We start from the raw sequence: 57671 nt of genomic DNA, 5'->3' as shown, positions 1-57671 counted from the left end.
TGACCGTCACGGCTTATCGCGTCAACGCGAGCGAGACGGATCCCGAAAAACGAAAAGACATCCATTGTCATATCGAAACGTTCAAGAAGAAGAAGAACCCGCCGGCAGAGGAGACGAAACACGCAGCATTCGTCCTCACACGCAATGGTCGGGAGATCGCTTGGCCCGGGCCATCTTGGACCGAAATAAAGAACAAAACGCTCGTCGGAGAAAATGGCACCGAAGCCGTCGAAGGGTCGGACAAACCGGTCCATATCACCACGCTCGAGCTCGCGGAAGATTGGCTCCTCGAAGTGGAGGAGGAAGAAGAAGTCGACGCTGGTGCCGAGCGTGAGGATTTGGTCACTGATGCCAAGCGCGACGCGCTCAAGAAAAAGGTCAAACGCGCCAAAAGACGTGTCGCCAATGCAAAGGCGGACCGCGGGCGGAAAAACAAAAGCAGAATCGTCAGGCAAGAAAGGGGACTCGAGGGGCGTGCCCAAGGGCGGCTCGACGACTTCGACGCCCAGCAAGAGGCGAGAAAAAAGAACGCCGACACCGCTGACGCGGTCTTCAGCAAAGCAGGGCTCGCGCTCGATTCATACAAAATGGTCATGATGGTGTTCGCCTTCCAGCCATTGCAGATCCAAATCGAGGCGCATGGCTGCTCGCCGGGCGCAAATGCCCTCGTGAAGGCGTACCCCGTCGATGAATTCGAGGTGGATCTCACCGCGCTCAAAGACTTTCCGTTCATGAACACGGTGGCCCAGATCAAGCATCTGGTGAGCCTCATTGCGGATTTTTTCAAAAAGATCGACGGATTCGTCCTCATGGGCGAACCCGGCAGCACAGGCAAAAAAGGGGACGTCGGCGGCACCATTTACTTCTTTCGCGGGCGAAAAGACCTCAAAGACTGCGAACCGGTTTTGAATCTCATGATGGGCTGGCGAGAGCTCGAGCGTGATACGGGCGGCGACAAACCTCGCAAGGCTTGGCAGATCCACAGGGCTTGGGAGCTCGAAGTGGGCCTCGAGCGGCTCCTCGGACTCACGATTACGTTCGAAATCGACCTCAACCTGTGCGCCCCCGCAGCCGCCGTCTTCCTCGATATCCTCCGAGTTCTCGGCATCAACGCCGGTATCTTCTTCGTCGTCGACATCAATCTCGCGATTGGCGTTTCGGGCACGGTCGGCGTCGATGAATACAACGAATGGACCTTCAGCGCCAATGGGCAACTGAGCAGCATCCTCAAATTGTCGCTGGTCGGGAAGTTTGGCGAATTTGGAAGGATCGAGCTATCCGTCGCAGGCGTTTGGCAGCCCAAGTTCGAATTGATGAAAAATGACAAAGAACAAACCGTCATTCACCGCAAGGAGAGTACGTTCAACATTGTCGTGAACGTGATGGCTGCCGTCGATATTTGCGGTTGGGAGGTCAGCAAGGAATTCGAGATTCATCGCTGGCCGTTCGAAATACCGGAAGGCGATATGGTCGTCTTCGGGGGAGGCACATGACCCGCAATCTCGTCGCCTGGGTGCCCATTCGCGGTACGTTCTGGTCCGGCGTGACCGGCGCGTGCGTGACCCATTGGCGCATCGATCGCAGGCTCGCGTCGTCGCTCGCGGTGCGCACACGCGTGAGCCTGGATCACGATACCTGGCTGCCCGGAGAGCCGTCCGAGCTTGCGCCGAGTGCAATGAGCCGCGTCCCGACGCTCGACGACGGAATGCCCGTCAAGGACGACGCCGACGTATTCGTCGAGCATTCGCCCGGTTTGCGAGGACGAGCTCTTTTGCTACGAATCGATTCGAAACATATCGAAGACGCTTTGGCGCCGGATCCAGGCTGGAAAGGGCCGCCCTTTTTCCGCGATCGCATTTCGTTGAAAAGCGAGCGTGGCCTCGAAGCCTTTCAATTGGCCCCGCCGCGACGAAGAGCCGGTCTGCTCGGAGAAAATGCGACCATCGGCTGGGACGTCGACGGATTCCAAGGGCCCACGGGGTCGCTCGCGTTCACCCTAGGCGCGCTCGTGCATTTCAAGGACCACGCCCCTACCCTCGTCGAAATGCTTTGCGACTCCGTGTACGCCGACGTGGATCGTCACGAATTGGAACTGGTTTGGCGAGGCATCTACGTCGATACGCAGTGGGGTGCGGGCGTCGAGCGCATTCTCATTGGCGTCTTGCCCGCTGGCCTCGACGAAGACGCGCATATCGAGCTGCTCGAGGACGGCCTTCCGCACGCGGTTTTTGCATTCGCTGCGTCGAACGAAGACATCGAAAAGCAGGTAGCGCCGCCGCCATTGCGGGACGAGGAAATGACCATGGCTCGCCTTTCGAGTTGGGAAAACGGCCCCGGCGCGTGCGTGCTCAGCGCTGACGAATTCGCGCAGATATCGTCGGAATTGTCGTCGGGGAAGCGGGACAAGGTGCTCGCGTCGCATGGATTCGATGAAATTGCCTGGTCGCGTGAAGAATGGGCGCAAGGTGAACGCGTCGCGAATGAAAGCGCCGAGCTGCCGGATGACCTCGGAGACGACGACGGTGGATCGGACATCGAAGTGAAACCGGCGCGTATACGTGCTTCCGCCAAGAAAATCGATATTGCCGATTATGCCAAACTTTCTGCGCACCTCGAAGTGCGGGATCCTGCACGCGTGCTCGCCGAAGCCAAGCTCTCCGTCGGCGAATTCGTCGCGCTCGAAGAAACGATGGCCGAAACGCTCGACGAGGACGCTGACCTCGCTGCGGAATTCGAGCGGCTCTTGCCCACGTATCGCGAAGAGGCGGCATTGGCGCACGCCGCCGATCTCGAGCGACTCGGGCTCGATGCACAGGACGAGGGGTCGCCGCAATGATGCCTTCGATTTATTCGGTCGGCGCGTGTACGGCCGTGGGACTTTCCGCCGAACAGACGGCATTTGGCCTTCGCGCGGGTATGTTTTGCCCGCGAACGATTGGTCACGCAGACAAACGCGGCGAGCAGCTCGGTGCAGTGCTCGTCCCTGCCATTCACGAGGAAATCGAAGGCTGGGAACGACTCGTTTCGCTTGCACTTCCGGCATTGCGCGAAGTGCTCGGGCCGCTGGGTGGTCGAGGGCGCGTTGGCCGTATTTTTTTGGCGCTTCCCGAAGTTCGCGCAGGGCATTCCGCAGACGATCATACGCGTGTCATCGACGAATTGGCCGATGCGGAACTGGATGGCGATCAGCGATTGTTCACCAAGGTGGTCGGCGATCGGGAGGCTTTTGCGACGGCGCTCGTTGCTGCAAAGGAGTATCTCGATGCGAATCGCGACGCCATCGTGCTCGTCGGCGCGGTCGATTCTTATCACGATCTGCGGACGTATCGCGCGCTCGATGACGATTACCGCATTCTTTCCGAACGTGCGCCCAATGGGTTCATTCCTGGAGAAGCGAGTGCATTCGTGGCGCTTGGCGGGCGCGTCAATGGTTTGACCGCGCTGTCGCAGCTCGCTTTCGTGAACGTGGGCAGCGAGCCTTCTGAAGACGACGTGCTTGCCGAAGTATGGACGCAGCTATCGCGCAAAGCGGTGCGTGCCGCGACGGGAGCGCTGGAATCGAGGGGCGAAGCGGCGGGTGCGCCGTGGATTCTCGTGGATCAAACGATGGAGCGGCATCGCAACAAGGCTTGGCAAATGGTGCTTCATCGATTGCGAGACCATTTCGATCCCGAATCGACTGTTCAGGGTACGCTTGCCGAAAAGCTTGGTGATGTGGGAGCGGCGAGCGGGGCGATTCTTGCCATTCATGCGACCATTGGACTTGCGAGCGGCTTTGCGCCCGGCTCGTCGGCGCTCGTCGCGCTTGCGTCGGATCGTACGGCGCGTTCGACGTTCAGCCTCGTGACGCCGAAGCGTTCGGCATAATACTCCCGAGCTCGGATCGGACTGCCGCGCAACGCTCAAGGTGACTCCCGAGCTCGGATCTGCCTTCCGCGCAACGCTCCAAGGTGACTCCCGAGCTCGGATCTGCCTTCCGCGCAACGCTCCAAGGTGACTACCGAGCTCGGATCTGCCTTCCGCGCAACGCTCCAAGCGCAACGCTCCAAGGTGACTCCCGAGCTCGGATCGGACTGCCGCGCAACGCTCCAAGGTGACTCCCGAGCTCGGATCTGCCTTCCGCGCAGCGCTCCAAGGTGACTCCCGCTCGAGCGTGATGCCGCCAGATGCTTCGAGAAGTGCTCTCGGCGACAGGTTGCGGACGTGTTCGACCGCTCGCGCGCAGTCGTCCGTGGAAGAGTTGTCAGAAGCACGATGTCTGCACCCGCGGGACGACGGTGCGATCCGTGACCCCAAAAACCCGGCTTCTTGGCCCCGACCGGGGAATCTGTGGTAGGGTCGCGCCATGCCGGGCACGCCGCGCGAGATTTGGGCCGAAATCATGAACCGCTTCGATCCGGAGCGGGTCCCGCCGCGCGAGTGGCGCGCGGAACGCGACGAGAGCCCTGCAACGAAGATCGTGCATGCGCTCAATCGCCAAACAGCTTCACCCGAAAAAGTTCTTCTCCTGGGGACTGTCGGCAGCGGCAAGAGCACCGAGCTCTACCGAATCGCCGAAGCCCGGGCGCAAAAAGGCGACGAATTCGTCATCGTATTCGATCTGGTTCGGCACTTTCAAACCGTGGTGGGTGACGTTCAAGCCCTCCAGCACGTCAGCTCGTGGGAGGTTTGCTTTTTGGCGGGTTTGGCGTTGATTCGCGCAGCGAAGGATCAACTTGGTTATGACTTCCCGCCTGATCTCCAGTCACAACTTGCAGAAGCGTGGACAGGGCTCGCGCGAGCATCGCAGGTACAAGGCTCGGCGCCTCCGAGCATCGACATTCTTGCTGTAATCAAATCGCTCAGCCTCACGGTCTCGGGTGCGGCGGTTCCCGTCGCAGCAGCGCTTGGTGCACCGGCAACTGCGGGCGCGCTTGCCGCTGGAGGGCTCAAGGTACTCTCTGAAATCGCTGGTGCTGGCAAATGGACGCTGCCCATTGGCCGAAAAGGGACAAAACGTCTCGATGACCAAGACGAGCTGATGACGACGCTCGTGGACAAGGTCAATCTCTTGCTGGGCGCGTTTCAAGGCTACAATCGGCGCGTTTTGATGATCATTGACGGCCTGGATCGCGTCACGGACATCGAGCATGCCAAGGCGCTGTTTCTTCATTCGCAAATGATTGCGCGCCTGGATTGTGCGCTCGTGGTTTGTGCTCCATTCGTCTTGCGCAATGAGAAAGCCGTCACGGAAGCGCGCGTATTCCGCTTGCGGACGCTGCACAACGTGCCGGTCATGGATCATGCGGATCCGCGAAAACATGGCCCTGGCGTGGCGTTCTTGGGGGAAGTCTTTCGCCGCCGCGTGCGCGATTTGGGCGCGGAGAGCTTTGTTCCTTTACCCTTGCTCGATAAGCTCGCCTATTATTCTGGCGGACTCTTGCGCGATTTCGTCAAGAGCATTGGGATGCTCGCGGAGCGCGGAGTCGACGACAACGCGAGTGTCGTCACGGCTGCGCATGTCGATGATGTGATCAAGGAAGCGCGACAGCTCGTTGAAATCGGGATGCATCGTGGCGACATCGATTTGCTTCATGCCATCGTAAAAGATCCTGATCATCGTTTGCCCGACGGAAAAATTGCACGAGAGCTCCTCACCTCCAGCCGCCTTTTACCCTACCCCAACGAATCGGAATGGTTTTACCCGCATCCTCTCCTGACGTTGAGTCTGGTGCGCGTTCAGTAGCGCCCTGGATCGAGCGAATCGCGAATCATTTCCGGCTGATTCGGCTGGGCACGATCGTGCTCGTCGACGACCCGAGCGACGCGCAGCTCGGACCGTTGGTGCGTGGCTTGTCGCTCGATTTCCCGGATCTTTGGGTGATCACCGAAGCCGCGCGGATGGACGATGCGCCGCAGGGAGCGGTCATTGTCTTGGTCGCACGCCATGAAGATGCCACATGGTTGAATTTGAATCGCCCCATTTTGGCGGATCGAGCCTTCAAGGTGGTGCTGTGGTGCAAACGAGCGGTGAGTGAGCACCTCGTCAAAAAAGCTCCGGATTTCTTCAATTGGATTTCGCGGCGTTTCGAGTGTCCTGCGGGTCCGCCTGAATTTGCGGTTCAGGGGCTGCAAGCTGCATTGCGAGCTCGAGCGTGGGCGGTGGATTTCCGTGGTCGAGGACTCGACGAGGTGTTTGCGGCAGCCTTGCCGAAACGAAAGCTGATTCGTGTGAGTGCGTCGGCGCCGGACGAAGTGCTGGAGAAAGCGGCAAAAGAAGCGGGGCCGGCGTGGATTGCGTGGACGAACCTATTTGACGAGCGGGGCGTCATGCGGGTGCGTCGGATCGTGAATGGAGCGCATCGTCGAGGGCGCAACATTTTGGAGAATGCGCGAGGGACAGCGCCCGAAGCGTGGCCGGTGTTCGATGCGTTGATGAACGTTTCCCAGGCGATTGGCGCATTGGAGCGGGCGGGGTTGCCTGCGGCTGGTCGACTGGCGGCGATGCTCGAATTGGAGCCCGAAGCGATTACATTGGCGGCCGAGGAGTTGGCGCGTGGAGTGGCGGTTGCAGATATTGTGACGGCGATTCGGAACGCGGCGGATCCGGGTGCAGCATTGGCGAAACGGGCGGAGGAAGCATTGGCGCTCGATCCGGTCCAGGTGGCAGCGTATCGCGCTGCCCCGCCAGTACTTCGTGCATTTGCGATGGATCCACGGGTGCGGCAGGCGCGAGCTGTTATAGTTGGACATACCGGTGCGACGCTACCACCGTTGACGGAAAAAATACCTCAGGATGCGGACGGAGGCATGGAGTTTGAGCGGTTATTGCGCCAACTCCTCCCGATCTACGCGGGGCAGCGCCGCCTCCATTTATCTACGACTCACAAGCTCGATGCAGGTAGCAATGCCATCATGCCGGACGGGCTTCCAGACATGCCGGGTACCGTTGCGTTTTGGTTTCATTGGCCAGACATTGACTCATACGAAATACGTCAAACATTCCAGGACGCGGCGAAGGACAAGAAAATCGCACACTGGGTCGTCGTGACTCCATACGATCTCGCAACATTTCAAGATGAACTACCCGCCTTGCCCTGGCGAAGCCCAACGATCAGCAATTACACGTGGGACCATACCTGGATTGAGCAGCTCCTTCGCAAATGTCCCCCTCTCCTTGCCCGCTATTACCCCGAAGAAGCTCGTGCCTATCTGCCGGGCTACGACGGCACCGACTTTGGCACACTGGCGACACGTTATCGAAGGAAACTAACAAGCTTTCACGATCGGCTAAAAACATTTGGAATTCCACCTGAAGCCCGCCCACGTGAAAGCCGTATCGAGCTTCCCCTCGCGGAGCTTTTCATTCCGCTCCGTCTTGTCCCGGAAAAGAACAATGCAGAATCATTGAACTTCGCACGTGCTCTAAGCGAAAGCAAGAATGGCGTCGTGCTTGCAGATCCCGGAATGGGCAAGTCCACGCTGCTGGCGTATTTGGCGCTCGTCTTCGCCGGTGGGGTCCCCTTCCCGGGTTTTACCCCTACACCGCGCACGGTCCCAATGCACATCTCGCTGCGCGATTTCGTGCGACGCCAAAAGCAGCAGCCTGGCCTTTCGTTCCTCGATTACCTGGAAATCGATGCCCGCGAGCGATTCGGTTTGTCAAGCATGCACCGCGCGTTTTTCGAAGCGACATTGCGCATGGGCGAAGCGGTCGTGCTGCTCGATGGTCTCGACGAAGTGGGCAATGAAACGGCTCGACACGCCCTTGCGGCATATATTCGCGCTTTCCAAGCCGAATACCCCGAAAGTCGCTTTTGGGTCACGTCGCGCATTTACGGATATACCGAAAACGTCAGGCTCCCAGAGACGTTTGACCATTACCGCATCGCGCGCCTCGACGACACGCAAATCAACGATTTTGTTACGCGCTGGTACGAGCATCAAATCGGTGAACCGCAAGAAGCAGCCGCGCAAGCCAAGTCACTCCAGGCCGCGATACGTCGAACGCCCGGTGTAAAACGTTTAGCCGGTAATCCGCTCTTGCTCACGCTGATGGCCTTCATTCACCAGGGTTTGCGCCGATTGCCTAAAGACCGCGGCGAGCTGTACGACAAATGCATCGACATGCTCCTCAAGACCTGGGAGGAAGCCAAAGTCGGCGATGGGGAGAACCCGAGGAGTATCAAGGGACTCGCCCTCAATGAGTCGACTCAAAAAGACTACCTCGCCCATTTGGCCTTTTTCATTCAGCAAAAAAATCAGGGCGGAGAAGATGAAGAAGCGCGCGGTCTCGTCTCTCGGCGCGAAGCGGTCGATGCATTGGCACGGCGACATCTCGTGCGAGCGCGTCGCGAACGCCCCGAGCTGACCGATATCGAAGCTCGCGATGAAATGTCAACGTTCCTTGACTATGTTTGTGATGGAACGGGATTGCTCTTGGATCGCGGCAACGATCAGATCTCGTTCATTCACTTGTCGTTTCAAGAATACCTTGCCGCATGGGTATTTCTTTGCGGGACCGATCTTCCCAAAGGGCCCGAGTTTTTCCTCGAACACCTGGGCGATCCTGCATGGGAAGAAGTACTGCTCTTGCGGCTGTATATCGTGCTTCTCGGAGGCGGCGGCGGAGAAGCGGAGTTCGATCAAATTGTCGGAGCCATTTTGCGAGCGCTCGAGCGGAAGAGCAGTCCCGAAGGATGGTTGACGCTGGTGCGGGCCATTCGGGACGATCTCGAATTTCGCGAGGGAGACCGAAAAGAGATCTTGCGGCGGGCCATTGGATTCTGGTTGCAGGCGCCAGCGTTCCCCGGCACGTGGTTTGAATCGCTGGAAGAAGTGCGGCTGTTTGGCGAACGCACACGGGATATTCTGCGTAAGCTGATTGCTGAAATGCGGATCCAGGCGCGAGAGCCAGGGGAAGTGATTCACCTGCTGCGCCTGGAATCTTTTCTTTATGCTTTTCCCAATGACGCGGTAGAATGGTTGCAAAGGCGCTCGGACCTGCCTGATCTGCTTGTGGATCTCATTTTCTTCTTCGACGAAGAACCCTCAATTCAACCCTTGCTCGCCAAACATGCGAAACAGATAGATCTTGTGCGCGGGGTGGGAATCCGGGATTGGGCTTTCATATATCGAGTGACCGTGCGCTGGATGGTGAATCCTCCATCAGTGGCGGCGACAGAAGCGGCCACGGCAGTGCTTTGGAACCGGATTCTCACGAAGTCGCCTAGGGTAGCGCCAAACGATTCGAGCAGTTTCAATCAGACACGGCTGAAACTGGTCGAAAGCGCAACATCTGCCTGGGAAAGGCATTGCAAAACGTTGACGAATCCGTCCGGTCTCACGGCAGCGCTTGTCATTGCGAATGCTGCCTTTGCGACACTGTTTACAGGTTGCGAATACAAGCTCCCGTTCCCCCCGGACATTAGGGATCCGTTCGTCCACTTTTCGCATCTGCTCTATGAACGGTGCATTTCACGTAATCCCGAGACAAACGCGGACGCCATCAAGCACGTGCTTGCCAATCCCGCCCCCGAGCTCCGTCCGCTGCTCGAAGCCGTAGATCTCATCAAGCCCACCCATGCCGCATCGGAAACGGTTCGCCCCACTGTAACGACCGAATCCCCTGCCCCCAAAGAATCGCCCAAAGAGCACGTCCTCTTTTCGTGGATTCACCTCTCCGACATGCATTTCGGCCATCGGAACACGAGCCACCAATGGGACCAAAAACTCGTGCTCGATTCGCTCCATCGCGATATCACCCGATTGAACGAACGCGATATCCCCACACCGGAATGCATCCTCCTCACCGGCGATATCGCTTTCAGCGGCAGCACCGAGCAATATGCCGATGCCGCCGTTTGGCTCGACAAGGTAGCCTCCACGCTGGCCATCACGCGCGACCGCATCTTCGTCGTCCCCGGTAATCACGACGTCGATCGCAATGTCGACCGCAAGGACCGCAATGTGGCACGCCTCATCCGAGGCCTGCGCGATGGAGACGACCTCGTCGACGACATCCTCGAAAACGCCGACGATCGCGCGCTCCTCGCATCACGTTTGGCAGCATATCTCGCATTCGCCGCCGGCTATCCATCCGTACAAGCACCCGACCCACTTTTTTGGGCCCACGCATTCGTCTCGACCCATGGACTTCCCGTGCGCATCATTGGTTTGCCCACGGCACTACTCGCCGCCGGAGACATCGACCACGGCAAGCTGCGTTTGGGCAAAAAGCCGCTCGCGTCCACATTGAACGACGCGCACAAAGACCGCGAGCTCGTCCTGGTTCTCACGCATCATCCCTTGCGCGGTGGATGGCTCGCCGATCAACGCGACACGGATAGCTGGGTGCAAAGCCGCGCGCACGTGCACCTTTTTGGCCACGTTCACGAATCCGATTCCGAGTTTGCTCGATCAGGATCCGGCGCAGGCATTCTGCGCATTGCTGCCGGTGCCGTTCACGGCGATGTGCTCCCGCCCGGAATACCGGCAAGTCATGGGTACAGTGTCGGCACCGTCATTGCCAATGCCGAGGGGAAGTTGCGATTGCGTATCTGGCCGCGGCTCTGGTCGGAGCAAAACAAGGAATTCCGCGTCGACGTAAACAATGTCCCCGAAGGACAACCCTACGCCGAGCACTCGCTCGATGGTCGTCTGCGGTTCGAGGCTTCTCCCAAATCCTGAGCAGCTCGTGGCCACCTTCGGTGCGTGGGCCAGGAAATGCGTCGTCGTGCTACGGTTTCACTCGCCCGTGAGCGCTTCTTCGGTCCACGTGACGTCGATGTCGAAATCGAAATACCCGCGGGCCGTGGCGCGCAACGTCCGGTCCTCGCGGCTGTACTCCTGCACCAAAACCTCGCCGCCAGGCGTCGAGATCCCGCCAAACGTGAATAGCTCCAGCGGCGCGCCTTTCTCATCACGAATCGATACCGCGCCAAGGAAATAAGGCGCCTCGAGCCCCTCCGAATTCACCTTCGTCTCGCTCGTGATGTCCTTCATGTCGCTCGGGAATGCAAAATCGAGCGATATCGTCCACCGCTCCACGTCCTCGAACAAGGCGCAACCATTCACCTTGGCCCCGTACGTCGTCTGCGTCGCGAGCAGCCATTGATCCGACGGCGGAGGCCCCTCCTTCATCATCACGTCGAGCTTGCCCGTCACAGGATGAAAGTCCTGGTCGACCTCCACGTTCGAGCAACGCAGCGAACCGCGGTCGAGCGATTCCTCACCACACCCGCTGGCGAATAGAGCGGCGAGCGCCGCGAAACTCCACATTGAAAAAGACGTCTTCATCGAAAGGACCTTTCTGGACAATGGCCTGCGCGCCGCTTGCGTGCCCACGCCACCGCAAGAGCCACGAGCCACCCAAGCTGCACGGAAGGGTTGTCATCCGAAGACGCCGCGCGGCACGCGCACGACGCGTCGTCGTCCTTGGAATCGGGCCAGGGGATCGGCGTGAGATCGGGATCGGTACCTCCAACCCATGGAGGCGGCGGAGTCATACCCAAATACTCCCAATCCGAAAGCTCCCACGTCGTCCACGGGACAACCGTCAATGCCGTGAGGTTCTCGGCCTGAATCGTGTCGAATGCATGGAGAGCTTGCTCGTGCCGCCGCGGATCGAGCTTTTCAATGCGCTTGTCCCACCGCGCCGGCCTGAACGCCGGACGCAGGCGCAACAATCGATCATGATAAAATGCGCTCGCCGAATCGTACCCGAGACCCTCGGTCGCATAAAGGACATGTCCCGACGGCAAGGCCGTGAGGTGCGCACGTTTCACGTTGGATTCGAGTACGACCGAGCCGACCTTCGACGCGAACCTCCATAGGCTCATGGGATACTCGGAATACACGGTCTCCGTGAGTGCCTCCACCTGCGCGCCGTCGCCTCCGCACACCGCGGCAAGGTTTGCGACGAAGGGCATGCCGTCGGCGTCGGCATAATACACGAGGCCGTCGCGGAAATCGGCCGCGACCACGGACGGGAGCGTCGGCTGCACGTTGCCACCAATGACGCACGCCGCCTTTCCCGCGCGACCCCACGCGAGCCAGCCGCCGTCCACGGCAACGACGCCCGATGGGTCGGGAATCGGGAGCGCGTGCGTCGTGCCATCAGGCAGCCGTAGTTCGCTGTCGGCATCGGCCTCGGCAAGCACCACAATGCCACCCTGCCCATACACGCATGCCGCCGCCGACGTTTGCGATTGCAACGTAATGCCCGTCGGCGCGTCCGCCGCCCCGTCGAGCGCCAGTTCGAAGAGGCGCGCTTTTTCGCTCGCCGGCTTCTCCACGATGCACACCCGCTTTGCGTCGTCCCGCGCGCCGAGCGCCACAATGGGCCCGAGCGCCTCGGCCTCGATCGCGCTCTTGCCGGCTGCGTCGAGCAGCGATTCGAACATCGGCCGGTCGATCCATCGATGGGTGCCGCCTTTTCGCGTGAGCCGATAAAGCGCCCAATCCGGCTCGCTCAGCGTCACGAACGCCCCGCCCCCCACATTGCGTAAGTTCGCGAAAAACAGCGCCTCGCCCGGCTCGAGCTTCTCCGGAACGGGCACCCATTCCTGGTAAACGTAAATCTGCGTCGTGTAGTCTGGCATCACCACCGGGCTGTCAAAGCCACACAGCGTGATATCCCCGACCGATACGCAGCCGCCCGTCTCATCGCTGGTCGAGGGCGGCATCGTGTACCACGCGTACGACGTGCCCTGCAAAAGCCCGTCGCGGAACCACACGCCGCCGCTCGGCGGCATGCTCTTTCGCCCGTAAGGCTCGCCAATCGTGCGGAAGCCCTGATCGACGTTGTAGAGGACTCCGCCCTTGCCATTGTTTTCGGCGAACATGCCGAGCGCCACGGCGCCGTCCCCGAGCGGCGCGAAGTTCGGCTGCTTGTCCTCGAACGCCTGCAAGTGCGCGACGCGTTCGGCGCGCGTGTCGCTGACGGCCACGAGCCATGCGCCTCGCGTCTGCGTGTGCAATGCGAAGAGGTTCGTCTGGGTCGGCGCGTGGTAGCCGGCGGGGGCGACGTAGTGGACGTCGAGGATCTCCTCGGCCGGGTCCTGACAACGCGTAGCCTCCTCCGCGGGTGATCCCAGGATCGGGCAGGCCGTGCGATCGAGGTCGATGACAGCGAACGCCTCGCCATTGCGGTAGCGCATGATGCGCTTGTCATCGTCGACGCGCTGGTAGGTGGTCGCGCCGAACCCGGGATCGTGGGCGGTGTCCGGCTTGCCCGCGGTCGTCGTCTCCATGCCCGTCGCGACGTCGACAACCCTGTTGCCGAGCAGTGCGTGGGTCAGCCCGGCCGTGAATTTCGGCGACGTCCCGTAATCGAAAAGCTCGCTCCGCACCGGCGCGCCGTCGCCTTTCAGGCAGCGAAAGCCGCTCATGTCCAGCACGCGGTGACATACCGCGCCTGGCCACGCCCCCTCGATGTGCAGCCCGTGGACTTCGACCATGCGAGCGCGGAAGAGCGACCAGTCGCCCATGCGCATCGACGGCGCCAGTTTGGGGGCGACGTCCGTGCGTGCAGGACCGCTTTGTGGGTCTTTGGGGTTGGTTTGGAAGAAGCGCACCTCGGTGCCGTCGAGCACGCCGTCGTCGTCGGCGTCGCCGTCGAGTGCCGGCAGGCCCAGCGCAAGCTCTTCGGCGAGGGACAGGCCGTCGCGATCGGCGTCGAGGCGGCTCGGATCGAACGTGACGGGGTGAGCCACGTTATCGAGGAGAGTTTGGAGGAAGGGTTCGGCCGTGCTCGGCACGAAGTTGCCGAGCGATGAAGGCGTCTGCACGAGCCCTGGGGGGAATCGCTGCCGTAGAGCAAGGCCGTCGGAGTCGACGAGGCAGAACCGCGGCCAGCAATCGAGCAGCGTCGTGCCGAGGGCCGCGCTATGAGCGATCGGCGCGGGCTGGACCGCGGCCGCGCGCATCACGGACGGCTCGGCGATCACGTGTATGGTCTTGTCCGGATCGATGCGCACGAGCCATGTAGCCGTGGCCGCCTCGCCATCGATCCGTTGCGCCACGAGTGCGATGAGGCGTCCCGCGCCGTCGATGGTTGCGCTGGCCAGGTAAAACGGCTCGACCACGGGCGTGTTCGTCCACGGGTACGGATTCGGGAAAGCGGCGAACGCCGTCTGGAGCATCGCGCGCGTCACGAACGGCGTCGGGGGCGCGGGCGCGTCGAGGGACATGGTGTAGAAGCCGTCCTGGGTTGGCAGGTACACGGTGCCGTCGGGCGCGGACGGCAGCCCGCCCAGAAAGCCGTTGTCGAGTGGTGGTGGCATCTCCGGGGCGCCTGGCTGCAATGCGAGCGCTTGCTCGTAGCTCACGCCGCACACGGCGCGGTACACGGCGAAGCCATCGGGGTTTTCGCCGCCCAAGCTGCCGGGGTTGGCATCGTAGCCCCAGGCGAATGCGTAGAGGAAATCCGAGCCAATGCGGGCGGTGCCCTGCAATCCGTTCCATCCGTAGCCGAGGTCATTGAGGCTTCCCCCCGAGAGCACGTCGGGACCTCCGCAATCGAGCTGCGTGCCGACGCGCGCGAGCCACTGTTTCTTTTCTGCGTGGACGAAGAGCGCCCCCGCAGGCGCGTAGAACCCGTCGCCGAGCGAGTAACCGTCGGGGCTTTTCACATCGGCGTGTGCTGCGGGTGCGAGGGTGAGCAGGGCTGCGCAGGCAAGTGCGGAAAGGGGTAGGCAGGAGCGATGAAGGAAGCGATGCGCCATGGGCGCCAGGATCGCCTTGCGCCGCGGGTACCGTCAAGAGGTGCGCGGCAATTTGGCGTCACCATGGGTCGTACCGATGCGGAAAGGCCGTTGGCAAGGCGTGAACATGGGTCATGCCGATGCGGCGCGACTCATATTGAGGGTGCAACATGGGTCGTACTGAACGATCCTTGGAGCATGGTGAGGCATGAACATGGGTCATGCCGATGCGGTACGACCTGCGGTAAGGGCTCGACATGGGTCGCACCGAACGATCTTGGAGCATGTTGAGGCGTGAACATGGGTCATGCCGATGCTGCTCGACCCATGTTCACGATTTTTGGGCGGGCAATCTCAGGGATTCGGCGTGCTGGGGGGCGATTCGGTGTCGGGGTCCGATTCCGTATCGCCATCCGATTGGCGGAAGAAGGATTCCACCCAGGATTTGGGCAAGCCTTTTGCGACGGCGATTTTCAAGAGTTCCGCATAGGTCGTCGTGCGCAGGGCGTTGACGCCTTCTTTCCATTCGAGCACGTCATTGGCTGAAGAATGGCGATTTCCCATGGCTTTGGCTCGATCGTCGAGCGCGGTCACGGCGCCGTCTGCCAATGCATCGAGCTGTCCGCCGAACGATTTGCACGGGTGCTCGGGCGCAAGCTTGGCGATTTCGGGCACGATGACGGTTTTCGTCGTTTCGCATTGCTTGCGGAGGTTACGGCGAATGAATTTGCCCGGGGCAATGTTGAAACACCGGTCGAGCAGCTCGGGGGCGGCGGCGCGGGCGAGCGCTCCGAATTGCACGGTGGTGGCATCGATGCGTTCGTTGCGAACGGCGACCAAGGCTTCGGCGCGGACGACGTTGCGTCTTCCCAATCGCTCCTTTTTGAAGAGGGTTTCCCAATCCATCAGGGCGTCTTGAAACGCGGGTGCCAATGATGAAGCATCGGGATCGGCGGATAGGCCGGCTTCTGAGTATTCGATTTCTTCGAGGAAATAGATCAAGCTGCGGCTGAGAGCAATTTTGCGCATGACAGCTCCTCTGGGTGGCTGAGGTGGGTATGGATTGCGCTTGCGGAAGGTAATCGCGCGATGTGGGCGGGGACAAATTTTGTGAGACGTTTTTGTGAGGAGCGTGGGTTCGGGGGGTCGGCGTGCATCTTCCCCGCGCTCGACGACTATTGGACCCCGGCCTTCAGCTTGTCCCGTAGCTTGTGGTGGGCCTGGAGGGCACTCTCGCAAGAGCGACGCATGTCGGGCGTGAGCGTCGTATCTTCGAGCCGCTGTTCGAGCTCCGTGATGATCGGTTCGAGCACCGCAAGGCCTGCGTCGAGCTCGCCATTTTCTGCGCAGCACCTCGCGTAGAGTCTGCTCATCGTGTTCCGCCGCTCTTCATTCGTAAACCCTCGCAGCAAAAGCTCTTCCCAGAGCTCCCGGCAGACATCGTGGGGCTGCTGGGTTTCGCGTGCGGACTTGAGGAGCGACTCCGTGATGCGCCGCTTCGTTTCCACGGCGTGGAATTCGTCATCCCCCGCGCGCTCGACGAACTCCGCTTCGATTTGGCGATATTCGCGCGCTGCTTCCTCGAAGCTCAGCTCCTCCTGGAGCTCGCGAAAGTAGACCGCATTGATGCGCGCGGTCAACGCCAGCTCTTCGGGATCGAATGGTCGGCTCATGGGCATGAGGCGCTCACGAACACCGGCTTTGAGCTCGTTCCGTACTTCGTTGTGCATTTCGAGATTTAACCCGAAGACGTCAGGGTCTATCGGCGTGAGCGTCGTGTCCTTTGGGTACTGTGCGACCTCCGCAATGAGCGGTTCGATCACCGCGAGGCCTGCGTCGAATTCGCCATTCCATTGGCAGCACCGCGCGTAAGCTCGGCCCATCAGATGCTTGAGGTCTACGACTGAAAACCCCCGCTGAACCAACTCTTCCCAGATGTCCCGACAAACCTCGTGGGGCTGTTTGGTTCTCTCCGCGTCCATTAGTAGCCACTGCGATATGTGCCGCTTCGTTTCTATGACCCGGGATTCGTCATCCCCCGCGCGCTCGACGAATTCCACTTCGATTTGGCGATACTGGCGAACCACTTGCTCGAAGCTCATCACTTGCTTGCGCCCCATGATCGCCATGCTGCGTTTGACGAACTCCGCTTCGAACTCCACATCTCGGTTCATGCTCATGGTCCCCTCAACGTCCCCAATCTCGATTCCAATACTCGCAGGATCCGTTTCCCACCTCGGTCGGCCAAGATTTTAGTCGCTGGCACACAGATCGGCACGTTCCGCATCTGGACTCCTTCCAGTGATTACCATCCTTTCGGCTGATGTGCGTACCCATGCACCTTACGTATCTGTCGAGGCATTCGTCTTGGCCTTCATCTTCGTCATCATCTATTCTCGGAATCCTCCGCAGCACGTCTGCCACTTCTTTCCCCGCCTTGTCCACCACTTTCACGGTCACTGCAAAGACAATCGTGTATGCACCTGCTTCGAGCACCAATTCGCTGACGACGATCGTCACGCCCGCAACGACGACCACGATGGGTGAGCTCGTGAGCGAACGTTCTGCCGCGTTCGGATGCTCGCGTCGATATTTCAGGGTCGCTACGCCCTGACGCAGGGGTTCTTCGGCAATGGGCATGGCACGCAACGCATTCCGCATGCACGCCCCCAAGTCGTAGGCAGTGTTGGGAATATCGTCAATCGTCACGTCCTCTTTGTCGCCGTCTTCATCCACATAAACCTTCGCGTCGAATCTGTGACGCCCCGGCTCCAACTGAGAACCATATTCGGCCACGCAGTCGCTGGCTCGCGCGAGCGTGATATCTGGAACATTGGGGTGATCGACTCTTCCCTCTGTTTGGGAAGCTCGTACCGGACCAAGACGACTCGTGCAGCCGAGCGGCGTCAGCCCCATCGTAACAGCCCCCAAAAAACCCATCGCTGCTATCGTACGCATATGCTCATGCATCGTCACCCTCCTGATCGATGTCGTCAGGCTCTTTCGCACCCGTCGGAGCACCGCCTCCATCAACGTATGCCGAGCGTGTCGAGAGCCACGGGCTGCTCGAATAACACTTCACCGCGTTCGTTTTTGCATATCAAGCGCACCTCGGCCCCCACGCGGTCGAGATCGATGTCGACGATGCCATAATTGCAACTATCGATGCATTCGGAGACGAGCCCCGGGTCTTCGTCGTCAATCGATTCCATCCATGGCTCATTCGCAAGAGGGCTCGCCGTCAGCTCCCAAAAGTCCGGCCCGAATCCACCCGGCAACCTGCGCCCTTCGCAATGGAAAAGGTTTGCCATGTGCAGATCGCCGCTCACGAAAACGACGCCACGGATGTTGCGATTTTCAATTTCGCGTAAAAGAAAGTCGAGCTCGCCAGGCGCGTTGAGGCGAAAGCATTCCCATTGCTTGCGAACCGCCGCTTCAGCCAAAACCTGCGTCGGTGACGCGACGATTTTCATGGCAGCGTCGCTCTGCGTCAGCGCATCGATGAGCCACTCGAGCTGCTCTTTGCCAAGCAGCGTCTTGGCCGACGCGTTCCTGTACCAACGACTATCGAGGAGAAAGAGCTCCGCCGGTCCCACGCGCACGGACGAAAATAGGCCCGCGATACCGGACGTGCCCCACCGAGCATTGGCCCACGAGCGACGAAATGCGCGCATCGACATGTCCTTGCCGGGAAAACGACTGTCCGCGTCGTTCGGGCCAAAATCATGGTCGTCCCACACGCCAAGCGTTGGGAATTGCGCAATGATTCGCGCGAGCGATGGGTTGTTGCGTGCACGTAGCTGCGCCAGCATCATCGTATGCTCGGTTTGCCAATCAGGAGCCCCATAATAGGTGTTGTCACCAAGCATGACGAAGCACTCGGGGCGCTCGTTCGCGATGGAATCGAAAATGGGCAAGTCTTGGCGCCAATACCATTTGAAGCACGAACCAATGGCGATCCGCACGGCCCGGGCACTCGCGGACGGGGCAAGAGGAAGCGGGTAGACCGGCGTTTGGCCATGTTCATTTTCCAGCCAATACGAATGCGTAGCGTCGGGGCGTAAATCATCGACATGGAAGACGATGCATGACCAGTCGCCCCATTCCGGCGAGCGCACGATACGACGCGTTTGCCCATCGGCCGATTCGACCACCAGCGTCAAGGGCGACGTGCCTCGAGCTTGGACCCAAATCCGCGCGTCACGTTCACCCACTTCGCCAATCATCGGGCCGGCAAGCAGCGGGCCTGCCGAATGACTGCCCCATCCGCCAGGAAAGCCGCCTTCATTTTCTTGCGGCAATCGAAGTCGCACGCCATTCCACGTGCCACTGCGTCCGTCCGTGGCAGTCCATTGACCTTGAAAATGATTGGCCCCGTGGTCGAAGTCGAATTGGAATGTTCCCTCGACGGCGTTTCCACGCTGTACCCACGTGCCTGAAATACTGCCATCGCGCAGCGTTCCTTTGACATGGCCGTCGTGATGCGTGTACGTCCCTTCGACGCTGTCGCCAACGAGCGAGAGATGAAGAATGCCGAAATCGGTGTAATAGGAACCGCAGATTGGTAGCGGATGATTCATGACAAGCTGACCCCTTCCCCACTTGGTGCAAAGCGTAGAGTAGATGATCGGCCAAGAAAGTGCAAACGAATTGGCCCTTTACAACCGCTCGCTTTCGCTGGTAGGCTCGAGCGCATGTCGGAGCACGGCCATTTGTTTGATGAAGTGCGGCGCATCGTGCAAGCAGGGCGCTCGAAAAAGGACCTCTTCGATGCGGTCAAGACGATGACCGCGGACCCGAACACCGCCAGCATTGCCGGCAAGCTGCGTGGTTATGCGGCGAAGCTGTGGAACCAGGCCGAGTTCGAAGAAAAGTCCTGGCGCGGCGTCAGCACGAACGACCGAATCGACAAGGCATTCGAATTCCTCGAACAGGCGGGCATCTTCGCCGCGCAAGACTACTGGTGTTGCAGCAGTTGCGGGCATTCTGCGGCCGCCGAAGCCATGACCGAGCGGAAAACACGCGGATACGTCTTTTATCATCAGCAAGACACCGAGCGGGGGGTCGAAGGTGAAGGGTTGATGCTCGCGTATGGCTCGTACGAGGGCGAGGACGAAAAAACAGTGGCGATTGCACGCGAGATTTGCGCAGCGCTCGATCGATTCGGCGTTCCTCACGAATGGAATGGGTCGCCCATGACGCGCATTTTCGTCGAGCCATTCGAATGGCGAAAACGACGCGCAACAACGGTGCCGCCGATTCCACCAGGCGAGAGGGGAAAGGTTCTCTCACGAAAACCGCGCGACGATTCGGGTGGAGATGCAAGCACCGAAGAAGCTGCGCCGAAAACGCCCGAATTCGACGCTCGGCTCACGCATCCCGACGGTCGGGTCTGGATGGCACGCATGGGCGACGGCGCGCTCGAGCTGCGTATTCGCGACGCCGAAGGCGACGAATTCAATCGCGTGGTGAAATCGAAAAACCCGCGGGCGGATCTCGAATCGAGGATCGCCGAGCTTCAGGCGGAAGGTTTTTCCGTGGCGGGGGACTGATCCGCGGCAATCAGCTCCGTTGAATCGGGGGCGGAACGCAAGCAGCCGCTCGACCGATGGACGGCTATTTGCTCAACATCGACAAGGTGCCGAACGGCCTCGCACGTCGTGCTCGTGTGGCACTGGCAAGCTCGAGGGTCATTCATGAAAGAACGGGCCGGCGGGAAACTGGGACATGTCCTGGCAATTGTCGTGGCCGCCGCGCTCGGCGGCTTTCTTTTTGGCTTCGACACCGCAGTCATCAATGGCGCCGTGCCCGTTCTTCAAAAAATGTTCATGGCGGCCGGCGAGCCGGGCCGCATTCCCTTCAACCTGGGGCTGCCTGCCACCCGTGCGGCGGCGGATTTCTGGATCGGGCTCTCCGTCGCCATGGCGCTCGCCGGCGCTGCGTTCGGCGCGTTCTTCGCCGGGCCCATTGCCGATGCGATCGGACGAAAAAAGAGCATGGTGATTGCCGCAGCCCTGCTCTTCGTCAGCGCGCTCGGCTCCGGGGTGCCTTTTACCATTTGGGACTTCACGCTTTGGCGAATCATCGGCGGCTTGGGATTCGGTGCGGCAAGCGTGCTAGCGCCAGCATACATTGCCGAGGTCTCGCCGGCGGACAAGCGTGGCCGGCTCGGCTCGCTCCAGCAGCTCGCCATCGTGACGGGCATTTTCATCGCACTCACGAGCAATTATGCGCTCGCCCGGGCCGCTGGAGGTGCAGGGCAACCATGGTGGTTCGGCCCGGCCGCATGGCAATGGATGTTCTGGATGGAAGCCATCCCGGCCCTCGTCTGGGGCGTGCTCGCCCTACGCATTCCGGAATCGCCACGATACCTGGTGGCGCAAAATCGAGATGGCGAGGCGCTCGTCGTGCTCGGCAAAATTCTCGGCGCCGAACAAGCGCCTGGCAAGGTCGAGGAGATTCACCAGAGCCTGCGTCGCGGGCACAAACCACGCATGAGCGATCTATTGGCGAAAAGCGGTGGCCTCTTGCCCATCGTTTGGCTCGGCATTGGCCTGAGCGTGTTCCAGCAGCTCGTGGGCATCAATGTGGTGTTTTATTATTCGAACCTGCTCTGGCAACTCGTGGGGTTTGGCGAAGAACGCGCGCTGCTGCTCACCGTCATCGGCGGAGCGACGAACGTGGCCACGACCTTCATCGCCATTGCACTCGTCGATCGCGTCGGGCGGAAAGCATTGCTCATCGCAGGATCGGCGGGCATGTTCGTCTCCCTGTCGGTCATGGCCTACGTACTCGGGAGCGCGCCGATGTCCGCCGAAGGGCTACCGAGGCTCGGGGAATCCGCGGGGCTCGTGGCCCTCGTTTCACTCAATGTATTCGTATTTTCATTTGGGTTTTCCTGGGGCCCCGTCGTATGGGTCATGCTGGGCGAAATGTTCAGCAACCAAATCCGTGGCGCAGCCCTCGCCGTCGCCGCGGCGGCGCAATGGATCACCAATTTTTTGGTATCGCTCACGTTCCCCACCATGGCCTCGGTCTTCGGACTCGGTGCATCCTACGGATTTTATGCATTCGCAGCGCTCCTCTCCTTGTTTTTCGTCGTCGCATGGATCCCCGAAACCAAAGGTAAAGAGCTCGAGCAAATGGGTGAATTCGAGACGGGCCGGCCCCCGCCCGATTGATGTCCTCCCGTCCGGGACGACGCGCGAGTCCCCGCATTACACACCTTCGCAATGGGCCAACATATGCTTTTGCATATTCGTGCGCCGCGCAGGGCTCCTTTCGCCCGCTCGCCGCGCACGAGGTCCCCATGTTCGATATGCATTTTCGACGATTGCTCGCAGCGTCGCTGCTTCTTTGCAGCTCATGCGCGGGGAGTGATTCCAGGACCGCCGCCCCGCTTTCCACGTCTCACAAATCCCTCGGCGAGGAAATAGCCAAAGACGAACCACTTCGGTTCTCGATTACCAGCGGCATCATTGGTAATCATTTTTATCGCGAAGGACCAGTGGCCGCGCATTGTGTCACGAAATCGGGCACGTCGCCACGCCTCGTGGTGGCATTCCCCGCTGGGAATGCGGCGGTGGGCGTGTGGTTCTCGACCCAGGAAAAACCCATTGAATTCCAATTCGTACCGGACACTCGACTCGAGCCGGTCATCCAGGAACGCGGAATGCGAGGTGTGTCGGCGCGGCTCCGCGCCAATGTGGGCCGATTCCGGCTCGATCGGGCCTTGCTCACGAACGTGCGCATCGTGCGCGATTTCACCGTCGGCGAGGAGGCCGAAGCCATTCCCCCCGCTCTTCTGGACACGCTCGCCCACGAAACCGTCCGCGGCCAGCCGCTCGTGCTCCGCCGCAAAACGCTCGACGGGCGGCACATCGAGCTCCACCTCAGCCCCGATAACGACACCGTGCTGACGTTCGAGGAGGACGATCCGGTGTTCATATCGGAGAGCGGCGTCGTCGAATTCCATGCCACCGCGCTCACCGATTACGAGCCCCTCACGCCATTACCCACTGCACGCGTCTTGCGCCCGGGGGTCGGCGGCAGCGAGCGGCTCCGCAATGTGCTCACCTTTCTCTCCTACGAGGAAAAACTCCTTGCCGGCTCGTGGAGGTTTTTGACTTATTTCGGGCGCGATACCCTGATCTCCGTCCTGCTGCTGCTTCCCGTGCTCGAGCCTCCCGCCATCGAAGCTGGGCTCGGCTCGGTGCTCGAGCGGCTCGCGCCCGATGGAAATGTCGCCCATGAGGAGGATCTCGGGGAGTTTGCCGCAATAAAACATTTGCGTGAAGGCCCGCCCATGCCTGCGGACCTGTCACAACCCATTTTCGATTATAAAATGATCGACGACGATCTGCTGCTCGCTCCGGTCGCTGCTGCGTATCTGCTCGACTCACCGGAGGGACGTGCACGAGCGGAGGCATTTCTGTCGAGAACCACTTCGTCGGGCTGGACGTACCGGCACGCGTTGCGGCAAAACCTGGCATTCGTGGTGGCTCGAGCGACCCCGTATGCATTGAAGCCCGTACCCGAACATCTGCTGTCCATTTGGGCACATACGACCATGGGGCAATGGCGCGATTCTCTGCTGGGCCTCGATGGCGCACGTTTACCGTTCGATGTAAACACCGCGCTCGTACCTGCCGCGCTCGATGCCGCGTCGCGGTTATTCGCAAGCGACCTGATGGGCCCCGATCCGGCTGCTGCAAAGGCGACGGACACGCTCGTGCCGCCATGGCTCGAGACGGAGCGCCATTTCCGGATGACGGTGCCCGAGGATATCGCGAAAGAGCGCATTCGGGCGTATGCAATGTCAGAACGGCTCGATCCAGCGCCGGCGCTCGCGTCCATCGATGGTCCGGTACGTTATCACGCGCTCGCGCTCTACGCGCCAGGAGCGCCCTTGCCCGTCATGCACAGCGATACGAGCTTCTCGCTGCTGTATACGCATCCGTCGCCGGAGGTCCTCGAGCTTGCGGCGCAGACCATGATACGCCCGTTTCCGGCGGGACTACTGACGAACGTGGGGCTCGTCATCGCGAATCCGGCGCTCGCGGAGGATCCATCGATCACCGCGGCATTCACGCGTTTCGATTATCACGGCACAGTGGTCTGGTCATTCCAGCAAGCGATGCTGGCGGCGGGCCTTTCGCGGCAACTCGCGCGCAGCGACCTGCCAGCCCGCACACGTGCGCTGCTCGAACAATCGGATCGCGCTGTCTGGCAAGCGATTCGAATGACCGAAGCGCATCAAGAATGGGAGCTTTGGACATGGGAGCCTCGTGATGGGCAAGCCGAGTTTTTGCTTCTCGGCCAAAAGAAAGGTCACGAAGCCGAATCGAATGCCGCTCAGCTCTGGAGCACGCTTTTCCTCGGCATTTCGTCGGCGTCGAGATCCAGCGACATGCGCTGACACTTCTCCGGCTCAAAGCTCACGCCAATGCCGTCATCCCCCCGCATGCTCATGTTTGCCGAAAAAATTGTCGAGCCACTGGCGGGCTCGGCGGTCGACGTCCGCCAGCTTGTCGCTGCTCCACGTCGCCCGCGGCAATGGCACCTCGCGGCGTGTCATCGTCATGCGAGTGGCGTAAAGCTCGCAATACGTCGCCAATGCAAGCGCTCTGCGAAAAGGATTACCCTCCACGCCCTGCTCGACTTCCTGCAAGTGTGCCACCGCGAGCCGCCCGAAACTCTGAAGCTCCTGGGCCTCCCACAAGGCGACAACGTCGATTGCCAGCCGCGCGGCCGTCGCATCACCCTGTGCCAATGCGGCATCCGCCGCGACGACTCGCCTGAGCCAATCCCGTATGACGAGCGCCGAAGGGTCCCATGATCGTTCAATATCCGATAACGGTGCGCAGATGGCCATCAGCTCTTCCGGGTCGCAAGTTCCCTCCTTGTAACTCACGCAGCGATCGAATTCGACCAGCGCCCCTTCGGGATCGTCCAACATGAATTTCGCAATGCCGCGCATGTGGTGAAGATGCTTCGCTTCGGCATCGTCGAGCTGTGCGGGATCGACGCCATCGAGCTTCTGCAGCACCGATTGATGCTGCCCAATGGCTGCAAGCGTGTGCGTGTCGAACAGGCGTACGCGTGGATGATCTGGGAACCTGACAATGATCCGTGCCCCCAGCTCGCCCCCCACCGTCGGCTCGTCGATCCATGCCAGTGCCTGCTGCAGTGCCAGCAATTCGTCTGGATCATTCTTTTTGAGCGCTCGGCGAATTCGCTCCATGTATCGGGACTTTCCGAGCCTTCGCAACTCGGCTTGAATGGCGCGGGCCGGCGCGGCGTGTTTCCCCTGTAGTTCGTGACAATTGAACCGCGACATGTGGATGGAGCCGCGCGGAAGCACCGGAAGAAGAAATGGCACCGACGCTCGCACATTATCGAATTTCGGCGGCGTCGCTCCGAGCATCATGATTTCGTGACGATCGTTGTGGATGGCGAGCAGCGCTGCATGTTCGCCATCGGGCGTGGCCGCAAGCGACGACCGATGCGGGATAGGCAGTCGATACACGATTTCGAGCCCGGCGGATCCTTGTCGGAATCCGACGAGCTCGCAGCCGGATCGCATGCTGAAAAGGGCAAAGCACATTCCAACACGATGGCTCACGACCGCCGTCGCCTCGTAAACGGCCGTCACACCATCCAAAACGTGAAGCGGTGACGAGCCGTTCTCGGCCATTTCGACGTAGCCCCACGGAACGTTCTCGGGGTCCTTCGGCCAATCGGGGTCGGACGTCAATCCGAATATGCATTTTCGGTCGGGGCACGCCACGAGCGACGGTGGGGTCATCCCCATCGGAGCTGCCGCATATGCCACCGGCCGGCCGCGCGGGTCATAGAAAATCGTTTTTTCGTCCGCCTTGTCGTCGTCGGTCAACACGAGCGCCATATAGGGTTGCTCGAGCCCAAGAACGGCTCGACAATAAACGCGAACGCCGAATTGCTCCCGAACGTCACGCACATGCCGCAAGCTGTCGATTTCGAACACGTGCACGATACGCCGCGTGCGGTCCGAATTGTGCCTACCGTAAAAAGTGCTTGCCCATAAATACCGGCCATCGGCGGAGACCGCGGCATCGTCGATGAGTGCATTGGGAAAATCCAATTCCATGAGCTCGGCGACGAACTCGGGAATCGCACTGGCTTCGCCCCAGCGAAGAATGTTCACGCTCCATTGAAGCACCGCCCAATCATCCAAATCGATGGCGATCCATGTGCCAAGTCGGCTGAGTATGTACATGCGACGATTGCGTATCGCAACATGAACGAATTCGATGGGAGACGGCGTGCGCAGCATGACGCGCGAGCGTAATGCCCCCGTCGCAACCTCGATGACTCGAATGAAGATCCACTCGCTACGCATTTGAGGTACGACCAAGAGCAGATCGTCCGGGCCCCCGCGCGGATCTCGAATCATCGTGTCCCACTTGATTTTGGGTATGATGCGAGCGTCGTGAAGCGTGTTCCATTCGGGATCCATTTCATGCCCCGGCGGCGGAACGTCGATGTGCACCGAAAACATTTTCCGCGTCTCTGCACGCAGCTCCGTGCACACCGCCGCATAACGCGCAGCCTCGGCACCGCCCGTGACGCGAGCGAGCTCCTGCGCAATGCCGAGCGCGCGTACGGGTTCGCCCTGTCGCTGATGCAAAATGAGCGCAGCTTCAAGGGCGCGGTGCTTGGTCACCTCCTCCACCCGCGCTCTCAACTCGTTCAATGACCGGACTTCCCCCTCCGAAAGGTGTTTCGGCGTCACGTCGTTCAGCAAGCGACTCGCCAGCAGCGGATCCCCGTCGACGAACGCTCGCCGCGCAGCTTCGACGCGACTTTGCGCAGCTTCGCGTTGTTGTTTTCCCAATGCAACGTGCGCCGCTTTGCGCACGTCATCGGCCGGCCCGAACCCGCTCAATGTTTTCTCGTGCGCGGAAAGTCGTTCGATCGCCGCGGCAGGATCGGTTGCGATGAGCTCCGCTGCGCGATGAAGCGCGATCGTCGCCGCCACGGCAGCGTCGGGTTTTCCACTCCTGCCGGGCGGAAATAGGACATCCAGCCAAGGAAGCATCGGCGACGTAAAGCATTCGGCTACTCTGCATCGAGCCGTCACGGACAACCCTGCATACTGAGCCAATCCCATTGCGGTGTCGCCGGAATTCAACATGCGCATCGCCTCTCTCGCCTGCATCTCCTCAGCGCGCGCTCGTTCCTTGGCTTCGACCATTGCAATGCGCCCTTCCGCCCACGCCGCATCAGCCGCCGTCAATCCCATCGACAGGGCCGACCGCAAAAGCAAAACCGCTCGCAAATCCTCGCCCCCTTCGAGAGCCGCACGCGCCTCATCGAGCTGCGCTTTGCCATGGTCACGCCTCTTTTGCTCGTCAATGGCCTGTTTTACCCTACTTCCCACCTCGCTCTCCGGAAACCGAGCAAGCAGCTTGCTCGCCAATTCTTCCGCGTCTCGCACGTTTCCATTGGCAAATAAATTCGCCACCTCCGCTTCCATCGGCCCTCGCGCCGCACTGCGAGCTTTGGCAACCGCATCCACCAAATGGGCAAACTCCGGATGCGTCCCGATCAGCTCCTTCGCTCGCGCCAAATCACTCGCCGCTTGCGCGAAATTCCCCTCTGCAAGCGCATTCTTCGACAGGTGGACGAAGACTTCGGCGACATGCTCCGCAGGAGGCGTCGTCCCGCGCCTTTCGAGGTATTCGAGCGCTCGAGCCCGTTCACCACGCCGTGCTGCTGCAATGGCCAGCAATGCGCGCACCGTACCGTCGGCAAGAGCTGTCGCGTCGAACTCGTCGTCGATTGCAAGGGCATCATCGTCCGCACCAAGCTGCTCGACCAGCAGCGAAAGGAGCGCCTGGGCAGCCTCGAGCTCCCCCTCGCTCTCATCGACCGCCGCTTCGAATCGCAGCCTTGCAAGCTCGTAATCGTACGCCTCCAGCGCCGCTCGACCTTCGGCAAGCAATGCAGCTACTCCATCATGGTCCGCGATCGACGCATCCCTCGAAACTTGATCATCGACGCTCGGCGTTGCCGCCTTTTTCTTCGGCGCGACCACGAGACGTTCATCGTCCTCACGCGTGTCGATGATGTGCTGAACCCTCGATCGAGCGTCTTCGTCGAGCTCGGCGAGCAGCGTATGGCAAGCGTCGAGGTCGAGCGGACGATAACGAAGGGTAATGGTGCCAGGTGCGTCAAGGGCCGGGACGGCATCGATGTCGTCCGGAAAGCGCCTTACGAGCGTACTTTGAAGGCGGTTTTTCAACGCATATCGTCGAGCTGTTTCCTTGCGATCGAGCCCGTGCCCCGTGGGGTTCACCTCGTGAACGAGAGCAATCAGATCACGCGCATCGGGCCGGATTCGGCCCGCGATGACGTCTTCGAGATAGGCAAGGTTTCGCGACGATTTCTTGGCCATGGCGCCTCACGCTGGGAGCGTCCCAGATATGTACACGCATGGCGCACGCGTTGGCTAGACGTTTTTCGCGTATTGTTCGCACACCGGATGGCGCGTCCTCAGGCGGAAGGGTTTTCCTTGGCTTGATCCGAAGCAACGTTCAGTGGATCACTCGGTCGCCTCGGTTCCGCCGCATCGCGCGAGCTGTCGTCGTAGGCCCCCGTTTCGTCGGCTTCGGGATCCGGCGACATGCGCTGATTGCCATAAATACGAATGCGAAGCGTGAGCACGTAGGTAACGCCGCACGCGAGGATCGCGGGCGGACCATACGCCGCACCGAACACTTCGAGCACCAATGCAATGGCGGCGAGCGGAACGCCGACCACGGCAACCAGCGACGACGCAATGCCCACGACGACGAAGAGCGCAATGTCGACATCGGGAATGAGCCCGCTCGTGCGCAATGCTTCCCCGGTCATGGCCCCCGAAACGCCGCCGAGGAACATCGACGGAATCAAAAGGCCCGCGGACCCTCCAGAACGAATCGTGAGTCCCGTGGTAATGGCTTTGCCCACGAGCGCCAGGGCGAGAACGTAAATGGGAAACTGCGTGCCGGGGCGGAGCAATTCGACGAGCGTGTGCTCGCCCATGCCGAGCACGTGATGCGCTTTCATGTGCGCTGCATAAAAGAGGACGAGCGCCACGAGCCCCGTTCCCACCGCTCCCGCTGCGCCGCGAAACATCGGGTTGATCTTGCTCACGAGGACTTCGGTTTGGCGCATGAGGATACCGAATCCAAGGGCAACGGGAGCGCTGACGGCAATGGCGACGAGCGCCGTCATGCCATATTCGGCGAGCGAATAGACGCGGGCATGTTGAGGCGCGACGAAAAGCGGTTCCAGGCCGACGAAACGCTGATTTAGCGCATAAGCGACCATGCCACCGAGCAATGCATAAGCGAACTTGCGATAGATGATGCGATCGCCATAGGCGAATTCAATGGCAAACAACGCGCCCGTGAAGGGTGCACCGAGCAGCGTGGTGACCGCTGCCGCAATGCCCGCGAGCTGATACGTGCGCAGCTCGTGCTCGGATCGCGTGCGAAAAATGCGCGCGCTGCCAGCGCCAATCGCTTCGCCAACGACGACGACCGGCGCTTCGAGGCCGCCGGAGCCTCCCGTGGCGAGCGTGAGCGCGGTCGCGACGATTTTGCGTAGAGCAAGGCCAAACGCAGGCCGATCGAAACGCGGCTGAGGGTCGTCTCCCGCGTGCTCGTACGTGCAATGGTAGTTCGATAGCGCAACATCGAGGCCATCGCCGGCGGTTTCTTCCCAACCCGGACGGCGCAAAAGCGCGCCCCGCAAGAGACCACCCAGCGCGAGCACCGCGAGCAACACGGCCCAAGGTCGCCATGTGGTGGCCGAAGACGCCGCATGCAAAAGGTGATCGGACGCCGCGTGCACGACGAAACGGAGCGCAGCACACGCCGCCCAGACGACCACGGACATCATGGTGACGACGATCATCACGCGGACGACGTTGTCCCATGAATCGTGCAGTGCCCGCTGCTCCGTATCGAGTCTCTTGTAAAGGTTTCCCATGTTCGTGCTCGCTGCGTACTTGCTTTGTACACAAACTGTCGGGAATGGGGAGATTTTATTGCACCTCGGTCGGTACGCCCCGTACTGGCGACGTGTCGGCGAGCACCTGAACGCGTACAAGTTGGCGCTGGTGTCCCGCCCGCGTCGATCAGTACGGCGGAAACATGCCGGTGGTGCCCCATCATGAGGGCTCGAACAGCGTCAAGATGCGTGGTGGTGGGTCATCACCTGGGCTCGAACGGCGCCAAGGTGCGTGGTGACAGGCCACCACCTCGCATCTGTACGGGTGCAGATGGCCGCTGATGACCCACCTCCCCGTTCCGGTACGCGCTGGGGCGATTGTGCATGGAAGACGCTCGTGAAGTTGCGGATGTTTCGGGGCCGACCGTTGCGCCACCTACCGCTTCTTCAACGTCGCCTTTTTCGCCTTGGCGACCACCTTCTTTGCCGCTTTCCCAATCGACTCCCCCACCTTTTTCACGGCGCTCTTCTTCTTCGGCGGCTTCGCTCCTTTCGGCAGCACCATCACCCGCTTGCCGTCGAAGGCCACCACCATTTGTTGGATTTTTTCTACACCTGCCGCTCGCAAGTCTGCCGCGTAGTCGTTTTCGCCAAGCTGACGCAATCCCTCGGCCATTGCCTTTTCAATCGTCGTTTCGCCCTTGCGCGCCGATTTCAGTTCCAGCACCGCCCCCGGCTTCCCTGCATACCGCGGCTTGATCAGCACGTCCGGGCGCCCTTCCCCCGATTCTCGATTCGAACGCACTTCGTAATCGGGTTCGAGCCCCGCCAAGAGGCCGATCATCATTCCGTGATAAAATGTTTCCGGGCTCGTCCCTCGCACGTCGTGATACGACGGCAAACTCGTCGCGAACTTCTGAAGCTGGTACTCGAATTCACGAACATCCCCCTTCAAAAGCGCATCCAGCAAAGCACGAAGCGTTCCGCCCTGAGATGTCAAGGCTTCGTCCATCCATGCCTTGAACGTCGTTCGATAAACTTTGTCGATTTCCTTATTGGGAATCGACAACCGATACGGCGGCGGCGCTTCTCCGAACACCGGCGCCCCCGCTTGCGCTTTGAGATATCCCGAAAACACCAGCAAGTTCCAAAGCGCGCTCGGATCTTTCTTCAAGTCGGGAAACACCACATTTTCGTCGAGCTCCTTTTCGATCCCTCCCCCGGCGAGCAACGTCTCGATTTCCTCCTGCACCGTGAACGCATGATGCTGCAGCAATTCCTTGATGAGCAAGTTCGAGCTGGTGTTGACCCAATACGGAATGAGCTGCTTGTTCACGTTCGAAAGAAAGCTCAAGATGGACCACGGATTGTAGATGTCCACGCCGCCAAACTCGTAACCGTTGTAAAAGTTGCGCAGCGGCTCCATCATCTCCGGCAATTCGACTCGCTCGAGCAACGCTTCGACTTCCTCGTCGGTGAACCCGAAACAAGTATTGAATTCGCCTCGCAGCAGCGAATACACGCCGATGTTGTTCAGCTCGGAAAAGATGCTCTCCCGCGATACGCGCAAAATGCCCGTCATCACCGCGCGCTCCAGGTGCGGGTTGTCCTTGAGCCCCGCCAAGAAAAGCGACGCGAAAAAGTGCACGACGTCGTCGTAAAACCCGTGCAAATAACCCGCATGAATCCCCGCGTCGTATTCGTCGATGAGCACGATGGGGCGCGTGCCGTGAACTTGATGCAGGTATCTTGTCAGGTTCTGTAGCGACCAGCGGTAAACCGTCTCGGTGGCTTCGTCGTTCAGAATTGCCTGAAAGTCCTTCAAGTCGGCTCCTTCGAGCTTTCCATCGAGCGCGCCGCGGTGCACTTCGTACATCCGCCGAATCGCTCGGCGCGTAGATTCGCGGAAACCGTCGACGCTCTCCGCCTTCGTTTCCTTGAAGCTGACGTGAATGACCGGATATTTTTGAAAGTGCTTCCGGTACTTTTCCCCCGCCTTTTCGACATGTAGCCCCTCGAAAAGATGCCACAAATTCTCGTCGGTCTTCTCGAAAAACCATTTCAGCATCGTCAGGTTCATCGATTTGCCAAACCGACGGGGACGCGGCACGAGAATGACTTTGATGCTCTCGCGATCGATGAACTCCGTGATGAAGCATGTCTTGTCGACATACTCGAAGTTTTTTTCGCGGAGAACTCGGAAGTCGTCGATGCCGATGGGGATTTGTCGGATCATGAGGCGCTCGCGGAAAAACGTCCGGGCGCGAGCTTGGCATGCGGCCAGGAGAGCGTCAAGCTGCGAAACGCCCGTACACTTCGTGGATAATCGACCGAATCAGCTCTTCAGAGAGCACCACACCTTTTTGCTGCCGCCAGGCCACGTGACCGTCCGGCCGAATCAAAAGCGCGCCGTCTGCCTCGATTTGACACCGCATGTGCACCGCACCGCGATACGCAAGTGGAATCGTCGTCGTCGTCAGCGAAACCAGTTCGACGCCCAATTCTGCTGCCACAGCGCCCATCGAATCACGCTCCGCTGCTGTCGTCTCCACGCCCGCTCCGCAAATCAACGTCGAGCGCTGGCCATGAAGCAGCGCGTGACTGGATATGCTGCGCTTGTTTCCGTCGAGCCAGAAATGCGGAAACCGCGCTCCAGGACGCGTCGATGGGACGTACGTGGTCACCGGATCGTCGAGTTTCGGCGCTGGCGTACCGTCCGAAAGAATGGCGCCCTCCTCGTAGGAATATCCCAGATCGAGCCCAATGCGATCGAAATGGGATCGCTGGGCCGCAATGGCAGACAAGACGCGCTGACGAACCTCCGGATCACGTTCGTAACGCGCCAAAATGCTTTCGCCATAACGTTGCATCTGTCGCTGCCCCCATTGCCGAATCGGCCCCGGCAATGCCGCCATGGGCCCCGTGGTCATTCGCTCGTGCGCTCGTTCCACGTCGTCAATCGAAACTCCAAACGCTTCGACGATCTCCCCCATGCGATCGAAATTGTATTTGCTTTCGTCACAATTCGTCTGGATGACCGGTCGGCGTTCCATTTCGTACGTATCCAGCAAGCTTTCGGGCGCTTTGCCTTGCAGTACCAGTGCCAGCTTCCAGCACAAATTGTCGGCATCTCCGATTCCCGAGTTCATGCCGAGGCCCCCCGTGGGTGGAAATCGATGCGCCGCATCGCCCACGAGAAATGCTCGACCCACGCGGAAACGATTCGCAATTTGCGCCGTCATGCGCCAAGCGCTGGTGGATTCGACCTCGATGGGAATGTCGTCCCGCCCGAGCGCTGCTTTGATTCGCTCTGCCATGACTTCCGCCGTGAAATCTTCCATTTTCTCGTGCGGCGTCATCACTGGCAAATGGAAAACCCAGCGTTTTTCGATATGGTGAGCAATGAACGCGCTCCCCGGCGCCTTGGGTGAGAAGATGAAGTACAGCTTTCCTCGCGTTCGGACCACGCTGCTCAAATCGGCTCGAAAATAAGCGCTCATGAAATCGCGGATTTTTTCGGGGCCCATCATTTCGACGCCAAGCGCTTTGCGACTGCGACTTCCGGCGCCGTCGGCGCAAATGACATAACGGCTCGAAATCGTCCACGTTACTCCGCTTTCGAGGTCCGTGACGACGCTCGTCATCGTCTCGCCATTTTGCTCGAACGATTCCCATTGCTGCCGATACAAGAGCTCCGTGCGTTCACACGCTCGTACGTGCGCGAGCATGACTTTCTCGAGCTCGACCTGCGACACGTTGAGGTAGGGCGTCGGCGCGGCAAGGTGTTCCTTGTATTTGCGGCTCCCATCACCCACCGTCAGATCGATATTCCCGAATTCTTCGCCGATGGTCCCGCAAAAGAGGATTCGTGAGGCATCGTCGTGGGGTGAAGCTTCCGCGGCGAGCTCTTCGTAGGAAAAACCCAGGGCATGCAGAATTTCAATGGACCGAGCGCTCAATTCATGAGCTTTCGGATGCACCTGCAATCCGTCGCGGCGTTCCAGGACGATGCTGGAAATGCCGTGTCGAGCAAGGGACAAGGCGCTGCTCATACCGGCGGGACCTGCGCCGATGATGAGTACGTCGCATGTGCGGTTCATAGTGGTCATTTCACAATTTCCTTTCGGCACAAGGCATAACCCACGAGCAGAATCACGGTGGATGTGCAGAAATGGACAATGGCCGGAGGTGCAAGGCCGAGCAAAAGCCTACCGTCGGCATCGAACGCAGCTCCTGCGGCGTCTTTGAGAAGGCCCGCGGTAAAAAACCCCGCCAAGAACAACAAGCCTACGGCTACACCCGCGCGCATTCGATCGAACGTCTCGCGCGTCGCCGTCCAGAAGAGATAAATAGAGAAAAGCGACAGGTACAGGCCCGCGCCGTTGAGCCACATGAGGTGCAGCCGGGCATGCGGCGGCCAATCCGGATTCATGAGGTGATGCGGATCGAAGGTATCGATGAAGGCTGGAACAATGCCGTACGTGACGGCTGAAAAGATGCAAAGGGCTTTTCCAATGCGCCAAGTATTGGCAGGTCGTTCTGTTTGCATGGCTCGCCGAATGTCTCATGAATTTTGCCGACCACAATGGCCAAAGATGGTCAGGCGTTGGCAGAGAATTGGACACAGGCCGTCCGGTTCGTGGTGGGACTTACGCACCGCTTGCGCTCGATTTTCCTAAAATTCTCTATGTTTACAATCACAACTGGGCTATTCTGTCCAGGATGCGTACGGTTGCGCCACTTGTCGAAACGCATCGCAGCTCGCCGATGCGATGTCGCGTTGTCGGAGGCCTACCGCACGCAACCACGTTCCGGGCATACCGCGTGCTGGCGCGGCAAATGTATGGTCGTTTGCTGCGCCTACCACAAGGGAAGCTTACCCAGGAGGAAGAGCATGAATACGACGATGTTACGCGCCTCGCTTTGCTCGATCGTACTCGGAATCGCCGCGATGGGTTGCACGAGCGAGATCATACCCCTTGATGAAGAGGAGGCCATTGCATCTGCCGCGCAAGAGATCAACACGAATAAAATCATTGTGTACGAGGGCGGCAAACCTGTCGCTCAAAACCAGCTCTCTCCGCTCAATCCTGCTGATTTCAATATCCAACCCCTCCAAGGCAACGTCGATTACAAAGGCCAAATCGATGTGCTCGAAGGCGATCTCATCGGCGGCGTTTTCCAAGCAACCCAGGGCGAGTACCGCCAGGTCTTTCCAGGCGTCTTCCATGCCACGGTCATCGTCGGCAGCCTCAGGGCGAAGACGGGAGGAAAAACATATCACCTGAAACGAGGCGATTCGTTCCTCGTCACGAAGGGGACCGAGGTCGATTTCAAGACCGACGGCGCACGACACCAGGCTTCTTTCCTCGGTAACTTCGGCAGCCCCGATATGCCAGGCACCTTCAAGGTCTACAAACAAGGCAGCACCGTGCCCGAGTCGGAGCTCATTACCCTCGGCACACCCGCCGATTTCAATATGACCGTGCTCAAGGGCGACCCCGTATTCGAGGCGCGGATCGATTATGCGCAAGGCTTCGAATCCGCAGGGCACTTCCGACTCGAGCGCAGCACGTTGTTCGTCAATGGAACCACCGTCACCGAGCACGGCTCGGTCACGAAATACGGAATGACGATGACCCGACCGGACGGCACCGCCTACACCTTGCACGCGGGCGACTCGTACATCGTTCGAGCCGGCTCCACACAAACGTGGGAGGTCAACGGACCTATGATTTATCAAGCTTTCTTCGGCGTCTTCGTGCCCTGACACCCACGGGCAACCCGCCATCGACGACGCGCCCTCAATCGCCCCCCGCGCCTGCAAAAGTCACCACGCAACAAATCCCGCGCGCTGACGGTAGAACCTTCTCGTACAGCTCGAATTCGTCGATGCTCGTCGCGCGCGCTCGTTAACCGTCGACGCGCCACGAGAATTTTGATAGGCAAGGCGTGACGGAGATCCGTTCATGACAGAAGCAAGCGATGTCGTTTCGTTCAAGGCCCTGTTTCAGACGAGTCCATTGGCGCTCGTGATCCTGAGCGTAAGCGGTGAAGTGATCGCAGCCAATGCGGCGTCCCGTGCCCTCGTGGGCGAGCGGCTCGCGCAAGGAGTGCGTCTCGACGAACTCACGCATCCCGATGATGCCCTCGCTCTTGCAACCGCCCTCGTACGCCTCGGCGACGGCGGCGCGCCCGCGAGCTTGACGAGCCGACTGCGCGGGGATGACAAACCCGCCATCACTTGGCAGGTTTGGCGCGCGCCTGATCGGTCGGAGTTGTTTGCCGCGCTATCGAAAACCACAGTGCCGGAGGCGTCTGCGGCCGAGCCGACGAAGACCTCAGAGGCCGATGACGATATCGAGAAGCGCGTCTTGCATGCCATGCTCGATCACATCGAAATCCTTGCGTGGGCCGTCGACAAGGACGGCATTTACACCTTTTACGACGGCAAGGCGGCGGCTTCCATTGGGGCATCGGCCGACATGTTTCTCGGGAAAAACGTTTTCGACATCTTCCGCGACCAGATAAGTCCTGCGATGCGCCAGGCCTTCGCGGGCTCTCCCGAGCGCGAATCGATCAACATCATGGGGGCTCACTGGGAAAACTGGTACGTACCGGTGCGCGACCGCCGGGGCGAGCTCGCAGGGGTGATTGGCATTTCGCAGAACATGAACGAGAGCCAGCGCATTCGTGAGGAGCTCGAGGCGCGGCTTGCGCTGATCGAGCGGCAGCAGGCGGTGATCCGCGACCTCGAGACGCCGATCATTCAGGTTTGGGACAAGGTGTTGACCTTGCCGATGATTGGCATCGTGGATAGCAAGCGCGCCGCGCGCCTCATGGACGACTTGCTACAAATGGTCGTGCGAACATCGGCGCGTTTTGCCATTCTCGATTTGACCGGCGTCGAAATTGTGGATACGGCGACGGCATCCTATTTGGTGCAGATGATTCATGCGATTCGCCTGCTCGGCGCCGAGGGCATTCTCACGGGGATTCGTCCCTCCGTGGCGCAAACGGTGATTTCGCTCGGGGTCGACCTGAAGGGAATTCCGACGCACGGCACCTTGCGACACGGACTTGCGTATTGCATTCGCCAGCTTGGCGGGGAGCGCTAGCCTCACTCAACCCTTTGCTTCGCCCCTCAGCTCCCACGCTTCATACGCGGGTACGCCGAGCTTCGACAGCGATGGCAGAATCAACCCGTGTATGCGCTGTTGAAATGCCTCGTAGCGAGCCTTCGCGGGCGCAAGACCCAATGCTGCGGGGATTCCTTTCTCGTCCCGATCCACACCTCCCCCGTGCGCTCGGTCGTAATGCGCAAACGCATGCGCGAGATCGGCCGCCAGCCATTCCTGTTCGTCGTCCGAGAGGCGCGGAAGCACAAGGCGCGCGAGCGCCCAACCAAAACGATCGTGCAGAATTTCGTCTCGTAAAAGGATACGCAAGACCGCCTCGATGCACGGGTTTTTCGCGTGCTGCACGAGCACTTGAAGAATGCCCACGGACGCGGATTCGCCAATGCAAAACATCGACGCCGTCCAGCGCGCCACGAAGAGATGCGCTGGGAGATCACGCCGCTCGAGACGCACGTCGCGCACACTCAGCTCGACACCCGCCTGACCTCCCAGCTTGTCGGCAATGCGCGCGCAAAGCTCGGTATGGCGAGCTTCGTCGGTCAAGAGGCGCGAAGCGCTCGACGTGACTTCGAGGGGCAGGTTCAATTCGCCAAAACGAGCAATCAATTCGCCAAAGACCACGAGCGATCTGTATTCGGCCGCGGCTCGCGCGGCCCACGCATACCTGGCAGATTCGATTTGCTCGGGCGTGAAATCGTCGAGACGCAGCAAGTCCCACGGAGGCGGGTCATAACCGCGCTCCATGAACCTTCGATGAAGCGTTCCAAAAAGACGTTCGGTCGTTCCGAGGGGAACCTTCATGCGATTCTTCGGCGTTCGACGCGATGGCCCATCATTTCGACGGAGGCGGCGTATTGATGTGCCGCGCGTCGGGAGGCGGCGTATTGACGTTGTCGTCGACCTTCGCCGGCTCGTCCGTCGTCTCCGGAGGTTTCGCCGGCTCGCCATCCGGAGGTTGGTTGATCGGATGATTGGCGGCAGGCTCCGGCACGGGCTCGTTGACGTTGGGCGGAGGGTTCGATGCGCATGCGGGAACGGCAAGTGCTGCTGCTGCGAGCAGACGCGCCCTGATTCGCGCGAGGCGGGCGGGGTCGATGGCCATGGACAACACGTTACACGCAAGTCGGCGCAGGCGGAAGAGGAAAATGGATGACGTGAGGCGCGAAGAGCGCGCGACCCGGCGGTACCACCTGTACGACGCGAGGCTCATCCGCGGCGGTTGATGTTTGCCCCGATCATGGTAGGAGAACAAGGTTACGCTCGCCAAAAGGCCACGATACCCGCCATGAGAAAGAACACTTCGGCATCACGAGCGCTCGATTTGCCGCCGGGCATGCGCATGTACGAAAACTTCATTTCACCGGAGGCGCACGACCGATTGTTCGCATTGCTCGACAACGCCCGACGCGAACGCAACGAGGGGCATGACGATGGATTCGAATTCGACGACGTCGCGGAATTCGACACCACGTTCGGCATGGTTTTGCGCGACATCTTTCGACGCATGCACAAAGAGCGAATATTTCGCAAAGCGCTCCATGGCCCGATGACGCTCGGATGCACGATGGTCGGTTACGCCGTGGACGATTACATCGTACGCCACAAGGACAGTTATCTCCTCGGCGGCAACACCATTGCAACGGTCAGCTTTGGTTCGAATGCGGTGTTGGATTTTTATGAAGATGCAACGGGGCGCCACATCCCGGTGCTCGTTCCCCCACGTTCTTTGTATGTCATGGCGGGCGACGTTCGAACGATTTGGACCCATGAAATCAAGCCCGGCATGTTCACGTGGAAGGGTTGCCCCATCGCACGAAGTCGCCGTTATGCGATCCTTTTCTTCGAACCCGGGCCGAAGTACGATGGCGAGCTGCTTTCTTATCCGTGAGGGCGACGTCCCGAGAACCGTCATTGAAAAGGAAACTCGATCATGAACCAGAACTACGCATTGATCATCGGCGTCCACGAATACCGCGACTACGACCCTTCGGGCAATGCCGATATCCCCGGCGCGCGGAACGACGCCCGCGCCTGGGTGCGTTCGTGCTTGTCCATTGGTTTCTCCCCGCGGAGCATCCGCGTGCTCGCGTCGCCACCGCTCTCCGCTGCGGAACTTGGACCCGGCGCCGAGGGTGTGCAGTTCGGCGCGGCGGATCGCGATAGCATCATCGATGGGCTCACGTGGCTGTCGGAGCAAATCGGCGGAGACGCGGCCGCCACGGGATTGATGACGTTCTCCGGCCATGGCGACGCGGGTAATGACGGCTGCCCATTGCTTTGCCCTGCCAATCTCACGAATTCGCTCGAGGAGGTCATCGACGTGGCGGCGATCCGGGCCAAAGCCGCGGGCAAGGTCAAGGGCAACCTCACCGCGATGCTCGATTGCTGCCATGCGCAGGTCGAGCCGAGCAGCACGATCCGGGGCAAACTCCGCGCGACAAAGGCGATTGCAACGGGCAGCGATCGAGGGCGCGTTCGGGTCGTCGCTGCGTGCATGCAGGATCAGGAATCGGTGTCTGCGTGTTTTGCGGGCGATCAAATGGGCGCTTTCACGTGGGCCGTCACCTCGACGCTCGGACAGTGGAAATCCATCGTCGACAATGGCGTCGCCTATCTCGACGTGTCGCACGGCAATCTGCTCATGCGCGTGCGGGTATTGCTCGGAGCGCTGTCGTTCGAGCAGATCCCGGTCATGTCGGGGCCGCAGGATATGAAACGACAGGCGTTTTTGTATCCGGGCAGCTTGGATGGGCATGGGGACGCGGAGATCCAGCCGACGGAAACGCGGTCACCGAGGCAGCTCGATACGGGCACCTATCAGATGAATATCGAGGACGGCAGGCAATTCGCCTACATCGTGGCAACTGGCGCGAATCCCCCGGAGCGCATGAGAACAAACACAGAATATTGGTACACCAACGACGAGGTCGTGCCGAAGCTCAAGGACGCAGACAATGGATCCATCACCATGATAAAGCTGAGCGACACCCCTACGATGGAATGGCTGCCGAACTGGTCCAGGATGGACACGCGCGACACCACACAGGTCATAGACTGGGGACGTCCTTCGGACACTCCCATTGCGTATGCGGCAAAGGATTGTGCCTATCTCTACCAAGGGACCGACAATATTGACTGGGCACTTTCCTTCGTTCTGAAGCACGAGGACACGCAGTTTCGCTATTTGCAATACCTCACGGGAAAGGCGGGAAACGTCCCTTGCAGGCTTGGATCTCCTTTGGCGTTCCAAAGAGACATGTCGGGAACGTTCCCTCAGCCCGGCCCACAGTATTCTTACACCGAGAATCACGACGATTAGGGGGAGTATGATCGCGCCACGCGAACCCCCGTCGTATTGCGACGAACGTTGGGACGCGCCACGAGCCTTCCGGCCGCACGATTTAGATTCTCCACGCTGTTCCAAGCACCTCCACGACACGAACGATACTCATAATCGTCTGTTGGCGGGGCCTCGATGAGCAATCGACCCTCGCGTATCGCTGGACCTTCCATCGTCCACGAGTTGCCACAGAAATCGCGCGTATTGCCTGAGCCTCCCCGCATTCCGTAGGGACTTTCGTCCATGGGATAAGCCGTCACTTCGGCGGCGGCAGGGGTTTCACCTTGACTGGCCATGACGCACGCGAACGTTGCATCGAAATGGTCTCCCCAGGAAAAACGTCGCGCATCGACGCCTCGCACGGCCTTCTCGCGTTCGAGCTCGTTGGGCAATCGATAGGGCAAATCACGCTTGGCCATCAGCCATGCGGAATAGGCGACGGCATTCTGCCAACTTATCGACATGACCGGTCCGCGGAGCTGCCAAATCGTCCCTGCGTGCTCCTTTCGCAATTGAAACAGTCCCTTCTCATCGCGCGCATACGCAAACGCGTGCTCCGAATCGAGCACCATGCCATGATGCGCGCGAGGACACGCCTCGAGTGCTTCGGTTTCGCGCCCTTGCTGTACCAAATCATTCAAAAATGCCAAATACTCTTCATTCGTCACGGGATATCTACCAATGACGAAAGCGTCTATCCATACGCGCCTTGCCGGCAAACCATCCGGCGCGTCCGGATCTCCGCCCGTCCACGCATACCCGGCAGGCACGTAGATTTCGTTCGGCAAAAGCTCGTTTTCCATTGGCAGATGAATCGGAAATGGTTTGTCTTGACCAGGGTCCACGCCATCCCAAAACCCGTCCCGCTCGATCAGCACCGGATACCGCACTTCCACTCGTCCCGGCGCACGAATACGCAAGAGATAACTGCCTCGCCGCAAGGGCACGCAGGCGAGCGGCGTTTTTCCGAGCAAACCTTCCGGCACGGGGACCAAGCGCCGATGTTGCAATTCGTATCGATCGACGAAGACCTCGGCACCCGGAGGATCCGTGACCAGCGTCAACCGTCCATCGCCGCGCAAGAATGCCGCGTGTTGTCCTCGATCGTGAATGCGCAGCAATTCTTCCGCGCGCGCTGCGTCTTCGTCGCGGTGATCACGCTCGGCCTCCACGAGCCGCTGCCGATAATGGTCCGCCAACAGCGCATGCGCCTCGGGCAAACCTGGATCAACGCTCAACGAACCATGCACCGCTTCGAGCCATTTCGTTTCGGAAAGCGCTGCCAGTCGACCCAGCCGCTTCGCCTCGTCCTCCATGTCCCACGCGGGAATCTTTTTTTCCACGGGATCACGCGGCCGCACGTCGTTCTGCATCGATCGCGAAAGGGCCCGCATGGCCCGAGCTTCGCCACGCAATCGCGTGATCTCCGGTTCGTACGCTCGCGCTTGATGCAATGCTTCGAGCGCCTGTTCCCGCAGGCGAACCCCGTCGAGCCATGCCACGAGGTCCTCCGACATGGCCGCTGCATCGGGATATCGCTGCGTTATCTCGCGCTGCATCGCCCGTTCGCAAATGGCACACAATTCTCGAGGCAACGGCGCCGCATGTTCGGACGCTTCGGCAACGGGTTTCGGCGGTCCCTCGAGCACCGCGCGGAGCACTTCACGCGAGGACAAGCCCTCGTATGGTGGCCTCCCGCTCAGCAAACTATACAGAACCGCGCCCAGCGAATACACGTCGCTCGGCGGACCATGCAATGAAAGCGCGCCGCGAGCTTGCTCGGGCGACATATACGCAGGCGTGCCCAAAATGTCGCCATGTTGGGTGAGCGCCGCGGAAGCCGTAGCGCCGAATTCCCCGGTAAAACCTTCATGTTCGGCCGCTCGGCCCAAACGTCGCGCCAATCCCCAATCCATCACGAGCACTTCGGCGAATTCGCCGACCATCATGTTTTCGGGCTTCAAGTCCCGATGCACGATGCCGCGACGATGCGCATACGCGACCGCTTGCACAATGCGCCCGAAAGCGTCCACGAGCCTGCGAAACGTCCATCCCGATGCCGTCGGGCCAAAAGCATTCGGATCCGCTGCCGCATGCACTTCGTCGATCACGTCGCGCAATGTCCGGCCTCGGATTTCCTTCATCGTGTACCACGCCCGGCCATCCGCGAGCTCGCCGCGATCGTACACGGCCACGATACCCGGATGCTGAAGCTGCGCCGTGATTTGCACCTCGACCCAAAACCGTTGTCGCAAGTGACCCGCAGAAGCGTGTTCAGCATGGAGCAGCTTCATGGCGACGACACGATCGAGCAGTGTATCGCGAACTCGACGCACCTCGCCAAACGCGCCTGCCGCGATTCGTCCCAGGTCCACGTATCGCCCGGGCAACGTCACGCGGGCGGGTTCGTCGCTTCGGTTGGTCGCTGCATCCGCGGCGGGAAGATACGTGCTGGCGAATTCGATGGCTTCTTCCAGCGTTTGGTCCTGCTTCGCGCCGCCCATGTCCGTCGTGCGTACCAAAGCTTGATCGCCAATGCAATGCCGAGTAGCATCGCCCGCATGTCGCTCCTCGGGTCCACCGTCGACGGCGATGGTTCCAATAGTTCGGTCCATTCCGCCGCCCGCGAGCCGCTGTTGCTTGCGCTCATGATTGCGTGGGCTCCGCACGAACCCGAACGCGTGGGCGAAGTGGCGCTGTTCGACAAGGATGGCGGCTCGCGTATTTTCGGGCGCGGCGGATCCGACGTCGACGATGGAAAACGTGTCGTGTTTTTCCGGCAGCGTCCTGGTTCGCTCGAAAGAGCGGCGCCCATTTCGAGTCCCGGTTTGTCTCGGGAGCAACTGCGTCTACGTGTCGATCGCAATCGCTTGTGCCTCGACCGGATCGGCAAGTGCGCGCTGAAAGTCAATGGTCAATACCTCGACCAATGCTCGATTGGCCCCGGGGATCTCGTGCTACTCAAGGGGCAAATGCTGTTTTATTGCACGATGCGCCCGCGAAACATGGCGCGCTTGCAGAGCGCAGAGCCGAGCGCCACGCATGGCTTTGGCGAGGCCGATGCGCATGGGATCGTCGGCGAAAGTGCGGTCGCTTGGCAATTGCGTGACAAACTTGCGTGGGCTGGCAAGATCGAAGAACACACGCTCTTTCTCGGCGGGAGCGGTTCGGGGAAAGAACTGTGCGCACGCGCGGTGCATGCACTGTCGAAACGGGCCAATGGCCCCTTCGTGGCTCGAAATGCAGCGACCATTCCCGCGGGAATCATCGACGCCGAGCTCTTCGGCAACGTGAAAAATTATCCCAATCCGGGGATGCCCGAACGGCCAGGATTGATTGGTTCGGCGCATGGAGGAACGCTGTTTCTCGATGAAGTCGGTGAATTGTCGGCAACGCTTCAAGCCAATCTCCTGCGCGTGCTCGATGCGGGAGGCGAATACCACAACCTGGGCGGAGCAACGACCAAGCATTCCCACTTCCGATTGCTCGGTGCGACGAATCGGCATCCCTCGGAATTGAAACACGATTTTGCCGCGCGGCTCATTCTGCGCATCCCCGTTCCGGGGCTCGATGACCGACGCGAAGACATCCCGCTGCTCATACGACATTCGTTGCACCGAGCGCGGGCCAAAAGCCCCGAAGCCGTGGCACGATTCTTCGAGGCGAAGAGCGGTCAACGTTCCGAGCCAAACCTCAAATCGAACGTCATCGAAGCATTGATGAAGCATTCCTTCGCGACGAACGTTCGAGAATTGGACGCGCTTTTGTGGCAAGCAATGGCGTCGAGCACCGGGGACGTCATCGAATGGTCCGATGCATTGCGCGAACAACGGCTGAATCCGCCGACGGACGAACGCGACGTCGTCTCCGACAATGAAGAGGAAATGGTCGCCGAGAGCAAGGTGCGTGCAGCGCTCGCGCATTGCGGGGGCAACGTCGCGCAAGCTGCACAAGCCCTCGGTTTGCCAACGCGATATGTGCTCTATCGATTGATGAAGAAGTACGGCATTCGCACGGGATGAGGCGTTTCAGACGACCAGCACGGTGACCATTTGCGTCCGCTGCACGCGCCGACCCGAGCGCGCCGAATGCCCCTTCGCGAACACCTCGATCACGTACGAACCCGCCTCGGTCGTGTTCGTGATCGTCGTCGCGTACGGTCCAGTCGACGATTCCTGCGCGAGAAACCCTCCGTGCTGGACGAGCGGCAGGATTTCCTTCCCAGGCAGCCGCCGGCGCCGCAGCTCGCAAAGTCGCGCAAGATCCTCGGGCATGCCTCGCGCCAGATCCTCGTCCGCCGGGCGGACATCTGCCAGCTCCGTCGCGTATTGCCTGAGCGCATGGGCCACGCTGATGCGCGGCCGCGTGACACGCATGTGCACTTGGAGGTCCCGGATCGGTTCGCCACCGTCCGTCACGAATGCAGCAATGGGAATCGGCTCGCCGGCACGCACGGTCGGCGGCGCCCCCACCTCCATCCTGAGCGGCGCGGTGACGCCCATCCCATATTCGAAGATCCCCACCGTAATCCCCAGATCCGCCTCTCCGGCGTACATCACCTGCACTTGCCAGGTTCCCGGTAGCGGATCGTTGATGTTGAACACCACGAAACCCGTGCCTACCTGCCAGGGAATGTCGTCGCGCGTATTCAAGTCCGGATCGACCAGCGTAATGCTCACCTGCTTGTCATTCGGCCAATCATGCGTGTACGTGTAGCTCGCGTCGCTCCAAGCAACGGTGAACTGACCCATTGGCGTGCCCGCGGTGATCTCACCCGGCTCCAGTTTGTAATACCAGCCCGATACCTGGCTCAGCTCGTTGGTGACCAGCGAAGCTTCCGGCGTCCAGGACCGAATCTGGTTGTAGATCTTCATCATGTCGATCACGTACGGCGCGTAGTAATAGGCTCCGTTGTCCGACTTGTTCGCGATGTTCTGCATCAGTCGCTGGTCCGACGCGGGCCCCATTGCGCAGGAATACACCGGGTACGTGGTCGGCACGTAATCGAGCGGGTTGCTTCCGTAGGGGTAATTGTTGTACCCATCGGACAGCAGCACCAGCGCGCGGTTGTTCGGCTGATTTTGGATCTGCGCGTTCCCCGTGCTCAAACCAGCGCCGATGTTGGTGGCACCCCCCGTAAAGACAAGGTTCTGAATCGTCGTCTGCGCATCGACGATGGTCGTGCCTGGCGGTACCGGCCCGACTTCCTTGCAGGCGTAGGGCACGTGTGCGTACATATCGTAGTTCACTACCGCGGCGCGGTCGCCCTCGACGAAGCAGCCGAGGAATGCCTTGCTGTCGATTTTGGTGATATCGACGTACCCACTATATGTCATGCTGTTGGACGTGTCGATGATCACGGCCGCGGAGACGTTCGTTTCGGTTCCCATGGTATTGCCCTCCAAGTCGAATTTCGAGTTTCAGTGAACATGCCCCGCGTTCACGCCGCTTTCGCGCCACAGGATCCCGGATATTGCAGCGACAGCCGCGTGAGCTGCGCCGCCCACACGATGAATCCGGCGAGCAATTCCGCTGCCTCCAAACCGGTGACGCAAGCAATGGCCTTTTTGAGAACCCAAGCAAGCGTCCACCACCCCGCCGACGTCAGCGCGAGCTTGATGAGCGGCCACATCAGGCCTTGCTTCCAGACCACCCACATCACGCCAAGGGCGACCGTTGACGAAATGGCTTTACCCACCACCGAACCCATTGCGGCCACCACTGCCGAGTTTTTGATCAGCAGGTTGTATACGCGACTCGAGATATTTCCCATGGGGGGCAAGAGCCCGAGCGCCTGGAGAAAGCCAATCGTGAGCTGCCAGATGAAACTGATCCACCACAGCGTACAATCGGACACCGCGCCCGCCGCACCCTCGTAAATCACCACGTCGCCATGCACGCCGTGATGGATCAGCCGCACCATGCCGCCCTCCTCGACACGCGTGATCACCCGACCGAGGCGCGGGTCCGCCTGCATCATTTCTTCCGCACGACGGTATTCGCTCTCGAACGCGGAACGCAGCGCCGCTTCCGTCTCGGCATCCTTTGGCGGGTGAGCCGTAATGAAATCTTTCCAGATCTTCTCCTGGAACTCCGGCGTGAACGGCTCGATCCGCGGCTGCCCCTGTGCGACATCGACGGGCGGCGGCGGTGCATCGAACGTCTCGACCTGCTGCGAGAAATAATTGGCATTGAACGAATTCGGCGGGCCGATGGTCACCAGGCGCGACGAAATGTCGAGCGGGAACGATGCGACGCCGATGCTCGCCGGGCCCATGAGCGTAACCGTGTGCTGATCCGTGTTGTCGACCGGCGGCGTCACCGAGAAATCGAATGCCGCGACGAGGTGCGGGTCGGTGACCGGGTCGTTGTACATCCACTGCCGCAGATCGTCCTGCGCCAGCGCGACGTTCCACACGCGGAGATTCTGCACCTCGCCATTGAAGTAATCGCCCGCGGTGCCCGAGGTCGTGCCTGCGCCAATGAGAAGATGGGCCGTATTGGCTGCTGGATTGCTCGTGCTCGCGTACTTCGTGGCCTGAAGGTTGCCGTCGACGTACAACGCCAGCGTGCGGGTTTTGTCGTCGAACGAGAAGCCGAAGTGATGGTAATCGCCGTCTTGCAGGAGGCCTGGCGCCGTTTCGATCGTATCGGCGCCACGGGAGGCCTGGAGGCGACCATTGGACGTGTAAACGACGCGATATTGAGGCCCCGCCGCCTGCCACTTGGAGACGAGCGTTCCGGCGCCGCCTGCAGGGCGGAACCAGCCCTCGAGGGTAAAGGGCGCACCATTCGGAAAATTGAGGTCCGCGCCGTCACCGCAATCGACATACCCCTGATTCGCGAGCTGTACGCCGGGGACCGACAACGTCAGCCCCGCGTCGTTCTTGAACGTCAAGGGGACCAGATTGCCCGAGTGATCACGTGGCGGGAGCATCGAAAAGTCGAGGTACGCGGCCAGGTGCGGGTCGGCGACCGGAGCCACGGGCGTGACCTGCACCGAATCGTTGAGAATCTCTTCTTTCGAGCGGGCGCGGTTCCAGATCTGCACGCGGCCGATCTGGCCTTGGAAAAACCAATTCGGCGTGTTCATTGCGCACGAAGCGCCGATGTAAACGGGCGCCGCCGTCGGCGCAGATACGGGCGCGAACGTCCCCGATTTCACCGGCACCCCGTCGACGTAGAGCACGAGCTGTTGCGCATTGGCGTCGTAGGTACACGCGAGATGGTGCCACTTGTCCGTGTCGATCGGGTCGGGCGCCATGATGACATACGGCGGTGTATTGATGTATGCTACCGCATAACCATCACTGAGATAGAGCTGGTATTCAGCCGCAACGTTGAGGTTTACCTTACCGACGACGGCCTGAAAGCCCGCGAGGTTCGACGGAATGACCCATGCCTCCAGGGTATAAGACGCCAGGCCATTGAGGGATGTGGGGTTGTCGCAATCGACATAGGCGCTATTGGCGAGGCTGAGAGCGGTGGATCCGAAGCGAGGGATGATCGTATGCATGGTCGTTCCTTTCGATGCGTTGCCAGGTAAATTCAAACACAAGCCATGGGCTGCGAGCGAAACGCACGAATCTCGAGCAAGCCGCGACACGGGGCACACCAGAACGCCGCCGCGTCATTCGATTCGTCGCGGAATCGCTTTTATGAAGCAGCCAATTGCCTTGCTATGGCGGGCAAGACGTACAGCAACACGCATGCCATCGAGCGTCGTGCCATTCGTTTCAAGATAGATACGGGGGTTTTGGGGGGCCCGAACCTCGACCCGTCAACGTTTGTGCGCACGAGCTCGACGTTGTGCGCACAGGTGAAATACGCCGCCGTCTTTGGGCAACGACGACCCCGATCCTCTCGCTCACCAAGAAAAGATGCGGGGAATGGACTTCTTTGCGTTTCGTATGTATCGTGTGCTCGCGTGCGAGTCTCCAACGACGACGTACACGACAATCCTTGTGCCGAGGCAAGCTACATGCGACCGAAGAGTGACGTGCGTTTCCCCCATCTTGCTATCGTCTTTTTGTGTTTATCTGCCCTCGTCGCCGGCTGCGGCGGCAGCAGCAGACAGTATTATGGTGCGCGCCCTATCGTGAAGCCGCCACCGCCGGAGATCCGGACCGAGCAGACGAAGGCTTGGCTCGCGAAGGTGCGCGAATTGGGCAAGCCCGGGCATTGGCTCGTCATCCGCGGCTACAAGGACGGGGACAATTTCGTGGTGATGGCGACGAACACGCCTTTGAGCCACGCGGCATTGCTCGACATCGAGCGCGACCGTGTCATCGAGAGCCTGGCCGACGGCGTCGTGCGAAACACGCTCGAGCATTTCGTCGATCACGCGCACCGTCTTTTGATCATTCAGCCAAAATGGTGGACCGAGGAGCGCGGGAAGGCTGCTGCGGTGGAGGCCGACACGCTCGTCGGCAAGAAATACGATTGGACGGGGGCTATCGGGCTATCGGACGAGGATCGGTTCTTTTGCAGCGAGCTCGCCGTGCACGTTTATCGCGCGCATCAAACGGAGAAGGACCACCTGCCGAAGGTTCTATTGCCGTCCCATATGTATCTCTGGGGCAACATCGTTTGGGATTCAGGGGAACGCGATTGATGTATTTCGTAAAGCGTACATCAATCAAGATTGTACAGCACTTTCCACCAATGCTCATCGATGTTCATATCGGGCTTCACGAGGTTGATATGCCCGGGTACGTCAATCGTGGACCATGCACCACCGAACGGCTGCGGGGATAGAGGCACGTCGGAATAGGCGAACCCGTATTCGCCAGCATGCCCGAGATCTCGCGTTTCAATGACGACTTTCAATTTGCCATCGGGCGTGACCGCGGCCCACACGGTGCCGCTCCCCGCACCACGGGCAAACTCCTCCGCTGGGGCAACGAATCGCAGGGACGTAGGCTCGGATGGATCATCCAGCCGAAAACGAGCCTCCTGTCCCGGCGCGGGCGCCATCGACCGCACCCGAGCCACGACCGCTTCGAAGTGCTTGCGATGAAAAAACCCGGGATTCTGACGCGCCGTAATGCCCAAAGGCGTGAACGTAATGAGAAGAGCACCTGCTCCCAGACCTAGAAGCGCCACGACGAGCAGCAGCGTTGCAAGCTTTCCATTTCTCGACATCAAAGCGCCCCGCCAAGCGTGCATTGATCAAGCGCAGTTCGTCGCGCCAATCTTAAAAGAAAGTACAGTTTTTCCGGGACAGGTTTGCCCCCGCATCGGACCGTATCGCTTAATCCTTTGACCACAAAACACCAAGGCCGGCGATCTTTCGACCACCGGCCTCGTATTGGTTCGTCCCGTAAAGGGATTATTCTTTGTCGAGCTTGCCGACGAGGCTCAACGTGAAGAACGCGCCCATGTACTTGAAGTGCGGGCGCACCTGCATGTCGACCTTGTACCAACCCGCGTTGCCCTCGACCTCGGTGACGATGATCCGCGCCTTGCGAAGCGGACGACGCCCACGAATGCTCGCCGAGACAACGTCCTGATCAGCAACGTATTGGCTGATCCAGTCGTTCAGCTCCTTCTCGAGATCCGCACGTTCCTTCCACGTACCAATCTGCTCGCGCTGCAAAACCTTCAGGTAGTGCGCGATGCGGCACATGATGAACATGTACGGAAGCTGCGTGCCCAAGCGGTAGTTGAGCTCGGCCGCGCGGCCTTCTTCGCTCTGGCCGAAGTACTTCGGCTTCTGCACGCTGTTCGCCGAGAAGAAACACGCGTTGTCCGAATCCTTGCGGTACGTCAGGCCAATGAAGCCCTCCTCGGACAATTCGTACTCGCGGCGCTCCGTGAGCATGATCTCGGTGGGGATCTTCGTCTGAATCTCGCCCATCGCTTCGTACTGATGCAGCGGGAGATTCTCGACCGAACCACCAGCTTGCGGACCGATGATGTTTGGGCACCAACGATATTTCGCGAAGCTATCGGCGAGGCGCGTCGCCATGGCGTAGACCGCATTGCCCCAGCAGTACGCTTCGTGCTGGCCGATGACGTTCTCCTCGTAGTTGAACTCCTTCACGGGCACGGTGTTCGCGCCGTACGGGAGACGGAGGAGGAAGCGCGGCATCACGAGGCCGACGTAACGCGAGTCTTCCGTCTCGCGGAACGCGTTGTACTTCGTGTACTGCGGGCCTTCGAAAAGCGCCTTCAGGTCCTTCAGGTTGGGCAGGTTCAAATAATCTTTGAGCCCAAAGAATTGCGGACCTGCCGCTGCGATGAACGGAGCGTGCGACATCGTCGCAACGGCCGCGCACTTCTGCAGCAACATGATGTCTTGCGGGCCAGGTCCGAACTCGTAGTTCGCGATGATCGCGCCATACGGACGACCACCGAACTGACCGAACTCGGCCGAGTACACGACCTTGTAAAGACCGCTCTTCGGAACTTCCGGAGCGTCTTCGAAGTCGGCGAGGAGGTCTTCCTTCGAGCAGTTGTAGAGCTCGAGCTTGACGTTCTCGCGGAAGTCGGTCCGGTCGACGACGAACTTCAAACCACGCCACGCGCTCTCGAGCTTTTGGAACGTGGGGTGATGGAGGATCTCGTCGATTTGTCGGGACAATTTCGCGTCGATCTCTGCGATGAGCGCATCGACGAGAGCCTTGTCGACCTTTTCACCTTCGCGCTTCGGTGCGATGAGCTCGGCGATGAACGCCTGCACGCCCTTCTTGGCGACTTCGTAACCTTCGTCCCCCGGCGTCATCTTCGTCTCGGCGAGGATCTCGTCGAGGAGGCTGCCGCCTTCGAGGGTTTGAACACCCGCGGCGCCCTGCCTTTGCATGTCGGCCATGGTTTACTCCTCCCCGTCCTTCTTCAACCCAAGCTCGTTGATGATGCGATTGCGCGAAGCAGGGTCTTGGAGAATGGACTGAATCTTGTTGCGGAATGCCTTCTCGTTGCCGAGCGGACCCTTGAGGGCCGTGAGCGCTGCGCGCAGCTCGAGAAGTTTCTTCAGCTCCGGCACCTGATTTGCGATCGCCGCCGGCTCCATGTCGGACAAACGGCGGAACTTCAGGTTCACGTTCAGCTCGTTGTCCTCTTGCTCGGACAAACGATCCTTGACGGTCATGGAGAGCGACAGCTTCTGCTCCGACATGACCTTCTGGAAGTTGTCCTTGTCGACATTGATCGGCTTGCGATCCTCGAGCGGCGTCGGGTCCGGCCGCATCGTGTAGTCGCCAAGCATCAGCATCTTCAGCGGGAGCTCGACGTCTTCCTTCGCATTCCCCGTCGCTGGCTTGTACGTGATGTTGACGCGTTCTTTCGGCGCGACTGATCCTTCTTTCATCGCGGAAGGCTCCTTTCCCCTTACGCTTGGAAGCTACGTGCTCCGAACGGCCAACCGAGCCGCTCTACGTCAATTTCCGTGGATCCCGCGAGGTCGGGGCTCACCTCACGAGCGGGCCGAGCATACCTCAAAGTGCACGTCGTTCGTCCATTGTTTCTTTTGGGTCGTGAGCCGTTTCTTCACGACGCCTCAAAGCGCTCGACATGCGCTCAGGAATTCGAGATGCGGAACGCTGCTGCAGCGTCGAGCTCACAGAGTCGTTCGAAGACTTCTGCTTCTCGCTTGCGTTGCTCGTCGGTCACTTCGTAGCCCTGATTGAGACCGCGGATCGCTTGATAAAGCGCTCCATAAAGCTCGCCGCAAAGCTCCGGATCCCACTCGTCGAGGCGATGCTGCTTCGCCATGCGCTCGAGACCGTCGAGCTGCGCACGCGCAATCGCAAGCTGTCCGATTTCCAAGCAGATCTTCGCGATGCCGAGCTTGCTGCGGAACTTGTCGACCGGCGTGATCGCTTGAGCCGCAACTTTGGTCACCGCTTGGATCGCACTCAACGGCTCTTGCGCTTCGATGAACGCACGAGCTTCCGACATCGCTTTGTCGAGCGCGCGGAAACCTTTGCCACCAGGAGCTCCACCCGCACCACCACCCGAAGGCGCTCCACCCGCACCGAGTACCGGACGAACCTCGGCGTCGATCCACGCCTTCGTCTGTTCGTCAGCGAGCGCAGTGCCATCGTTGAACGTGAAGTCCACGAGCCCAGGCGCGCGCCGCAGAAGCAGCGCGACCTCGAGCAGATGCGCAAGCTTCGCATCGGCATACCCGAGGTTCTCGAGCGCATTCGATGCATGCCTGTGCGGATCGAGCCAGAAGCGATGCTCGGAAACGACCTCGTCGAGCGACGCGAGGATGCCGTCCCAGTTGCCAGCTTCCGCCATGCCATCGAAAGCACTCCGCACGTGATCGGGCGGTGACGGAAGGTAGGTTTGTCCGTTCTCCGCGGGCGGATCCTGCTGCATGAAGAGCCACAGACCCATGCGCGCAATGCGATACGCAAACGCGCTCGATGGATCCGCCAAACGCAACGCTTCACCAGCTCGCAGGAGCAGCGTGCTGACTTGTTCGAGCACTGCATTCGCAGACTCCGCATCGGTGATCGCCGTGCCGTCAGGTACCGCAACCACCGCTGCATCCACGGGCGGCGCCTCCACAGGCGCAGGTGCCGCGACAAACCGCGGAGGCGGGGGCGGCGGTGGTGCATATGCAGCCGCTGGCGGAGGGGGCGGCGGCGGAGGTGGGGGCGGCGGCGGAGGCGGTGGGGGCGGCGGTGGGGGCGGCGGAGGCGCTTCCTTCGGAACACTCGCGACGAGCCTGCGACAACTGTCTCGCAAGCTGCCGAGTCCACCGTATGCATCGCCGAGTTTGTCCCGAAGCTCCCCATCGAGCTCGCGACTCGCCTTCTCGACAGCGCCTACGAGATCGGCATCCTTCGCGGTCGGAGTGAAGCTTTGAACAGCAACCGTTAGCTGATCACCGAACCATTGCGTCAAGTTGCCGCGCGTGCGCGGGCGCTTGATCGGCGGGTACATCTTGTCCCAGAACGCCGTATTGAGCTCGTTGACGAGAACCAGTCCATCGAGCGCGCCGAGGAGACCATCCGTGTTCGCTTTGGCGGCGCCGTAATAAACCGCGAGACGAAAATCCTTCGTCTTGTCCGTCAGCAACTCTTCCGCGTTCGAAACAATTTTGCCCCAGTCGATCTTGCCGCCCTCGATCGACGTCGTCTTGTCGATCTCGGCTTTGATCGCTTCGAAGAGCTCGTCATACGTGCAATCCGCTCCGACGCCTCCCGAGATGGGTTCGAGCATCGCCGAGATTCTGTTCTTCGCAGCATCCAACGCATCAGTCACTGCCATGACTCGCTACCCTACCCTTTCGTCGCCACGCACGAGAAAGCCGCCGCGTATCGTTCATCCTGACGAACGACGCAGCATGAATCGTGTTTGCGAAAAATATTATGAGCTCAAACCTTCGAGGAAACTCGAAATGGAAAGTTCGGAACGCGCAACGAGCGCATCGAGCTGCGGGCCGAGCCCACGACGAGACGTCGGTTCATCCTCGGTCGGCGGCCTGCAAAGCTCGACGACGTGATCAGCGGCTCCCGTCGGAGCGATGAGCTCGCGAAACGTCGCCACGTGGGGCGGACCGAAATGAAGCAGCATCGTCTGCTGCGGAACCCAGAACGCATTGAGCAACGTGTTCTTCCAACGCGCGAGCCGCAGCGTCATGTCCATCCACACCGCAGCCGCATACGCATCGCCCGCGCCGAGCGGCAAACGCACGCACAAGCCAGTCTTCGGATACTCTTGCCCGCGGAACGGTTCGACGGACGCGTAGACATTGTGCAGCGCCCAAAAGCGACTCGCATCCGAGCCGAATCCCGTCTCCCAAAGCGCCTTCATCGTTTGCGTCGTCAGCCACGCGCGATATCCCGCGCCCGCTGCTTCGGCATCTTCGAGCGATGGAGGCACGATGCGCGAAACGCGATCGACAAACGCGTCGACTGGAAGCGTACGACCACCCGTCACGAGTTCGTACGAGGACGCAAGCAACGACCAAAGAGCAATCGGCAGCGATGCGCCTGCCGAGACGAGCTGCCCGTAATCGTACGAAGCGAAAACGACCATCGGGTACGTGCGACCCGCATTGTCTCCACTTGCGGCCCATGCGCCCACCATTCCACGCGTGGGCGGCTCATCCGCTTTCGCCCCTTCGCCGTGAAAGATGAAGAGACCAACCGCAGGTTGGTACGCTTGTTCGAACGTTTGGCCGAGCGATCGACGCGAGAAGTCGAGCGCGCCTCCGAGCCATCGATCGAAGGCCGCTAGTTCATCGCCGCCCGCGTTGAACCGAATGAAATCTCCCGTCGCCGGGAGCTTTCCAAAACAGCCGATCTGCGGCGGAGCAGCAGCAGTTTTCTTGCGTCGCCAGAACATCACCGGCAGTGCCTACCCATACACGAACCGCCGCCCCGACCGCCATCCCTTTTTATCTAGAAACGAAGGGGTTGGTCGGTGGCGGTCACGTGCCGAAATGCATCGGAATGATGCGCTGTCGATGGGGAATCACTTCTTGCCGCCAAAGCTGTCGCCGATCGACGGCGGGCAATTGGTCGCGCGGAAGAAGCTGTTCGAGAAGGGATGATTGGTGCGCGTCGGCCGCACTTCCATCGTCACGATGACGGGAGGCGCCGTCATCTGCCACGTCACGGTGAAGACGTTGTCCTTGTCCTTCTCCGCAGTCGTCGTACCAGCCTCGAAGAGACGGAAGATGCCCCACGGGCCCTCGCGAACGAGTTCTTCGTCGAGACCACCAGCACCTCGAATGCGCATACGCGCACCCGTCTGCTTTTCGCCCGGCCAAACGAACGTGTGCCAGAACTCCTTCTCGTTGCGATACAGGCGCTTCTGACCATCCACCTCGAAAAGCACCTCGCTGACGATCGGGCTCACGGTCTTCAAGTTGATGTGGAACGTGACCTTGGGTTTGTCCCCTGCGCCCTCGGGCCAGAGAGCATCCGTGATCTCGTGAACGCGCTTCAAACACGGATAGAGGAGCGCATTGAAGGGCGTGAAAGGTTTGGCCGGACGAGGCCGTCCCTCGAGTCCACCCTTCGGAACGAAGTCGTGCCCGACGCGAATGTGGAAGTCGTCGAGGTACTGGTCGTAGAAGCCCCAAAGGATGCCGTCTTTCGGCTTGAGGAATGCAACGACGTCCTCGTACGAAGCATCGCGCGACGCCGAAAGATCGAACGGATAACGTTCCTTGAGGTTGTCGCGGAACGGAGGCCACACGACGACTTCCCACAAACCGCTCGCGGAACCACCCGCGCTGCGCATGACGGCTTTGTACGCCTGACGGAGCGGATTCATGAGCAGCGGCGTCATGAGATCCTGACCCGTCTCATCCATTTTGAGCAGCAACTTTTCGGTCTCGCGAATGGCCTCGCCAAACTTCTCACGCGCGGCCTGCGTGCTCGCTTGTCCAGGCGGAGCATCTTCGATGCCGCCCATCTCTGCAGCGAGCCCTTCGAGATGACCGACGTATCGCGAAAGCTCGGCCGGCTTCGGAGGCGGCGGCGGAACGCCTTCGGCCGTCTGCGGCGGCACTTCGGGCACGCCGAAACGCACCATCGAACGGAACTTGTCCGGAATCGGATCACGCGGGCCACGAGCACCAGGACCGCCCATCTTCACGAGGTCCGTAATGCGACCGGAAGTTCCGAGTGCGCCGCTCGCCTTCGAATCAATCCGTCGCCGCGCTCGCTCCTTGATCTGATCGAGCAGACCACCGTCTTGATACATCTGCTCTTCAGCTTGGTTCTGCACGAGGTCGAACTGCGTGTTGTCCTCGAGCGTGCGCAACAACCGCTGGTACGGCCAATCCGGAGTCGACAGGACGCGGAACTCTTCGATCGCTTCCTTGTTGTTCGGAGGAATTTCGACCTGGATGTCCCGGAAAAACTCGACCCACTCGCGGATGTATTGCGCGTCGTAGTCCTGGCGAACGCGAGCAAGCGCTTGTTGAATCTTGTCACCCTGACGCTCTTCCTCTTGCGTCAGCGGTACGACCCAGCGCTCACGATCGAGAACCGTGAGGCCCTCTTCGAGTGACGCGATGACCTGTGCATGACCCTTGGCCGTGTACGGCCCACGCACCTGAAGCCACTTGCCCGTTCGCTCTTTCTGCGAGCTTCGGACCTTGCCGAGCACCTCACGACGATCCGAGAAGAGCTCGTCGAGCGAGATGGGGGGATACTTGAGGTTCTCTTTATCGTCCGGACCGTTCTCGTCGTACTTCTCGTATTCGAGCTTCGTGACGAATCGGTCGTAGAAGCGTTGGGCAGGACCAACGCGCGCCAAGATGTCACGCGTGCGTTCGACGAGAGCCTTGTCGAGCGTCTCGGTCGTCGATGCACCACGTCGCAACAGGTCGACGTAATACTTCACGTGCGGAAGAAGTTTCGCCTTCAGATCCGCTTCGGAAAGGTCCGTCGTCTGACGCAGCGTATCGGTCCAGAGCTGCAGGAGCCGGCCCGTCTCCCATGCCGTTTCGGACTCGGGAAGCAGGTGAACCTTGTTCTCGTCGGCGAGCAGCAAGTACGTCTTGAGGTCGTTGTATTCCTCGAGGTACTTGGCGCCGGTGACTCCCGCGAGACGTTCCTCGAGTCGCGCTCGTACCGGTTTGACGAACCCTTCACGCAGCGACGCGATGTACTGATCTTTCGTCGGCTCGAAGAGTTTGTCTCCCTGGTACATGCCCCACCGGTAACTGACCGGTGCACCTTCTTCGCGATACTGATCGAGGAGTTGAGCGTGCGCGCGGATGTTGTCGAGCTTGTCGATTTTGTCGACGGGCGGCGTGTTGCCATCGGTCCACTTCACCGCAGCCGCTTCTTTCGACACGCGTGAGGTTTCGGCAACGAGCGCGCGGTTGTTCCAGAACGCGAGGATCGCCGGAATGAGCAAGAGCATGCCGAGCAGTGCGGCGGCAAAGGCACCTGCAAATCGCTGGAATCGTTGCCGGCGAACTTCCGCCGCCGTGCGCGCTGCGATGTCGTGATCCGGGAAGATCACGTTCATGAACACGTCGCGAAGGAAGTAGCTCTTCGATTCCGTTGCACCCGCGTTCAGATCCAAGTCGTCGCTCGCGGCCGCGGTGGGCTTCAGACCGAACGCGCTCATCATACTGCCGAGGACGCGATCGAGGGGTTTGCCCTCTTGCGTACCGCTCGTCATGTAAAACCCGCGCAAGATCGGCGTAGCCTGATTCGGGGTCTTCGACGGCGCGAAGGCGAGGTTCAAGAACGACGACATGTTGTGCTTGATGGCCGCGAACTCGAGCGGGAATTGGTAAACCTTTTCCTTGGCCGCTCGGTTCCGCTCCGTCGCCATGCGGCGCAGCGATCGCGTGTGCACACGCTCGACGAGAGCGTCGAACTCCTCGTCGAAAATCTTTCCAGGCTCGGCCTTGTTCGCATCGAGCTTGATGGTCGTGCCAAACCCTTGTCCGCGTTCGCTCTTCTTGAGGTCCGAGAAGAACTCGACGAACCCCGAGACGAGATCGATCTTCGTGAACATCACGTAGACGGGCAGCACCATCTTCAACGTCGTCTGCATCTCGTCGACGCGAGCGCGCACCTTCTTCGCAACGGATTCGAC

The 57671-nt window shown here is 60.2% G+C and carries 36 protein-coding genes (2 of these 36 running past the window's edge); 14 read left to right on the top strand and 22 right to left on the bottom strand.

What is annotated here, in order from left to right; all coding sequences use genetic code 11:
• From IPM54_02615 to IPM54_02595, 5 genes are all read left to right on the top strand, one after another.
• On the top strand, window positions 1-1493 hold the 3' portion of the coding sequence (locus IPM54_02615; GenBank protein MBK9258710.1) for a hypothetical protein. 547 nt of this gene lie to the left of the window's left edge; 1493 of the gene's 2040 nt are visible here — the last part of the coding sequence; the start codon falls outside the window, past its left edge; its stop codon occupies window positions 1491-1493.
• Window positions 1490-2836: a hypothetical protein gene (locus tag IPM54_02610; protein ID MBK9258709.1), complete on the top strand. Its 1347-nt coding sequence runs from the start codon at window positions 1490-1492 to the stop codon at window positions 2834-2836. The genes IPM54_02615 and IPM54_02610 overlap by 4 nt, the downstream gene beginning before the upstream one ends.
• Window positions 2833-3867 (top strand): hypothetical protein, encoded by a 1035-nt coding sequence (locus IPM54_02605; protein ID MBK9258708.1) that lies wholly within the window; start codon window positions 2833-2835, stop codon window positions 3865-3867. Before IPM54_02610 ends, IPM54_02605 begins: the two co-directional genes overlap by 4 nt.
• A gap of 478 nt (window positions 3868-4345) precedes the next feature.
• The gene (locus tag IPM54_02600) at window positions 4346-5725 is read left to right on the top strand and encodes a hypothetical protein (GenBank protein ID MBK9258707.1); all 1380 of its coding nucleotides are present in this window, start codon (window positions 4346-4348) and stop codon (window positions 5723-5725) included.
• Window positions 5726-5781: 56 nt separating this feature from the next.
• A complete protein-coding gene (locus IPM54_02595) occupies window positions 5782-10668 on the top strand; it encodes a metallophosphoesterase (GenBank protein MBK9258706.1) in 4887 nt (1628 codons plus the stop codon).
• Between the two features lie 57 nt (window positions 10669-10725).
• Here IPM54_02595 and IPM54_02590 read toward each other — a convergent pair whose 3' ends face one another.
• The 6 genes from IPM54_02590 to IPM54_02565 form a co-directional block, all read right to left on the bottom strand.
• Entirely contained in the window at window positions 10726-11277 is a 552-nt protein-coding gene (locus IPM54_02590; GenBank protein ID MBK9258705.1) for a hypothetical protein, read from the bottom strand.
• The gene (locus tag IPM54_02585; GenBank protein ID MBK9258704.1) at window positions 11274-14612 is read right to left on the bottom strand and encodes a hypothetical protein; all 3339 of its coding nucleotides are present in this window, start codon (window positions 14610-14612) and stop codon (window positions 11274-11276) included. Before IPM54_02585 ends, IPM54_02590 begins: the two co-directional genes overlap by 4 nt.
• 426 nt (window positions 14613-15038) lie before the next feature.
• On the bottom strand, window positions 15039-15713 hold the full coding sequence (locus IPM54_02580; protein ID MBK9258703.1) for a hypothetical protein: 675 nt from the start codon (window positions 15711-15713) through the stop codon (window positions 15039-15041).
• 146 nt (window positions 15714-15859) lie between these two features.
• Entirely contained in the window at window positions 15860-16864 is a 1005-nt protein-coding gene (locus tag IPM54_02575; protein ID MBK9258702.1) for a hypothetical protein, read from the bottom strand.
• 7 nt (window positions 16865-16871) lie between these two features.
• Window positions 16872-17654, bottom strand: a complete 783-nt coding sequence (locus tag IPM54_02570) for a hypothetical protein (GenBank protein ID MBK9258701.1) — start codon at window positions 17652-17654, stop codon at window positions 16872-16874.
• Between the two features lie 59 nt (window positions 17655-17713).
• Complete coding sequence (locus tag IPM54_02565) at window positions 17714-19264, bottom strand: alkaline phosphatase family protein (protein MBK9258700.1); 1551 nt, start codon at window positions 19262-19264, stop codon at window positions 17714-17716.
• Between the two features lie 114 nt (window positions 19265-19378).
• Between IPM54_02565 and IPM54_02560 the strand changes: the two genes are divergently transcribed.
• From IPM54_02560 to IPM54_02550, 3 genes are all read left to right on the top strand, one after another.
• Window positions 19379-20236, top strand: a complete 858-nt coding sequence (locus tag IPM54_02560) for a hypothetical protein (GenBank protein MBK9258699.1) — start codon at window positions 19379-19381, stop codon at window positions 20234-20236.
• A 144-nt stretch (window positions 20237-20380) separates the two neighbouring features.
• Window positions 20381-21865, top strand: coding sequence for a sugar porter family MFS transporter (locus IPM54_02555; protein ID MBK9258698.1), 1485 nt, complete (start codon window positions 20381-20383; stop codon window positions 21863-21865).
• Window positions 21866-21993: 128 nt separating this feature from the next.
• Window positions 21994-24102 (top strand): hypothetical protein, encoded by a 2109-nt coding sequence (locus tag IPM54_02550; protein MBK9258697.1) that lies wholly within the window; start codon window positions 21994-21996, stop codon window positions 24100-24102.
• 33 nt (window positions 24103-24135) lie between these two features.
• Here the strand turns inward: IPM54_02550 and IPM54_02545 are convergent, their stop codons facing one another.
• The 5 genes from IPM54_02545 to IPM54_02525 all read right to left on the bottom strand — a co-directional run bounded on the left by IPM54_02545 (window position 24136) and on the right by IPM54_02525 (window position 34212).
• The gene (locus tag IPM54_02545) at window positions 24136-28122 is read right to left on the bottom strand and encodes a hypothetical protein (GenBank protein ID MBK9258696.1); all 3987 of its coding nucleotides are present in this window, start codon (window positions 28120-28122) and stop codon (window positions 24136-24138) included.
• A gap of 98 nt (window positions 28123-28220) precedes the next feature.
• Window positions 28221-29702: a chloride channel protein gene (locus IPM54_02540; GenBank protein MBK9258695.1), complete on the bottom strand. Its 1482-nt coding sequence runs from the start codon at window positions 29700-29702 to the stop codon at window positions 28221-28223.
• A 397-nt stretch (window positions 29703-30099) separates the two neighbouring features.
• Window positions 30100-31899: an AAA family ATPase gene (locus IPM54_02535; protein ID MBK9258694.1), complete on the bottom strand. Its 1800-nt coding sequence runs from the start codon at window positions 31897-31899 to the stop codon at window positions 30100-30102.
• A gap of 55 nt (window positions 31900-31954) precedes the next feature.
• Entirely contained in the window at window positions 31955-33772 is a 1818-nt protein-coding gene (locus IPM54_02530) for an FAD-dependent monooxygenase (protein MBK9258693.1), read from the bottom strand.
• Window positions 33769-34212 (bottom strand): hypothetical protein, encoded by a 444-nt coding sequence (locus IPM54_02525; GenBank protein ID MBK9258692.1) that lies wholly within the window; start codon window positions 34210-34212, stop codon window positions 33769-33771. Before IPM54_02525 ends, IPM54_02530 begins: the two co-directional genes overlap by 4 nt.
• A 345-nt stretch (window positions 34213-34557) precedes the next feature.
• Between IPM54_02525 and IPM54_02520 the strand changes: the two genes are divergently transcribed.
• Both IPM54_02520 and IPM54_02515 read left to right on the top strand, forming a co-directional pair.
• A complete protein-coding gene (locus IPM54_02520; protein ID MBK9258691.1) occupies window positions 34558-35433 on the top strand; it encodes a hypothetical protein in 876 nt (291 codons plus the stop codon).
• Between the two features lie 199 nt (window positions 35434-35632).
• Window positions 35633-36781 (top strand): PAS domain-containing protein, encoded by a 1149-nt coding sequence (locus IPM54_02515; protein ID MBK9258690.1) that lies wholly within the window; start codon window positions 35633-35635, stop codon window positions 36779-36781.
• 6 nt (window positions 36782-36787) lie between these two features.
• On the opposite strand, the gene IPM54_02510 is transcribed toward IPM54_02515, so the two are convergent.
• Together IPM54_02510 and IPM54_02505 are read right to left on the bottom strand one after the other, a co-directional pair.
• Entirely contained in the window at window positions 36788-37603 is an 816-nt protein-coding gene (locus IPM54_02510; protein ID MBK9258689.1) for a hypothetical protein, read from the bottom strand.
• Between the two features lie 31 nt (window positions 37604-37634).
• Entirely contained in the window at window positions 37635-37904 is a 270-nt protein-coding gene (locus IPM54_02505) for a hypothetical protein (protein MBK9258688.1), read from the bottom strand.
• Between the two features lie 183 nt (window positions 37905-38087).
• Here IPM54_02505 and IPM54_02500 point away from each other — a divergent pair, with 183 nt between their 5' ends.
• Both IPM54_02500 and IPM54_02495 read left to right on the top strand, forming a co-directional pair.
• Window positions 38088-38690, top strand: a complete 603-nt coding sequence (locus IPM54_02500) for a hypothetical protein (GenBank protein ID MBK9258687.1) — start codon at window positions 38088-38090, stop codon at window positions 38688-38690.
• A gap of 42 nt (window positions 38691-38732) precedes the next feature.
• A complete protein-coding gene (locus IPM54_02495) occupies window positions 38733-40121 on the top strand; it encodes a caspase family protein (GenBank protein ID MBK9258686.1) in 1389 nt (462 codons plus the stop codon).
• On the opposite strand, the gene IPM54_02490 is transcribed toward IPM54_02495, so the two are convergent.
• Window positions 40118-42757 carry an SUMF1/EgtB/PvdO family nonheme iron enzyme gene (locus IPM54_02490; protein MBK9258685.1) on the bottom strand — a complete coding sequence of 880 codons (2640 nt, stop codon included), beginning with the start codon at window positions 42755-42757 and terminating at the stop codon, window positions 40118-40120. The genes IPM54_02495 and IPM54_02490 overlap by 4 nt on opposite strands.
• On the opposite strand from IPM54_02490, the gene IPM54_02485 reads away from it, so the two are divergent.
• Window positions 42704-44164 (top strand): sigma-54-dependent Fis family transcriptional regulator, encoded by a 1461-nt coding sequence (locus IPM54_02485; GenBank protein MBK9258684.1) that lies wholly within the window; start codon window positions 42704-42706, stop codon window positions 44162-44164. The two genes, IPM54_02490 and IPM54_02485, sit on opposite strands and share 54 nt — an antisense overlap.
• Before the next feature lie 6 nt (window positions 44165-44170).
• Here IPM54_02485 and IPM54_02480 read toward each other — a convergent pair whose 3' ends face one another.
• Together IPM54_02480 and IPM54_02475 are read right to left on the bottom strand one after the other, a co-directional pair.
• Entirely contained in the window at window positions 44171-45532 is a 1362-nt protein-coding gene (locus tag IPM54_02480) for a VWA domain-containing protein (GenBank protein ID MBK9258683.1), read from the bottom strand.
• Between the two features lie 50 nt (window positions 45533-45582).
• Window positions 45583-47658 carry a LamG domain-containing protein gene (locus IPM54_02475; GenBank protein ID MBK9258682.1) on the bottom strand — a complete coding sequence of 692 codons (2076 nt, stop codon included), beginning with the start codon at window positions 47656-47658 and terminating at the stop codon, window positions 45583-45585.
• A 465-nt stretch (window positions 47659-48123) separates the two neighbouring features.
• Between IPM54_02475 and IPM54_02470 the strand changes: the two genes are divergently transcribed.
• The gene (locus IPM54_02470) at window positions 48124-48756 is read left to right on the top strand and encodes a hypothetical protein (GenBank protein ID MBK9258681.1); all 633 of its coding nucleotides are present in this window, start codon (window positions 48124-48126) and stop codon (window positions 48754-48756) included.
• Window positions 48757-48776: 20 nt separating this feature from the next.
• On the opposite strand, the gene IPM54_02465 is transcribed toward IPM54_02470, so the two are convergent.
• The 6 genes from IPM54_02465 to tssM all read right to left on the bottom strand — a co-directional run.
• The gene (locus tag IPM54_02465; GenBank protein ID MBK9258680.1) at window positions 48777-49286 is read right to left on the bottom strand and encodes a hypothetical protein; all 510 of its coding nucleotides are present in this window, start codon (window positions 49284-49286) and stop codon (window positions 48777-48779) included.
• Window positions 49287-49473: 187 nt separating this feature from the next.
• The gene (tssC, locus tag IPM54_02460; GenBank protein ID MBK9258679.1) at window positions 49474-50955 is read right to left on the bottom strand and encodes a type VI secretion system contractile sheath large subunit; all 1482 of its coding nucleotides are present in this window, start codon (window positions 50953-50955) and stop codon (window positions 49474-49476) included.
• A gap of 3 nt (window positions 50956-50958) precedes the next feature.
• Window positions 50959-51453 (bottom strand): type VI secretion system contractile sheath small subunit, encoded by a 495-nt coding sequence (tssB, locus tag IPM54_02455; protein ID MBK9258678.1) that lies wholly within the window; start codon window positions 51451-51453, stop codon window positions 50959-50961.
• A 209-nt stretch (window positions 51454-51662) separates the two neighbouring features.
• Complete coding sequence (gene tssA, locus IPM54_02450) at window positions 51663-53366, bottom strand: type VI secretion system protein TssA (GenBank protein ID MBK9258677.1); 1704 nt, start codon at window positions 53364-53366, stop codon at window positions 51663-51665.
• Between the two features lie 99 nt (window positions 53367-53465).
• Window positions 53466-54446, bottom strand: coding sequence for a type VI secretion system-associated protein TagF (gene tagF / locus IPM54_02445; protein MBK9258676.1), 981 nt, complete (start codon window positions 54444-54446; stop codon window positions 53466-53468).
• 129 nt (window positions 54447-54575) lie between these two features.
• Window positions 54576-57671, bottom strand: partial view of a type VI secretion system membrane subunit TssM gene (gene tssM / locus IPM54_02440; protein ID MBK9258675.1) — the 3' portion only. It continues 672 nt past the right edge of the window; the window shows 3096 of its 3768 coding nt (coding positions 673-3768); its start codon lies beyond the right edge, outside the window — the gene reads right to left on this strand; it ends in the stop codon at window positions 54576-54578.

The organism is Polyangiaceae bacterium, assembly GCA_016715885.1.
Classification (GTDB): domain Bacteria; phylum Myxococcota_A; class Polyangia; order Polyangiales; family Polyangiaceae; genus Polyangium.
Note: the sequence above shows the minus strand (reverse complement) of the source record. Positions and strands in the feature narration are given on the sequence as shown.

Bases quoted from the DNA above. Each gene is read 5' to 3' on its own strand.
- IPM54_02500 (MBK9258687.1), top strand. From the start codon at position 38,088: ATGAGAAAGAACACTTCGGCATCACGAGCGCTCGATTTGCCGCCGGGC.
- IPM54_02510 (MBK9258689.1), bottom strand. From the start codon at position 37,603: ATGAAGGTTCCCCTCGGAACGACCGAACGTCTTTTTGGAACGCTTCAT.
- tagF (MBK9258676.1), bottom strand. From the start codon at position 54,446: ATGTTCTGGCGACGCAAGAAAACTGCTGCTGCTCCGCCGCAGATCGGC.
- IPM54_02550 (MBK9258697.1), top strand. From the start codon at position 21,994: ATGTTCGATATGCATTTTCGACGATTGCTCGCAGCGTCGCTGCTTCTT.
- IPM54_02590 (MBK9258705.1), bottom strand. From the start codon at position 11,277: ATGAAGACGTCTTTTTCAATGTGGAGTTTCGCGGCGCTCGCCGCTCTA.
- IPM54_02490 (MBK9258685.1), bottom strand. From the start codon at position 42,757: ATGGACCGAACTATTGGAACCATCGCCGTCGACGGTGGACCCGAGGAG.
- IPM54_02505 (MBK9258688.1), bottom strand. From the start codon at position 37,904: ATGGCCATCGACCCCGCCCGCCTCGCGCGAATCAGGGCGCGTCTGCTC.
- IPM54_02520 (MBK9258691.1), top strand. From the start codon at position 34,558: ATGAATACGACGATGTTACGCGCCTCGCTTTGCTCGATCGTACTCGGA.
- IPM54_02485 (MBK9258684.1), top strand. From the start codon at position 42,704: ATGTCGCTCCTCGGGTCCACCGTCGACGGCGATGGTTCCAATAGTTCG.
- IPM54_02465 (MBK9258680.1), bottom strand. From the start codon at position 49,286: ATGTCGAGAAATGGAAAGCTTGCAACGCTGCTGCTCGTCGTGGCGCTT.
- tssB (MBK9258678.1), bottom strand. From the start codon at position 51,453: ATGAAAGAAGGATCAGTCGCGCCGAAAGAACGCGTCAACATCACGTAC.
- IPM54_02605 (MBK9258708.1), top strand. From the start codon at position 2,833: ATGATGCCTTCGATTTATTCGGTCGGCGCGTGTACGGCCGTGGGACTT.
- IPM54_02580 (MBK9258703.1), bottom strand. From the start codon at position 15,713: ATGCGCAAAATTGCTCTCAGCCGCAGCTTGATCTATTTCCTCGAAGAA.
- IPM54_02545 (MBK9258696.1), bottom strand. From the start codon at position 28,122: ATGGCCAAGAAATCGTCGCGAAACCTTGCCTATCTCGAAGACGTCATC.
- IPM54_02575 (MBK9258702.1), bottom strand. From the start codon at position 16,864: ATGAGCATGAACCGAGATGTGGAGTTCGAAGCGGAGTTCGTCAAACGC.
- IPM54_02560 (MBK9258699.1), top strand. From the start codon at position 19,379: ATGTCGGAGCACGGCCATTTGTTTGATGAAGTGCGGCGCATCGTGCAA.
- IPM54_02530 (MBK9258693.1), bottom strand. From the start codon at position 33,772: ATGACCACTATGAACCGCACATGCGACGTACTCATCATCGGCGCAGGT.
- IPM54_02480 (MBK9258683.1), bottom strand. From the start codon at position 45,532: ATGGGAACCGAAACGAACGTCTCCGCGGCCGTGATCATCGACACGTCC.
- IPM54_02495 (MBK9258686.1), top strand. From the start codon at position 38,733: ATGAACCAGAACTACGCATTGATCATCGGCGTCCACGAATACCGCGAC.
- tssA (MBK9258677.1), bottom strand. From the start codon at position 53,366: ATGGCAGTGACTGATGCGTTGGATGCTGCGAAGAACAGAATCTCGGCG.
- IPM54_02475 (MBK9258682.1), bottom strand. From the start codon at position 47,658: ATGCATACGATCATCCCTCGCTTCGGATCCACCGCTCTCAGCCTCGCC.
- IPM54_02570 (MBK9258701.1), bottom strand. From the start codon at position 17,654: ATGCATGAGCATATGCGTACGATAGCAGCGATGGGTTTTTTGGGGGCT.
- IPM54_02555 (MBK9258698.1), top strand. From the start codon at position 20,381: ATGAAAGAACGGGCCGGCGGGAAACTGGGACATGTCCTGGCAATTGTC.
- IPM54_02565 (MBK9258700.1), bottom strand. From the start codon at position 19,264: ATGAATCATCCGCTACCAATCTGCGGTTCCTATTACACCGATTTCGGC.
- IPM54_02540 (MBK9258695.1), bottom strand. From the start codon at position 29,702: ATGGGAAACCTTTACAAGAGACTCGATACGGAGCAGCGGGCACTGCAC.
- IPM54_02535 (MBK9258694.1), bottom strand. From the start codon at position 31,899: ATGATCCGACAAATCCCCATCGGCATCGACGACTTCCGAGTTCTCCGC.
- IPM54_02600 (MBK9258707.1), top strand. From the start codon at position 4,346: ATGCCGGGCACGCCGCGCGAGATTTGGGCCGAAATCATGAACCGCTTC.
- IPM54_02470 (MBK9258681.1), top strand. From the start codon at position 48,124: ATGCGACCGAAGAGTGACGTGCGTTTCCCCCATCTTGCTATCGTCTTT.
- IPM54_02525 (MBK9258692.1), bottom strand. From the start codon at position 34,212: ATGCAAACAGAACGACCTGCCAATACTTGGCGCATTGGAAAAGCCCTT.
- IPM54_02610 (MBK9258709.1), top strand. From the start codon at position 1,490: ATGACCCGCAATCTCGTCGCCTGGGTGCCCATTCGCGGTACGTTCTGG.
- IPM54_02515 (MBK9258690.1), top strand. From the start codon at position 35,633: ATGACAGAAGCAAGCGATGTCGTTTCGTTCAAGGCCCTGTTTCAGACG.
- tssC (MBK9258679.1), bottom strand. From the start codon at position 50,955: ATGGCCGACATGCAAAGGCAGGGCGCCGCGGGTGTTCAAACCCTCGAA.